Below are 56235 nucleotides of genomic sequence, written 5' to 3'. Positions count from 1 at the left end.
TAACCAGTGGCGCCAACCTCGGATAAGCTTCAAGCGCGCCGCTCATATCCAAGGTAAACCGTTGACCATTGGTAAACGTCAGCTTGAGGCCGGCCCCCGGCAGAGGCTGAACCGACCGCAGGCGGGGACGTTTCATCAATGCCATTTCATCCACTCCTTCAACAGATCGCCCTGATTGGCCGCGACCCACGCCAGGGCCTCTTGCAGAATGCTCTGGGCGGTCGAGCGCCGGATTGAGCTGGGTTGCCCGTCGAGGCTGAGTGAAGTACTCATTCGAACATCCCCTCGATCTCATCCAGCGTTGGCAGCACAGCAGGCACAACCTCAAACTCGCTATCCAGGGCGGCCAACACCCTTGCATAGGCGCCCATGCCTACTGAAAGGCTGCCCTTCTCCACAGCAATGACCTTTTGCCGGGTGAGCGTCGCGAGCTCCGCCAACTGCAGTTGGGTGAGCCCGCGATTAATTCGACGCGTCCGGATCTGTTGCCCCAGGCGCGAGCTGATCAGTTCGTGGTCCATGTCCTATATTCGTGACAAATAGAGTGTCTTGTAACGTATAGGTGACCAAGACAGAAGACAAGCAGTACTGCCTATTCGGGGCGCCGCTCAGCGGAAACCTGAACGCTTACGCCACGAATGGGCAAATCGTCTTTCAGAACGACGTGCTCACCGTCACCGCCATGTTCCGCGGATCCCCATAGATCGCCCCCGCATAGAACCCATAGTTGCTGTAGTAATGCTGGTCGAACAGGTTGTTGGCATTCAGGCTCACGGTGGTGTCATCGGTCAGCTGGTACTTGGCCATGGCATTCCAGATCGCATACCCCGACCAGTTGACGTCGGTCGCCCCCGAGCTGACGCCATTGACCGGCTGCCCGGCGGGGCTCGAGATCGCGCGGATGTTGGTCTGCGCAGAAACCCCCGCGCCCAGGGTCAGGCGATCCAGTGGGCCGGACAGGCGATAGGTGGTCGAGGCCTTGAACAGGTGCGACGGATCGCTGCGACCATCGCTGTCGACGCGACGGAAATGCAGGTAGGTGTAGCCGGCATAGACGTTCCAGTTGGCGGTCAGCGCACCGGCGATTTCAAGGTCGATACCGTCGGTTTCCTGGCCGGTACCGGTGGTGTAGGCATCGCCGCCGGTGGGGGTCAGCTGGCCGTCATCCAGCACCGCCTTGTTCTGCTGCTTGGTCCGGAAGTACGCGGCAGAGGCATTCAGGCGGCCATCCAGCCAGGCACCCTTGATGCCGGTCTCGTAGCTCTGGCCGCGGATCGGCTCGACCTTGGTGCCGTTGACGGTCTCGGCGGTCTGCGGGTTGAAGATGTCGGTGTAGCTGGCGTACAGCGAGTAGGTGTCGTTGAGGTCGTAGACCACACCCAGGTACGGCGTGACGATGCCGTGGTTCTGCTGGTTGCTGCGCACGCCAGCGACACTGCGGGTGGTGGCCGAGTAGTCGGTGCTGCGTGCCCCGACGATCACCGACAGCGGCTCGGTGATGCTCAGGCGGGTGGCGGCATACAGGCCTTGCAGGCGAGTGGTGGTCTTGCTGTGGCGGCCGGTACGGGAGGCGAGCATGTCGTAGTCGCTGTCCACGCCGTTGCCCCAGTTGCTCAGCGGCAAGCCGTTGTTGGCGCGGAACTGGCAGCCCAGGGCGGGGGCGCTGGCGCGGCCGTCGCCGACCATGGTGCAGGTGTATTCCGGCGACCAGGCGACGGTACGGCTGTCGTTGTAGCCGACCATCGCCTGGTGGGTGCGGCCGAACAGCTGGAACGGCCCCGACAGGTCGATCTGCGCCGACTGCTGGGTGGTGTCGCTGGAGCTGTGCAGGCCGTTGAGCACGGCGCCGCTGCCATCCTGCTGCCAGTAACCGCCATAGCGGCCACCGCCGGCCGAGTTGACCTTGGCCAGGCCGCGATGGTTGAGCGCTTCGCCTTCGCTCTGGGCAACCTTCAGGTCCAGTGCCCAGTCGTTGTCGAAGCTGTGTGCCAGAGAGCCAAAGGTGGTGCGGGTGATGTACTCGCCGAAGCTCCAGCTCGGCACCACGTTGGTGCTGCGCGGCAGGTCGGTGGTGCTGCCGTCGCGGTACCAGATGGGGATGTTGGCGCCCCAACCGCCGCCGACCACTTTGCTGTACTCATACTGGTAGCCGGCGCCGAGGGTGGTGGCGTCGTCGAGGTCGAATTCGAAGTTGGCCAGCGCCGCGCGGGAGCGCTCGGACTGGTTGTCGCGGAACGAGTCGGCGTCCTCCTGGGTGACCACGAAGCGCGAGCGCAGGCGGCCATCGGCGGACAACGGCAGGTTCAGGTCGGCGCCCAGGCGGCGCTTGTCCCAGCTGCCATAGGTGGCGTAGGCGCTGCCGCCAAAGGTCGTGGTCGGTGCCTTGCGAATCAGGTCGACGCTCGCCGAAGGGTCACCGGTGCCGCCGAGCAGGCCGTTGGCCCCGCGGACGATGTCGATACGCTCGTACAGGTCCATGTTCAGAGCATTGCCGCCGCCACTGAAATCGGAGCCGCCCTGGAACTTGAGCCCGTCGACCTTCCAGTTGGAAATCGAATAGCCCCGCGCGCGGAAGTCGGTGCGGCCGCCCACTTCCATCTTGCTCACGCTGACCCCCGGGGTGGTCTCCAGCGCTTGTTCGATGGTGTGGATATCACGGTCGTCCATTTGCTGCCGGGTGATGGTAGTGACCGACTGCGGGGTCTGCCGCGGGGTCAGCTTGAGGCCGGTGGAGCTGCGCGTGCTCTCCACGGTGTAGCCAAGCTGGCCGGTCTGGTCAGCAGGCACCAGGGCGCTGTCTTCGATCTGCGTGGCGTCCAGCTCCAGCGGCTGGCTGTCGGCGGCGAAGGCGGGAGCATTGCACGCGGCAGCGATGCACAAGGCCAGCGGAGTAAGGCGGCTAGCGCCTCGCGGGGAGCGGGAGATGGGGTTCATGATGCCCTTAGTCATTGGGAAAGCGTCGTATTCGCAGATGATTTTTTGGTAGGATTCTAGGCCTGCGCCCGCTGGGCTCCATGCCCGGCATGTACGGGCATGTAATCGAACGTAATGAGCATTGCTGGGCGCTCTTGAAGAGGTATTTTTGCCAATGAGCAGCACCCTGCTGGTCGTCGACGATGACGACGAAATCCGCGAACTTCTCTGCGATTACCTGAGCGATGCCGGCTACACAGTGCTGCCCGCCGCAGACGGCGAACAGATGCGTGCACAGCTGGCCCGGCACAAGGTCGACCTGGTGGTGCTCGACCTGATGCTGCCGGGCGAGGACGGTTTGAGCCTGTGCCGGCAATTGCAGGCACACGCAGGGCTGGCGGTGATCATGCTGTCGGCCAAGGGCAGCACGTTCGATCGGATCATCGGCCTGGAGGTCGGTGCCGACGACTACCTGTCGAAGCCGTTCGAGCCCCGTGAGCTGATCGCCCGGATCAAGGCCGTGCTGCGCCGCCCGCAGCGCCTCGAGCCGCCCCTCGAAGAGGCCGCTGTCGATGAGCAGAGCTTTGCCGGTTACCGCCTGGACCACATCAAGCGCCTGCTGACCGGCCCCGACGGCCAGGCGCTGTCGCTGCCGCGCTCCGACTACCGGGTGCTGCGCGAGTTGCTCGACGCCAACAACCGCGTGGTCTCCCGCGACCTGCTGACGCGCAGCGCGTTCGGCCGCGACCACTTGCCCGACGACCGTTCGGTCGACATGTGCATCAGCCGCCTGCGCCAGCAGTTACGTCGCAGCCCGGAGGGCGCGGTGCAGATTCTGACCATCCGTAACGAAGGCTACCTGCTCACCGGTGCGCGCCTCTGAACGTGCGTGTGCCGAGGGTGCTGCGCCGTCTTTGGCCGAAAACCCTGTTCGGCCAACTGTTGCTGATCATGGTCAGCGGCACGCTGTTGATCCAGCTGATGTCCAGCAGCATCTGGTTCGACGTGCGCTTCGCCCAGGTGCTGGAAGCGCCGGTGCGCTTGATCGCCGCCCGCAGCGCGCCATTGATCGCCCAGGCCGACTGCCACGCCGGCACCCTGCATTTGCCAAACCACTACCGGGTGCGCTGCGCCGAAGCGTTGCCCGAGGTCGAAGTGGATGAGCGCCGCGGGCGCCGACGGGTCGAACTGCTGCTGCAACAAGCGCTGGCCTATGAGTTGGGGCGTGATGCCCAGGTACGGCTGCTGAAGGTGCAGCTCACCGATGAGCTGGGCCAGCCGATTGTCTGGCGCAGCCTGTTTGGCCTGCGTACGGCCCAGGCGCACCTGCAGTTTGCCGTGCCGCTGGCCGACGGCCACTGGCTGACCATCGACGGCGAGGAGTTGCAGGGCTGGAGCGGTGAGTCGGCCTGGGTACTGATCAGCGATTACCTGTTGCGGGTGTATGCCCTGCGCATCGTCGCAGTATTGCTGGTGTGCCTGCTGGCCGTGCGCCTGTGCCTGCGCCCCCTACGGCGCCTGGCCGATGCCGCGCGTGGCCTGGGCAGTAATCTTGAGCAGGCGCCGCTGCCGCTGGACGGCCCGGAGGAAGTGCGCCAGGCGGCGCAGGCGTTCAACGCCATGCAGCAACGGCTGATCGCCATGGTCAACGACAAGGCCTATTTTCTGGCGGCCGTCTCGCATGACCTGCGCACCCCGCTGACACGCATGCGTTTGCGCCTGGAGCGCCTTGAGCCGGGTGAACACAAGGAGCGCCTGCGGCAGAACATCGTGCAGATGGACGAAATGATCGGCCAGGTGCTGGACTACCTGCGTGCCGGCGAGCAGCAGAACCTGCAACAGGTTGATCTGGACCGCCTGGTGGCACGCCAGTGTGCGGAGCTGGCCAGTACCGAAGAGCCGCTGCCGGTGCAGGGCCAGGTGGGCAATATCGAGGTCGATGCACTGCTGATGCAGCGTTGCCTGCAGAATTTGCTGGTGAACGCGCTGCGTTATGCCAAGCAGGTGTCGGTCACCTTGGAAACGGCCACCACCGGGGTGTTCATCCATATCGATGACCGCGGCCCGGGGATCGTTGCGGCGCAACTGGGCACCATTACCGACCCGTTCGTGCGGGGTGAAGGCTCGCGCAACCAGGCCTCGGGCGGGTATGGATTGGGCTTGAGCATCGCCCAGCGGATCGCCACCAGCCATGGCGGCGAATTGCTGCTGAAGAACCGCGAAGGTGGGGGGTTACGGGTCAGCGTGCTGCTGCCCAGGGGGCAGGCTGCGCCCTAGCGGACGCATGCCGGTGCCCTCAGTTGCCCTGAAGGATCTTCAGCGCGGCCTCGGCGAGGAAGCCCGAGCGACTCTTGTGCTCCGGATGGTTCTTCACATAGACATCGATCCGGTTCAGAAGGTAGGCCGGCAGCGTGATATTGAGTTTTTCGGCCTTGCCCAGGTAGCGGGTAATGTCGATGTCGATCAGGGCCCACGTGCAGCCGGCATAGTCGGAATTGGCCGCGTGGACGGTCACTTTGCTGGCTTTGGGGATCTCCTGCTGGTCCTGGGCAAGCAGCTCCAGATGGCCTTCGATGGCCTCGCGGGCCATGGCAATGGCGTCGTCAAGGTCATCGCCTGCCGAGTAGCAGCCGGGTATATCAGGGACCTCCACACCCCATGCATGGGTGTCGTCGCCGGGGAGGATTGCAATAGGGAAAAGCATGGGCTTTCTCTCCGTGTTCAGCTGGCATAACCAATCCTCGCTTGCCGCAGGATACTGGCCGCCGTCTTGGGCAGCAGATCCTTCTTGGGGTGAGGAATCGTCACCAGTCCGGTCTTCTCGGGGTGTTTGAAGTGATGGTGGCTGCCGCGTGTACGCACCTGATACCAACCATCGGCCTCAATCACTGAAATCAGTTCGCGGCTGTTCATGACCCATCCTTGGTCGACCGCCATGGTGGGTAGTATAACCACCATGGCGAAACTATCAACACCATACCCACCGATCCACGACCAGCGGCCCTGAGCGAGTATGGCGAGGACGGAGAAAACAGCGCGACGCAAAGTGATGCGGGATCTTGCCGCGATCAGCGGCGAAGTCGAGTTCAGCACCCCACAAACAAAACAGCCCCGGCATAAGCCGGGGCTGCTGGAGACGCCAGGTCAGTATCAGAAGATGCTGATCGGGTACTCGACGAAGACGCGGACTTCGTTGCCGTCGTCGTTGTAGCCGTTTTGCTGCACGGCGTTGTTGGTCCGCAGGAACGAGCTACGCAGCTTGACCGACAGGTCCTTGGCCGGGCCGTCCTGGACGACGTAGCGCAGCTGGTTGAAGATCTCGCGCTCCTTGCCTTCGCCGAAGCCGTGGGTGTTGATGTTGTCACCCACCACGTAGGCCAGCTTGTAGCTCAGGCCCGGCACGCCGTAGGCGCTGAAGTCCAGGCCGTAGCCGATCTGCCAGGACCGCTCGTCTTCAGCGTTGAAGTCCGACCAGTAGGAGTTGGCCAGGTAGATGGTCGAACCACCGTCGCTGGTGCCCCAAGGCTGGGTCTGGTAGCTGCCGTAGTTGTAGCCGGTGCTGCCGGTGCTGCGCTGGTGAGCGACGGTGATCGAGTGCGCACCGAAGGCGTAGGTGGCCGCCAGGCTCCAGATGGTGTTTTCGTCACCGGTCAGGCCAGCCTTGTCGACGAACTTCTTGTCGATGTCGGTCTTGTAGCCGTTGAAGTCCAGGGTCAGGGACTGATCGCTGGACACTGGGAAGACGTAGTTCAAGCCCAGGTAGTGCTTCTTCATCACGTCTTCGTTGTCGGCGGTGTACAGCGACGCGGTGAAGTTGTCGGTGAACTTGTAGCTACCGCCGAAGACGTTGATCGACTTCAGGTCACCACTGTCACGACCCTCGGCGCTCTTGCGCGCCAGCTGGGTGAAGCGACCGGCGTTCAGCTCCAGGCCTTCGATCTCCTTGGAGGTGATCAGGGTACCGGTGAAGCTTTCTGGCAACAGACGGCCATCGTCGTACTGCAGCACCGGCAGGGCCGGCATCTGGTCACCGTACTTCAGCACGGTGTTGGAGATGCGGAACTTGACCGCTGCGCCGCCACGGGCAAGGTTGTGCGGCGAGTTGGCCGGCTCGGTATCGCTTGGCTTGAAGAAGTCGACACCGGCGCCGCCGTTGTGACCTTTACCACCGTCCAGGCGAATCGCGTACAGGCCGAAGGCATCGACGCCCACGCCGACGGTGCCTTGGGTGAAACCGGAGTTGAAGGTACCGATGAAGGCCTGGCCCCACTCGATCTGGTCGTCGGTGCCGTGCTTCTTGTCACGGTTGATGTATGCGTTGCGCAGCAGGACGTTGGCGTGGCTGTCCTCGATGAAGCCCTTGCTGTTGGCCTGCTCGTTGGCCTGAGCCTGGGTCGCGGCGATCAATGCCAATGCGACCAGGCTGATCCTGGTTTTCAACATGTTGTTTTCCTTTTTCTTAATCAAAAACGCTCTGCATTTTGACGCCAGGAACCAACGCCCCTTCGTAGGTTCGACGCTATGCGGATCCAACTGACAGGCACCGCCGATGCTCGAGCGGCGGGCCTTGCGCAGCAGCATGGCCAAGTCATGGCCGGCAGGCGTTGGCCGAATCCTATCCGGCTGTGCGCGGGAATGTCAAAAAATCGTGAAATGCAGGTCGATATAACTAAATTTCCAGGGTGATCTGGGGCATTTCAATGCATATCTGCCGTTGCGTGGGGCAATTTGTCTGATAGGCAACCGCGAATTTTCTGACTTCATCACGAGCAATCCCCCGCTTTCAGAATGCACATCGTCTGTGTACAGCCCTGCCCGCAACCCCGAGATCATCACAAAGGACTAGTTACAAATAGATACATATGTAAAGACAAGCCTTTACAAATACCCGAGCAAGAGCAAATAGCAAGCATTACCATCCGCATCCTCTTTCCATTTACAACTTTCCACGGATGCTCTCATGCGTGCTCCCTGCCGCCTTTCCCCCCTGTCTTTGAGCCTGTCGCTGCTGTGCAGCGCAGGCCTGGCCAACGCCGCCACCACCACCCTGCCGGAGCTGTCGGTCACTGCCGACGCCGAGCGCGAGCGCGATAACCCGCGGGTCAAGGACGTGAGCACCGCCACCCGTACCTCGACCCCGGTTCGCTACGTCCCGCAGGCCATCGACTCGGTGAAGACCAGCAACCTGCTGGACTACGGCAGCAATACCCTGGGCAAGGCGCTGGAAGGCATCCCCAACGTCAGCAGCGGCGCCGACACGCGCTTCGACAGCGTGCGCATCCGCGGCTTCGAGAGCAGCAACGACTTCTACCTGGACGGCATTCGCGACGACAGCCAGTACGTGCGTGACCTGCACAACATTGAACGGGTTGAAGTACTCAAGGGCCCGGCCGGGGTGCTTTATGGCCGTGGCAGCCAAGGTGGCATCGTCAACCGCGTGAGCAAGGCGCCGGAGCATGGCCGCCGCTCGACTATCGAGGCCCAGGGCGGCAGCGAAGACCTGCGCAGCCTGTACGCCGACCTCAGCACCGACGTCAGCGACGACATCAGCCTGCGTCTGAACCTGGGCAACCAGGACAACAACAGCTTCCGTGACGGCATCGATGGCAGCCGCCAGCTGTTCGCGCCGTCCATGAGCTGGCAGCTGACACCTGACCTGAACTGGCTGGTGCAGTACGAATACAGCCGCTACAACCGCACACCCGACCGGGGCATCCCGGGCGTCAATGGCCGCCCGGCCGATGTCGACCGCGAGACCACCTATGGCGATACCCAGCGCGACTTCATCGACGACAAGGCGCAGTCGCTGCGCTCGCGGCTGAACTACCAGCTCAGCGACAGCTGGCAACTGCGCCATACACTTGGCCTGTTCCAGCTCGACAGCGACTTCGACAACACCTATCAGGTCGGCTACAACGCCAGCACCAATACCGTTACCCGCCAGCGCTGGCAGCAGGACCTGAAGACCCGCAACCTGTCCAACACCGTCGAAGCCGAAGGCGACTTCGCCACCTGGGGCCTGGAGCACAAGCTGCTGGTCGGCCTGGAGTTGGCGCACCAACGCCGCGACCCGTTGCTGCGCACCGCCACGGGGGTGCCCGCGCTGAACCTGAACAACCCTGACCGCGGCCTGCAACACAACGGCCAGATGGTGGTGTCGAGCAACAACCACACCGTGGTCGACAGCCGTGGCATCTACCTGCAGAACCAGATCCGCCTCAACGAGCAATGGCAGATCCTGGCCGGCGTGCGTTTCGATCGCTTCGAGGTCGAAACCACCAACCAGCTGCGTAACATCAGCGAGCCGCAGGACAGCACCAGCACCAGCCCGCGCCTGGGTGTGGTGTATTCGCCATGGCGCGAGCATTCCTTCTATGCGTCCTGGAGCAAGACCTTTTCGCCGGTTGGCGGTGGCCTGATCGGCATCACCCCAGGCGCCGCCGGCAACGCCAACGATGCGGGCCCCGAGCTCACTCGGCAGAAAGAAATCGGGGTCAAGAGTGACTGGTTCGACGATCGCCTGAGCACCACCCTCGCCGTCTATGAGCTGGAGTTGTACAACCGCCGCACGCGTGACCCGCTCAACCCGGAGCTGATCCAGCTCAGCGGCCTGCAACGTTCACGCGGCATAGAGCTGACCGCCACCGGCAACGTCGTGGGCAACTGGTATGTGCGCGGTGGCATCGGCTTGCAGGATGCGACCATCGTCAAGGACAACAACGGCCTGGAAGGCAACCGAATCAACGACGTGGCCAAGCGTAACGCCAGCCTGTTCGTCACCTGGAAGCCGGAGCTGGGCTGGTATGCCGAGACCGGCCTGACCCTGGTCGGCGAACGCTATGCCGACAACCAGAACACCACAGTGCTGCCGGGGTATGGCCGCTGGGACGCGCTGGCCGGGTACCGCACGCATGACTGGGATGTACGCGCGGCGTTGAGCAACCTGACCGACAAGACCTACTACGCCTCGGCGACCAGCGCGGCGCAGATCATGGTCGGTGACCCGCGCAGCCTGGTGGTCACAGGGACTTACAGCTTCTGATTTGCTCGGTCCGCAGTGACATCGCACACACAAAAACGCCAGCGCATTCGCGCTGGCGTTTTTTTACAGTGTCCAGATGCACAACCCGCTCAATGCCACACAGCCATCAGAGCCTCGAGCTCCGCATCGCTGATCAGGCCTTGGGGGTATCGCCCGTCCAAGAGACGTCGTGGATCGGTCGTCCTGACCCGCTTGCTTCCATTGCGCTTCAACCACTGCGTCAAAATTTTGAGCGATTCGTGATTCACTGCCGATGGGCGCAACGCCGACTCACTTACTGCATTCATCTCTACACGTACTCCCTGGGCCCGTGAGCGGCTAACTTACGTGGGTTTTGTTACAGATCGGCAAAACCTATCCACTTGAAACACAACGAAAAACAATACAAAACGTATGCCATTTGGTATGCCAGCCGTCGCCGCAAAAAAAAAGCCCGTCAAATGACGGGCTCTTTTTATCTGCCAGGGTCTCAGCGCTTGATCGGCGCCGGTTGTTGCTGGGTAAGGCAATGGATGTTGCCGCCGCCCAGCAGCAGCTCACGGCCCGGGATCATGACCACTTCATGGTCAGGGAAAATCTTCGCCAGAATCTCTCTAGCCTGGGCATCTGCCGGGTCATCGAAGCTCGGCGCGATGATCCCGCCGTTGACGATCAGGAAGTTCACGTACGAGCCGGCCAGACGCACCGACGGATCGCGCTCCTGGCTGCCGCTGACCTGGTCGACACCGGCACACTCTTCCTCAGTAGCAAACAGCGGCCCAGGGATGGGCATCTTGTGCACTACAAAGGTGCGCCCCTTGGCGTCGCGGGTGCTGTTCAGCACCTCTAGCGCGGCGTGGCAACGTGCATAGTTGGGGTCGTTGGAATCATCGGTCCAGGCCAGTAACACTTCGCCTGGAGCGACGTAACAGCAGAAGTTGTCGACGTGGCCATCGGTCTCGTCGTTGTACAGGCCGTCCGGCAGCCAGACGATGGTCTCCACCGCCAGCTGATCACGCAGGATCTGTTCGATCTGCTCGCGGTTCAGGTGCGGGTTGCGGTTGCGGTTGAGCAGGCATTCCTCGGTGGTGATCAGGGTGCCTTCGCCGTCGACATGGATCGAGCCGCCCTCGAGCACGAAGCCTTCGGTCTGGTAGCGCTGGCAGCGCTCCATTTCCAGGACCTTGGCCGCCAGCTCCTCATCGCGGTTCCACGGCGCGTAGAGGCCGCCGTCGAAGCCGCCCCAGGCGTTGAACGCCCAGTCCACGCCACGCACTTCACCCTGGTCGTTGATGACGAAGGTCGGGCCGGTGTCGCGCACCCAGGCGTCGTCGTTGCTGATTTCCACCACGCGGATGTTCGGCAGGTCGAGCTGCCGGCGGGCGTTCTCGTACTGGCCAGCGGAGACACCGACGGTGACCGGCTCGAAGCGTGCAATGGCCTTGGCCAGGGTCACGTGGGCCGCCTGCGCCGGCTTGCCGCCCAGGCGCCAGTTGTCGGGGCGCTCTGGCCAGACCATCCAGACCTGGGTCTGCGGCGCCCACTCGGCGGGCATATGGAAGCCTTCGGCACGGGGAGTCGAAGTGAGGGTTTTCATCAGTGACCTCTGCGCAAGCTGTCGAATGGCCTGGGGCCGCTGTGGCCCCAATGGCAAGGTGAACATTTATATCCGATAAATATCCGCAATAAAAGCTGAAGCTAGTGCCGCTCAGCCATAAAAATCTATTTCAAATCGATAACAATCGGCTTATGACGGCAAGAATCACCTGTTAGAGCCCTTCTCCAAGGATCCGATCCACACAATCGACAAAGTAGTCGACGCTGGCCCGGGTGGTGCACATCGGCGGCTTGATCTTGAGGATGTTCAGGTAATCCCCGGTCGGCTGCATGAAGATGCCCAGGTCGCGCAGGCGGTTGCACAGGATCATGGTCTCGGCGGTTGCCGGTTCCAGAGTCTGCCGGTCACGCACCAGTTCCAGCCCCAGGTAGAACCCCGAGCCATGCGCCGCGCCCGCCAGCGGATGTTTATCGACCAAGCCCTGCAGGCGCGCCTTGAAGTAACCGCCGACCTCGCGGGTGTTCTGCCACAGGCCTTCTTCGTCCATCACATCGAGCACCGCGAGGCCGATCCGGCAGCTGACCGGGCTGCCGCCGGCCGACGAGAAGAAATAACCCTCGGCCTCGAGCGCCTCGGCGATCTCGCGCCGAGTGATCACCGCACCCAGTGGCTGGCCGTTGCCCATGCCCTTGGCCATGGTGATGATGTCCGGCACCACGCCCTGCTCTTCGAAGCCCCAGAAGTAGTCGCCCAGGCGGCCATAACCGACCTGCACCTCGTCGGCGATACACACGCCACCCCGAGCACGCACCTGGGCGTAGGCGTCGCGCAAGTAGCCGGGCGGCAGCGAGATGCCCCCGGCGTTGCCATACACCGGTTCGCAGATCATGCCCGCCAGCTGGCGGCCGCGCGCATCGAGGTCGGCAAGCTTGGCATCGACATCTCGCAGGTAATCCGCTGCGCTCTCGGCACCTCGGTAGCGGCCGCGGAAGGTATTGGGCGCCTCTACCGGGTGCACCCAGTCAGGGCGCGTCTGCAGCGCCAGGGGATTGTCGGCAATCGAAGTGGAGATGGCATCGGTGGCCACCGACCAGCCGTGATACGCCTCCAGCACGCTGATCAGGTCACGCCCGCCGCTGTAGGCCCAGGCCAGGCGAATGGCCAGGTCATTGGCCTCGGTCCCACTGTTGACCAGGAACACCCGGTCGAAGCCGTCCGGCGCCAGCGCCAGCAAGCGCTCGGAGAATTCGGCGATGGCCGCGTAGTGGAAGCGCGAGTTGGTGTTGAGCAACGACCACTGGCGCGCCGACTCGGCGGCCATGCGCGGGTGGCCATGGCCGAGCACCGCCACGTTGTTGAGCATGTCCAGGTACGAGCGGCCCTGCAGGTCGATCAGGTAGTTGCGCCACCCGCGTTCGATCTGCGGCGGCTCGGCGTAATAGTGCTTTTGCGAACGGGCGAAGCTGGCATCGCGCCGCGCCAGCAAGGCCTGCGCGTCAGGCAACGGCTCGGCGTCGCAGTCAAAGCCGAGCAACGCCTGCGGTGACGGGCACAGCGCCAGCCAGGCGGCAGCGGCGCTGGGTTGGGCGAAGAATGGCGGCTGCAGCGCGGTGTCGCGGCACAGCTGCACACAGAGGAAGCCACACGCGGTGCCCAGCGTCTGCCCTTTGCTCACGCCCTGGCCGTCGTCGGGGGTCGCGTCCAGGCCTTTGAGCCACAGGCTCCAGTGCGCCGTACGGAGCACCCCGCGTCCATCGCCAAGACGCTGCCAGACCCCGTCCTGCGGGGCCTGCACGACGCTGCCCGATGGCACCTTGAGTTCCACGCCCAGGGCGCAGGTTGCCGGCTCGTCGGGGCGATCGATGTGCGTCTGTGACAGGCGGTATTGGCCATGCAGGCTACATGCGGCGCCCGTTTGCGCCGCCAGCACGGCCTGATCGAAGCCGCTCTGCTCCCAGTTACCCGCCTCGCAATGCGCGCTCAGCACGCCCAGGTCGACCCGGCTCACCGGCTGCCCGGCCAGCTCGGGCAGCAGCGGCGCGCAGCCCGACAGCTCCAGCGCCGGCAGTTGACGGCCTGCCGCCTGGAGAATGGCGGCCTCCATCAGCATCGCTGGCACCTGGCAGGCGGTATCGAAGATCTGCCATTCATGGGCGATGTTGTCGCGGGTGTACTGGTTGTGCGGGTCGACCGCCAGCTGCTGCTCACTGCTCAGCACCAGTACCGTGGCGCGCATCAGTACCAGCGGCCAGAGGGCACGCAGCTCGGCGTCGTCCAGTGGGTTGATGGCCTGGTAGGCCGTCACGGCCGGCAGGATGCGCAGCGGATCGCCCTCGGCATGGTGCAGCAACGCCGCGCAGGTCACCGACAGGTCGGCAATCCGCCAGGTACGCAGCAGGTCTCCGAAGTCGATGACGCCCTGCAGCTGCCATTCGCGCGCCTCGTCGCGGCGCCAGACCACGTTGTCGTCGGTGATGTCCAGGTGCACAGCCTGGCTCGGCAGCTGCGCCACCAGCGGTTGCAGGGTCTCCCCGGCCTGGCGCACGACCTGCGCCAGTTGCTCGCGTCGCCCGGCATCGCTCAACAGCGGCAGCAGGTGCTCGATCAGCGCCTGGGCCTGTTGCGGGTCCCATTGCAGCGTGCGCGTCAGGCCAGGATGGTCAAAGCTCGCCAGCGCCTGGTCGACCCGCGCGCACAGTGCACCGAGTTCAGCCACCAGCCGGGTCGGCAGGTGTTTGAGACGGGTCAGCGGCTGGCCGTCGATGTAGTCGAGCAGGCGCACGCGCAGCGGCTGGCCGTCGACCTCCACGGCCAGCAGCGCGTCGCCACTGAGCGCAGGGCGCACGCCAGGCACCGGCACACCTCGATCGGCCAGGTAGGCCAGGGCAGCGTGTTGCGCCTGCAGCTCGTGCTCGGCATAGCTGGCGTGGCACACCTTGAGCACAAAGCGCCCCTGATCGCTGTCCAGGCGCAGGTTGAGGTCCTGCTGGCTGCCCAACGATTGCACGCTGCCCGCCAGGTCGTAATGCGCCCTCAGCAGGGCATGTGCCTGGGCTTCGCTGAGCGCAGGACTGGGCTGGCTGGAACGCTGGATCAGGGTGCTGAGGGGCATGAATGTGGACCTCGATTTTTTGTCGCTTATATCGCCACTACTGCTGCCGATATACAAGGTATCCGTAAATTAAAAATGACGGGGTCCCCTGTCACGGCAGGAATCGCGAGCCACCGCTTGTCAGCCCCGGCGGCAAAAGACAAGCTAGGCTCCATCCGACGTCAACCCGTTTTTCCAGAGGCAACCTGATGCGCATACTCGTCACGGGCGGCGCCGGCTTTATCGGCTCGGCACTGATCCGCCACTTGATCGAACACACCGACCACGAGGTGCTCAATCTCGACAAGCTGACCTACGCTGGCAACCTCGAGTCGCTGCAGCCGATCGCCAACGACACGCGCTACGAGTTCGTCCAGGCCGATATCGCCGACCAGGCCACCGTCAGCGCCGTGCTGCAGCGTTTTGCGCCACAGGCCATCATGCACCTGGCGGCCGAGTCGCACGTCGACCGTTCGATCGACGGCCCCGCGGCGTTCATCCAGACCAACATCGTCGGCACCTATGCCCTGCTCGAGGCCACCCGCGCCTGGTGGAGCCAACTGCCGGCCGATGAGCGCGGCGCGTTTCGTTTCCACCACATCTCCACCGATGAGGTGTACGGCGACCTGCACGGTGTCGACGACCTGTTTACCGAGCACACGCCGTATGCCCCCAGCTCGCCCTACTCGGCGAGCAAGGCCGCCTCCGACCACCTGGTCCGCGCCTGGCAACGCACTTACGGCCTGCCGGTACTGCTGACCAACTGCTCGAACAACTATGGCCCGTATCACTTCCCGGAAAAGCTCATTCCGCTGGTCATCCTCAACGCGCTGGCCGGCAAGCCACTGCCGGTGTACGGCAATGGCCAACAGGTGCGCGACTGGCTGTTCGTCGAAGACCACGCCCGCGCCCTGCTCACCGTGGTGAGCAACGGCCAGGTCGGTGAGACGTACAACATCGGCGGCCACAACGAGCAGAAGAACATCGACGTGGTCCGCGCCATCTGCGCCCTGCTCGACGAACTCGGACCGCAGCGCCCGGCCGGCGTGACGCACTACGCCGACCTCATCAGTTTTGTCGCCGACCGCCCCGGGCATGACCTGCGCTATGCCATCGATGCCGGCAAGATCGAACGCGAACTGGGCTGGGTGCCCGAAGAAACCTTCGAGTCGGGGCTGCGCAAGACCGTCCAGTGGTACCTCGAGAACCTGGAGTGGTGCGGCCGCGTCCAGGATGGCAGCTACCAGGGAGAGCGCCTGGGCAATACCCAATTCAAGGACCTGATCACATGACCAAAGGCATCGTCCTGGCGGGCGGCTCCGGCACCCGCCTGCACCCCATCACCCTGGGGGTTTCCAAACAGCTGCTGCCGATCTATGACAAACCGATGATCTACTACCCGATCTCGGTGCTGATGCTCGCCGGCATCCGCGACATCCTGCTGATCTCGACCCCGCTGGACCTGCCCCAGTATCGCCGGCTGTTCGGCGACGGCAGCCAGTTCGGCATCAACATCAGTTACGCCGAGCAGCCTTCCCCCGATGGCCTGGCCCAGGCGTTCCTGATTGGCGAGGAATTCATCGGCGACGACTCGGTATGCCTGATCCTGGGCGACAACATCTTCCACGGCCAGGGCTTCAGCGAGCAGCTGCTGCGCGCCGTCAATCATGAAAGCGGAGCAACGGTGTTCGGCTACCTGGTCAAGGATCCGGAGCGTTTCGGCGTGGTCGAGTTCGACGACCAGGGCAAGGCGCTGTCGATCGAAGAAAAACCCGCAGTGGCCAAGTCCAACTATGCCGTGACCGGGCTTTACTTCTACGACAACGACGTCATCGAAATCGCCAAGGCCGTGCGCCCTTCAGCGCGTGGTGAACTGGAAATCACCGACATCACCAATGCCTACCTGCAACGCGGTGACCTGCGTGTCGAGCGCTTCGGCCGCGGTTTCGCCTGGCTCGACACCGGCACCCACGAGAGCCTGCTCGACGCCTCGCAGTACGTGCAGACCATCGAGAACCGCCAGGGGCTGAAGGTCGCCTGCCTGGAAGAAATCGCCTTCCAGAAGGGCTGGATCAGCCGCGAGCAATTGCTCGCCAAGGCTGGCGAATTGAAGAAGACCGGTTACGGTCAGTACCTGAGCAAACTGGCAGAAGAGTACCCATGAACGTCATCCGCACCGAGATCCCCGATGTACTGATCATCGAACCCAAGGTGTTCGGCGACAGCCGCGGGTTCTTCTTCGAGAGCTTCAACGCGCGCACGTTCGAGGAGCAGACCGGGGTCGCCTTCAACTTTGTTCAGGACAACCACTCGCGCTCGCAGAAAGGCGTGCTGCGCGGCCTGCATTACCAGGTAGAAAACCCCCAGGGCAAACTGGTGCGGGTGGTCCAGGGCGAAGTGCTCGACGTCGCGGTTGACGTGCGCCGCGACTCACCAACGTTCGGTCGCTGGGTGGCGACGCGCCTGAGCGCCAGCGACCATCGCCAGTTCTGGATTCCACCAGGGCTCGCCCATGGTTTCCTGGTGCTCAGCGAGTCGGCGGACTTCCTCTACAAGACCACCGATTACTTCAACCCCGCCGCCGAGCGCTGCATCCGCTGGGATGACCCGGACCTTGCCATCGACTGGGGCCTGGAGCAGCCACCGTTGCTGTCGCCCAAGGACCAGGCAGGTGTGTGGTTCAGGGAGCTGTTCCCATGAAACCTTTGCGCATCCTTGTGTGCGGGCGCAATGGCCAGGTCGCCCAGGCGCTGCAGCGGCAACTGGCCGGCCTGGGCGAGCTGCACCTGCTCGGCCGCGACCAGCTCGACCTGTCGCGGCCCGAGGATGTGCGCCAGCCCGTGCGCGACCTCGCCCCGGACCTGATCATCAACGCCGCCGCCTACACGGCCGTGGACCAGGCCGAAAGCGAGCCGCAACTGGCCTTCGCGATCAACGCCGAAAGCCCCCGCGTACTCGCCGAAGAAGCCGCGCGGCTCGGTGCGCCGCTGCTGCACTACTCCACCGACTACGTGTTCGACGGCAGCAAGGCCAGCCCCTACACCGAACAGGACACGCCCAACCCACTGGGTGTGTATGGCAGCAGCAAGCTGGCCGGTGAACAGGCGATCAGCGCGGTGGCGGGCCAACACCTGATCCTGCGCACCAGCTGGGTGTATTCGCTGCAGGGGCGCAATTTTCTCCTGACCATGCAACGCCTGCTGCAAGAGAAAGCGCAACTGCGCGTGGTCGACGACCAGATCGGCGCGCCGACCTGGGCCGGTACCCTTGCCGCCAGCACCCGCGCGCTGATCGAGCACTGGCAAGCCGGCGAGGCCGGCGCCTGGGGCACCTACCACCTGACCGCGCAAGGTGAAACCTCGTGGTTCGGCTTCGCCCAGGCCATTGCCGAGCAACTCGAGGCGCGGGGCCTGCCGTGCGCCGAGCTGCTGCCGATCGCGTCCAGCGAGTACCCGACCCCAGCCCGCCGGCCGTGCAACTCGCGCCTGGACTGCTCACGCCTGGCCCGAGAATGGCAGGTCAGCCAGCCGCACTGGCGCCAAGCGCTCATCGAGTGCATGAACTAGCGCATAATCGCATCAGACTTTTCTGGTGCGATTTGCGATGAATCAACTGTCTACCCCCCCTCGGCGCCCCCGCTGGCGCAGCCTGGCGCTGCTGGCCCTGTGCCTGGCGCCGTTGCTCTGGCCGCTGCACCACCTCGCCGAGCGCTATTACCAGGACGAGCTGGCCTCGCAGAACCGACAGACCCTCGACCTCTACGTCGCCAACCTGCTCGGCACCCTGCACCGCTACGAGACCTTGCCGCAGATCCTGGGCGACCTGCCGGCGTTGCGCCAGGTGCTGGCCGACCCGTTCAAGCTGGAAGCGGTGACCAACGCCAACCGCCTGCTCAAGGACATCGTCCAGCAGACCGGCGCCGAAGTGATGTACCTGATGGACGTCAACGGCAACACCCTGGCCGGCTCCAACTGGGACAAGCACGACAGCTTCGTCGGCCGCAACTTCGCCTTCCGGCCGTACTTCATCGAAGCCATGGAAGGCCGCCTGGGGCGCTTCTTCGGCCAGGGCACGACCTCGGCCAAACGCGGCTACTTCTTCGCCGCGGCCGTGCGCGATCGCGACCGGGTAATCGGCGTGCTGGTGGTCAAGGTCGACCTCGATCACACCGAAACGCTGTGGGGGCGTACCCCCGAGCAACTGCTGCTGACCGACCAGAACGGCGTCGTGGTGCTGACCTCGCGCCCCGACTGGCGTTTTCGCGCGACCCGCGCGCTGACCGCGGCCGAGCGCGAAGCGATGCTCGCCATCCAGCCGTACCCGACCCAGGCACCGCAGCCGCTCAACCTCAACCCGGACGCCTGGCTGACGCAGACCCGCGACATCAAGGAAACCGGCTGGCAAGTGAGCATTCTGGCGCCGCACATCCTCATCGATCGCTCGGTGCAGACGGTCATGGCGATCGGTGCCGGCGCCCTGCTGGTACTGATGCTGCTCGCCGGGCTGGTGATGCAACGGCGGCGCCACTATATCGACCGCATCGGCCTCGAGGCGCATGGCCGCCAGGAGCTGGAAAAGCGCGTGGTCGAACGGACCGCCGACCTCGAAGGCCTCAATACCCGGCTCAAGAGCGCTGTGCTGGAGCGTGAAAACGCCCAGCAGGAGCTGGTCCGCGCCCAGGACGAGCTGGTCCAGGCCGGCAAGCTGTCGGTGCTCGGCACCATGTCGGCGAGCATCAGCCACGAGCTCAACCAGCCGCTGGCGGCGATCCGCAGCTACGCCGAAAACGCCGAGATCCTGCTCGATCACGAACGCACCGAAGACGCCCGCGGCAACCTCAAGCTGATCGGCGAACTGACCGGGCGCATGGCCTCGATCATCGCCCACCTGCGTGCCTTCGCCCGCCGCGACCGCCACGCCCCGGAAAGCGTCGCCCTGCAACCCGCGCTGGACGATGCCCTGGCCCTGCTCGCCAAGCGCCGCCGGGCCATGGCCGTGGAGCTGATCCGCGACCTGCCCGACGCCCCGCTGTGGGTCCAGGCCGGCGAAACCCGCCTGCGCCAGGTGCTCGGCAACCTGCTGGCGAACGCCCTTGATGCGCTCACTGAAAAAGCCAACCCGCGCAAGCTCTGGCTGAGTGCCGAAAAACGCGACGACTACGTCTACCTGTACATCCGCGACAACGGCCCAGGCTTCACCCGCCAAGCCCTGGAGCGGGCCAAGGAGCCGTTCTTCACCACCAAGACCCGCACCCAGGGCCTGGGCCTCGGCCTGGCCATCTGCGAAAGCCTGATGCGCACCCTTGGCGGCGAACTGCTGCTCGGCAACCACCCGGAAGGTGGCGCCCTGCTCACCCTGCAGATGCGCGTGGCCAAGCCCGGCGCCACCCTGCCCACTTCGGAGGACCCCTCGGCATGACGCCCGAGACTTTGATCGACAGCCGTACCCAGGTGATCCTGGTCGACGACGACCCGCACCTGCGCCAGGCCCTCGGCCAGACCCTGGACCTGGCCGGGCTAAAGGTGGTGACCCTGGCCGATGCCCAGGGCCTGGCCGAGCGCATCGAGCCAGACTGGCCGGGCGTGGTCGTCAGCGATATCCGCATGCCCGGCATCGACGGCCTGCAGTTGCTCGAGCACCTGCGCGGGCGCGACCACGAGCTGCCGGTGCTGCTGATCACCGGCCACGGCGACGTGCCGCTGGCGGTGCAGGCGATGCGTGCCGGCGCCTATGACTTCCTCGAAAAACCCTTCGCCAGTGACGCCCTGCTCGACAGCGTGCGGCGCGCCCTGGCCCTGCGTCGGCTGGTGCTGGACAACCGCAGCCTGCGCCTGGCGCTGAGCGACCGTCAGCAGTTGTCGACGCGCCTGGTCGGCCAGTCGCCCGCCATGCAGCGCCTGCGCGAGCAGATCGGCGCCCTCGCCGGGACCCGCGCCGACGTGCTGATCCTCGGTGAAACCGGGGCCGGCAAAGAGGTGGTGGCGCGCGCCCTGCACGACCTGTCGAGCCGTCGCGACGGCCCGTTCGTGGCGATCAACGCCGGCGCCCTGGCCGAGTCGGTGGTCGAGAGCGAGCTGTTCGGCCATGAGCCCGGGGCGTTTACCGGCGCGCAAAAGCGCCGTATCGGCAAGTTCGAGTTCGCCAATGGCGGCACGCTGTTCCTCGACGAGATCGAGAGCATGAGCCTGGATGTGCAGGTCAAGCTGCTGCGCATGCTGCAGGAGCGGGTGGTCGAGCGCCTGGGGGGCAACCAGTTGATCCCGCTGGACATCCGCATCATCGCCGCGACCAAGGAAGACCTGCGCCAGTCCGCCGATCAGGGGCGCTTCCGCGCCGACCTGTATTACCGCCTGAACGTCGCCCCGCTGCGCATTCCGGCGCTGCGCGAACGCGGCGACGACATCCTGCTGCTGTTCCAGCATTTCGCCGACGCCGCCAGCCAGCGCCATGGCCTGGCCCCGCACAGCCTGCAGCCGGCGCAACGGGCCATGCTCCTGCGCCATGACTGGCCAGGCAACGTGCGCGAGCTGCAGAACGCCGCCGAACGCTTCGCCCTGGGCCTCGAGCTGGCCCTCGACGGCCAACTGCCGGCGGCGACGCCGACTGCCGAGGCGCTGTCGCTCGGCAACCTGAGCGAGCAGGTCGAGCAGTTCGAACGCTCGCTGATCGCCGCCGAGCTGACCCAGCCACACAGCTCCATGCGCAGCCTCGCCGAAGCGCTGGGCATCCCGCGCAAGACCCTGCACGACAAGCTGCGCAAGCACGGCCTGAGCTTCGGCGGGGCTGACGAACACGAGGACCACCGTCCATGAACCCGGACACCCAGTACCTGCAAGGGGTGTTGCACAGCGACATTCCGCTGACCCGCGAGATGGGCCTGCAAGTGATCGCCTGGCAAGACCGCTGCCTGCAGCTGCAGTTGCCGCTGGAGGCCAACGTCAACCACAAGAGCACCATGTTCGGCGGCAGCCTGTACTGCGCGGCGGTGCTGGTCGGTTGGGGCTGGTTGCACCTGCGCCTGCGCGAGGCGGGGATCGACGATGGGCACATCGTCATCCAGGAGGGCCAGATCAGTTATCCACTGCCGGTCACCGGCGCGGCAATCGCCCGCTGCGAGGCGCCGGACGACCAGACCTGGGAACGTTTCGTGGCGCTCTATCAGCGCCGTGGGCGGGCGCGCCTGACGCTGCACACGGTGGTCTCGAACCTCGGCAGCGATGCGCCCGCCGTGCGGTTCAGCGGGCAGTACGTGCTACATCGCTGAAGCGAGCTGGATCAGCGCCTGGCGCCACGTCGCGGCGCTGGGCAGTGCCAGGAAGAACGGGTTGAGCAAGGACTCGCGTGGCGGGTAGCGGAACGGCTGCCCGTCCAGGTTGATCACCTCGCCACCCGCGCCCTCCAGCACGCCCTGGGCAGCGGCGGTGTCCCACTGCGAGGTCGGTGCCAAGCGCGGATAGCAATCGGCGGCGCCTTCGGCCAGCAGGCAGAATTTCAGCGAACTGCCGATGTTCGCCAGCTCCAGCTCACCCACGGCCCCGCTCAGGCCCGCCAGCAAGGCTTCCTGTTGCGGGCTGGAGTGGCGGCGGCTGGCGACCACCGTGAAGCGGCCATCGGCGGGCGGCGTATCGCGCACCTGGATCCGCTCGGCCTGGCCGCCCCGCTCGGTACGCCAGGCGCCCAGCGCACGGCCGCCGAAATAGCAGCGGCCGTTGGTCGGCATCGCAACCACGCCGAACACCACTTCGCCGTCTTCGATCAAGGCGATGTTGACGGTGAATTCTTCACTGCCGGCGATGAATTCCTTGGTGCCATCCAGCGGATCGACCAGCCACCAGCGCTGCCAGCCGGCCCGCTCGGCGAGGGCGATCTCGCAGTCTTCCTCGGACAGCACCGGGATCTGCGGCGCCAAGGCCCGCAGGCCGTCGGCAATGACATGGTGAGCGGCCAGGTCGGCGGCGGTCACCGGCGAGTCGTCGGCCTTGGCCGTGACCGCCACATCGGCACGCCAGAACGGCAGGATCGCCTCGCCGGCGAGGTCGGCGAGCTTGACCACATGCTGCATCAGGTCCTGGTCGTTCATACGCTGAGCAGCCCGCGCTGGGTGAGCATGTCGCGCACCAGGTACAACGCCGCCAGCGCCCGGCCTTCGGTGAATTGCGGGTGCATGGCCAGCGCCGAGAGCTCGCGCAGGTTGACCTTGTCGACGCCCATCGGCTCGGGTTCGTCGCCTTCGAGGCGCTCTTCATACAGGTCAGTGGCCAGCACCACCTGGATCTTCTGGCTCATGTAGCCGGGCGACAGCGACAGTTCGGTCAGGTGCTCCAGCTGGCGGGCACCGAAACCGGCTTCTTCCTTGAGCTCGCGGTTGGCTGCGGACAGCACGTCTTCACCCGGCTCGATCAGGCCCTTGGGCAGGGACAGTTCGTATTCGTCGGTGCCGCCGCAGTATTCCTCGACCAGCACCGCATGCTCGGCATCGAGCATCGCCACGATCATCACCGCGCCGTAGCCATTGCCCCGGCCGACCAACCGCTCGTAGGTCCGTTCGGTGCCATTGGAGAAGCGCAATTGCACGGCTTCGACACGGAACAGACGGCTGCTGGCGACAATTTCGCGGCTGAGGACGGTGGGTTTCTGGCGCATGGGGCGGCTCCTTGGCGTGAACGGGTTACTATACCGTGGCCAGCCACCTGATCGAGAGTTTCCCATGCCGCTTCTTTCCTGGTCTGCCATCGATACTGTCCTGCTGGACATGGATGGCACCCTGCTGGATCTGCACTACGACAACCAGTTCTGGCTGGAACACCTGCCCCAGCGCTATGCCGAACTGCATGGGGTGAGCCGGGCGATGGCGGAAATGGAGCTGCAGCCGCTGTTCGAACGCAACGCCGGTACGCTCAACTGGTACTGCCTGGACTTCTGGACCCGCGAGCTCAACCTGCCGATCCGCCAGCTGAAGCTGGAGACCGCCGACCTGATCGCCCTGCGCCCGGATGCCGACACCTTCCTGGCGGCCATTCGCAAGGCGGGCAAGCGCGTGGTGATGATCACCAATGCGCACCGCGATTCGTTGTCGCTGAAGCTCGAGCGGGTGGAGCTGGCGCCGTATTTCGAGCGGCTGATCAGCTCGCATGATTACGGCTATCCGAAGGAGAGTGAGCAGTTCTGGGATGCGTTGCAGGCGGACATCGGCTTTGACCCGGCGCGTAGCCTGTTCATCGATGACACCCTGGCGATCCTGCGCAGCGCGCAGCGCTTCGGGGTGGGCCATCTGTTGGCGGTGAGGCAGCCGGACAGCAAGTCGGCGCCGCGGGATACCCAGGAGTTTGCTGCGGTGGAAGATTATCGGGAGTTGCTTGAGGGGTTGTGAGACGCGTCAATCAAGTCACCATCCTTCGGCCTCGGTTTTCCAGTGTTCAGGAAAGCCAAAGCGTTGGAAATGAGACGCGCCATAGCGGTCCTCCAGGGATGCGAGCCTGTTCTTGAAACTACCGTTAAAGCCGATTGAGCGCAAAAGCACATGGACGACGGTGAGTGAGGCATAGACCGTCTTATTGTCTGTGAACTTGATGTTCTTACGTTTCAAATTGGTGGGTGAAACGCCAATTTTGACATCGATGAAGCGGTCATGATGGGCCGCCATGTTTCGGAGTACTGTCAGGGTATGCAGCCAACTTTCGAAAACTTCGACCTGAGTGATCCCGAACTTAGACGAGATCATTCTCCGATCAGCAGGGTCTCTGAGCATGGCGAAAATTTTTGACCACGTGCCCAATGTCACGCATTCACTCATGGTCCAACTGGGAGGGAGGTAAGGGTCCTCGTAGCTCTCGTAGTAGGCCTTTACGTAGATGCGCGATGAGGCTCGCTCAACCTCGCCCTCAATCCTCGAGAGCATCTGACCGATGCCATTTCGTCCTTTCGGGGCAAAAATTTCTGACTTCAAATACCAATGCGGCGAGTACTTGAGGCTCAAGGTATTGCAGATCACACTGCGCACCGCCACTTCCAGCCGCTCTGCTGACTCCATCAAGATCGCCCGAATTTCACGATCACATTCGTAGCGCTCGTAGATCTGCTCAAAGGTAGTGTTCGGCAAGAAGTTTTTAGTCACGCCGTCCTGAAACTGATACCAATACCCCTTCAAGCGAAAATGGCCGACATACGCGATGTATCTGAGGGTCAGGCTGTCGTCCCTGACAATCAGGCCTTGCGACTTCAGCTTGGCGAGCAGCGCCTGGGGAGTGAGCGCTTTTTTTGCGAATGGAGACTTTTTCAAGAGAGCCGTCTTGGGCATGCTCAAATTCCAGGCAAAAAAAACTCGCCTTTTGCACGCCTGCTTTGAAGCAGGACCCTACCCGTTGGGCAGGACGTGTGGCGAGTGTGTTGAGTTCAGGCTATCCAAAGCGGGTGCCAACGTCAACCGCCTGATGGGTTAGCCCATGATGGGTGGTGACGTATATTGGCCACCCTGGCCGCGCTCACCTTACGGTGAAGCGCTCGCCTGCTACTCAACAGAATACTGGATGAACAATTGCGAAACTGGAGCTTCTTCAGTCAGTGCTTCCAGTGCTTACACGTAGGACATTTCTCAATCTAAAACCTGACCGCTTGGACTGTTGCGTGGGGCTTGCCCGGCGATAGAGCTGTTAATCTGGAATGCGCAACACCTGCCCCGGATAGATCTTGTCCGGATGCGACAGCAGCGGCTTGTTCGCCTCGAAAATCTTCTGGTACTTGTTCGGGTCGCCATACACCCGCTTGGAAATGGCACTCAGGGTATCGCCCTTCTCTACCGTGACGAACTTCGCCGCCTGGGCCACCGGCCCGGTCACGGTGATCTGGTCATCGACGCTGGCCACCCCATTGATGTTGCCGGCCGCCAGAATGATCTTTTCTTTCTCCTCCTGGCTCGCCACCTCGCCCTTGAGGGTGATCGTGTCACCCTCTACAGTGGCCGTGATGTTCGGGTTACCCAGGCCAACCTTGCTCACATGCTCCTTGAGCTGCTCCTCGGCATTGGCATTGCCAGGGGTCAGCAGGTCGATCAATTTCTCGCCGGCTTCTTTGACGAAACTGAACAGGCTCATGACGTGCTCCTTGTTGATGATTCCTCGGACACAGGAGTCTAGGCCAGCTTTGCCCAACCCGCCCCGCTGCGACCCATCGACGCGCTCTATCAAGGCATAGAGCCTAGCGATTAGACGGCGCCAGCCCACAGGCCTAGGCTTGTGGGGGTAAAAAGCCGTCGGTAATCCGCCCTGATGAACAGCAAACCTCCGGTCTGCTCGGCGTCCACGCCGTTGTCCCTGCCCGCCGCCAGCAACCCCTATGACTACCTCCCGCTCAGCGATGACGCGCGCGCCAGCACGCCGCTCGCCGAGGAGGTCGCCCTGGCCATCGCCTTCAACGGCCTCAACCAGGCCGTCATGCTGGTCAGCCCCACCGACCTGGAAGACTTCGCCGTCGGTTTCAGCGTCGGCAGCGGCATCGTCGAAAGCGCGGCAGAGATCTACGACATGAAGTTCTCAGGCACAGGCTCGGCACTCTACGCCGACCTGGAAATCGCCAGCCGCGCCTTCTGGAACCTCAAGAATCAGCGCCGCCAACTGGCCGGCACCAGCGGCTGCGGCCTGTGTGGCGTCGAAGCCCTCGAGCAGGCCTTGCCTGACCTGACCAGCCTGCCCGGCGCACCGCTGCCGCCCGCGCGGTGGCTGAAGGACCTGCGTCAACGCATCGACGCGTTCCAGCCGCTCGGCCAGCATTGCGGGGCGGTGCATGCCGCGCTGTTCATGGACCACACCGGCGAACTGCTGCTGGGCCGTGAAGACATTGGCCGGCACAACGCCCTGGACAAGCTGATCGGCGCCCTGCTGCGCCAGCAGATCGATACCAGCGACGGCCTGGCGATCGTCACCAGCCGCTGCAGCCTGGAGTTGATCCAGAAGGTGCTGCGCGCCGGCATCCAGACCCTGGTCAGCCTTTCGGCCCCCACCGGCCTCGCCCTGCAATGGGCGCGCACGCACAACCTCAACCTTATCCACCTGCCCAAACACAGTGCACCACGGGTGTTCAGCCCCGTGGCGGAGTAGTCCTCGCCGTGACCTCGCATCAGCAACTGCCGCAAGAACACACCCCTCCCCGCTACAAGCCCTACCACGGCGCCGCCGGCGGCTGGGGTGCGCTGCGCAGCGTGGCCAAGGCCTGGGTCGGCAGCGATAACGCGCTGAAGAACATCCGCGCCCTGCTCAAGACCAACCAGCACGGCGGCTTCGACTGCCCGGGCTGCGCCTGGGGCGACTCCCCCGAGAGCGGCATGGTCAAGTTCTGCGAGAACGGCGCCAAGGCGGTCAACTGGGAAGCCACCAAACGTCGCGTCGACGCCGCGTTCTTCGCCCGCTACAGCGTCAGCGCGCTGCTCGAGCAGAGCGACTACTGGCTCGAATACCAGGGCCGGCTGACCGAGCCGATGGTCTACGACCCGGCCAGCGACCGTTACCAGCCGATCGACTGGGACAGCGCCTTCGCCCTCATCGCCCGCCACCTCAACGGCCTGACCAGCCCCGACCAGGCCGAGTTCTATACCTCGGGCCGGGCCAGCAACGAGGCCGCGTTTCTCTATCAGCTGTTCGTTCGCGCCTACGGCACCAACAACTTCCCGGACTGTTCGAACATGTGCCACGAAGCCAGCGGCGTGGCCCTGGGGCAGAGCGTCGGGGTCGGCAAGGGCACGGTGACCTTCGATGACTTCGAGCACGCCGACGCGATCTTCGTCTGGGGCCAGAACCCCGGCACCAACCACCCGCGGATGCTCGACCCGCTGCGCGACGCGGTCAAGCGGGGCGCCCAGGTGGTCTCCGTCAACCCGCTGAAGGAACGTGGCCTGGAGCGCTTCCAGCACCCGCAGAATGCCTTGGAGATGCTCACCAACAGCGACCGCCCGACCAACACGGCGTATTTCCGTCCGGCCCTGGGCGGCGACATGGCGTTGCTGCGCGGCATGGCCAAGTTTCTCTTGCAGTGGGAGCGCGAAGCCCAGGCCAACGGCGAGCCGGCGGTGTTCGACCACGTGTTCATCGCCGAGCACGGCCAGGGCATCAATGAGTACCTGGCGGTGGTCGACGCCACGCCGTGGGAGCAGCTGCAAGCGCAGTCGGGCCTGACCCTGGCCGAGATCGAACAGGCCGCGCGCATGTACTGCAAAGGCAAGCGGGTGATCATGTGCTGGGCGATGGGCATCACCCAGCACCGCCATTCGGTGCCGACCATCCAGGAAATCGTCAACCTGATGCTGCTGCGCGGCAACATCGGCGCGCCAGGCGCCGGCCTGTGCCCGGTGCGTGGCCACAGCAACGTGCAGGGCGACCGCACCATGGGGATCAATGAGCGCCCGCCTGCGGCCCTGCTCGATGCCCTGCAGAAGCGCTTCGACTTCCCGGTGCCACGTGAAAACGGCCACAACACCGTCGAGGCGATCCACGCCATGCTCGAAGGCCGGGCCAAGGTGTTCATCGGCCTGGGCGGCAACTTCGCCCAGGCCACCCCGGACTCCCAGCGCACCGCCCGCGCCCTGCGCAATTGCCAGCTGACCGTGCACATCAGCACCAAGCTCAACCGCAGCCACCTGGTGCATGGCAAGCAGGCGCTGATCCTGCCGTGCCTGGGGCGCACCGACATCGACCTGCAGGCCGAGGGGCCGCAGGCGGTCACCGTGGAAGACTCGTTCAGCATGGTGCATGCCTCCAACGGCCAGTTGCACCCGCTGTCCAGGCAGATGCGCTCGGAGCCTGCGGTGGTCGCCGGGATTGCCGCCGCCACGCTGGGCAAGCAACCGGTCGACTGGCACTGGCTGGTGGCCGACTATGACCGCATTCGCGAGCTGATCGCCGACACCATCCCGGGCTTTACCGACTTCAACCAGCGCCTGCGCCACCCAGGCGGCTTCTACCTGGGCAACAGCGCCGGCAGCCGGCAGTGGAAAACCGCCAGCGGCCGTGCCAACTTCAAGGCCAACCTGCTGCCCGACAGCCTGCTCGACCCGCGCGTACGCGCCAGCGGCCAACTGCCGGACCTGATCATGCAGTCGATGCGCTCGCATGATCAGTACAACACCACGATCTATGGCCTGGATGACCGCTACCGCGGGGTCAAGGCGCAGCGTGACGTGCTGTTCGTCAACGAGGCGGACATCATCCGGCTCGGCTTCGCGCCGGGGCAGAAGGTGGACATCGTCTCGCTCTGGGACGACGGACTGGTGCGCCGGGTGCAGGGCTTTACCCTGCTCGCCTACGACATCCCGGCGGGACAGGCCGCGGCGTACTACCCGGAGGTCAACCCACTGGTGCCGCTGGAAAGCGTCGGCGACGGCAGCCACACGCCGACGTCGAAGTTCATCGCGATCAAACTCGAGCGCGCTGGCGACACCGGGCGGATTATCTGAAGGCACAAAAAAAGCCCTGTCCGTAAGGCTCAGGGCTTTGTCTCAAGTAACCTATGACACCCGAAAAACGGGAAAGTTTCACCCTGAAAACAGTAACTTAGAGAATTGTGTACAACTCGTGCTACTCGTCGGATTTTGATTGCCAGCCTTCGTCCAGAGCCTCAAATTCGCCCTCGTCATCCCTATGAGGCTTTCTCGATGAAGAAGTACTCCTCGATTCTGTTGTTGTCTCTTGGCCTGCTCAGCGGCGTTGCCATGGCGGGCGGCACCACCGAAGCCGGTATTGGCGGCGCATTGGGTGGGGTACTCGGCTCAGTGGTCGGCCAGCAGATCGGCGGCAGCACCGGCGGCGCGATTGGCGCAGGCCTGGGCGGCGCGGCCGGCAGTGCGGTCGGCGCCGACAAACGCCAACGTGGCGAAGCGGCGATCGGCGGTGCCTTGGGCGCGGCCGGCGGTAACGTACTGGGCCGCAGTGTCGGCGGTACCAATGGCAGCTACATCGGTGCAGCCGCAGGCGGCGGTGCCGGTGGCGCGCTGGGTAACTACATGGGCAACAAGGCGGACGAAGACGAGCGTGACGAGCGCCGCTCCCGTCGTGGCTACGATGATGATCGCCGGCACTATGACCGCGGCCATCACTACGGCCACCGCAAGCACAAGAACAAGCGCCACTGGCGTCATTGATGCCTGAAGGCCCAGGCCTGAGCGCATCCAAGAGCCCCGCCCTTACCGGCGGGGCTTTTTTATGTTCAGTGGTTGAGCTGCAGGCCGGCCAGGATCACCTGCAACGCCTCGGGCAGCGCCGCCGGCGTGCCAGAGGTGCGCTCGACGAACACCTGCACCAGCGTGCCCGCCGCACAGGCTTCAGCCTCGCCCGGGCGGAACAGCGCCAGCCGGTACTCCACCGTGCTGCCCCCCAGGCGCGTTACGCCCAGGCCGACTTCGAGCACGTCGGGGAAGGCCGGCAAGGCATAGAACTCCGCCGTCGAACTGATCACCAGGCCCACCAGCGCGCCCGCGCGCAGGTCCAGCTCGGCCTGCTCGATCAGAAACGCCTGGATCGCGGTTTCGAAGAAACCGTGCACCGTGGCACCGGCGATGTGGCCGTTGAGGTCGTTGTCCTGCGGGCGGGTGAGGATCGGGTGGAAGTGATTGAAGTCGGGGCGCTTGGGGGATTCGGTCATGGTGGTAGTCGCTGTGGCCGAGGGGTTGGTAGCAGTGAAACAGATTTGCGCAGGCGGGTGAAGTTATCGCTCAGGAATGTGCCCAGGCCCCGCGATCACCCGACACCTTTCAATCACCCACAAAAAAGCCGCCCCGAGGGGCGGCTTCTTGGTCCTGCAGGCTACAGCTTACAGCTGTGGGCCAGCCGCCTTGATGGCGTCGGAAACGTCGAACTTCTTGAAGTTCTCGGTGAACAGCTTGGCCAGGCCCTTGGCTGCTTCGTCGTAGGCAGCCTGGTCTTCCCAGTTGGTACGCGGGTTGAGCAGGTTGGTGTCAACGCCGGCAACTGCCTTCGGCACGTCCAGGTTGATGATGTCCAGGTGCTCGGTCTCGGTACCGACCAGTGCGCCGCTCTGGATCGCCGCGATCACCGCACGGGTGGTCGGGATGCTGAAGCGCTTGCCGACGCCGTAGCCACCACCGGTCCAGCCGGTGTTGACCAGGTACACCTTGGAGTCGAAACCTTTGATGCGCTTGATCAGCAGCTCAGCGTACTCGCCAGCCGGACGCGGGAAGAACGGCGCGCCGAAGCAGGTGGAGAAGGTCGACTTGATGCCGCCGCCCGAACCCATTTCGGTCGAACCGACCAGCGCGGTGTAACCCGACAGGAAGTGGTAGGCCGCCTGCTCGTTGTTCAGGATCGACACCGGCGGCAGTACGCCAGTCAGGTCGCAGGTCAGGAAGATCACTGCGTTCGGCTCGCCGCCCAGGTTCGCTTCGGAACGCTTGGCAACGTGCTCCAGCGGGTAGGCCGCGCGGCTGTTCTGGGTCAGGCTGACATCGGCATAGTCGGCGTGCTTGGCACCGTCGAGGACGACGTTTTCCAGCACTGCGCCGTGCTTGATGGCTTTCCAGATGACCGGCTCGTTCTTCTCGGACAAGTCGATGCACTTGGCGTAGCAGCCGCCTTCGATGTTGAAGACAACGCCTTCGCCCCAGCCGTGCTCGTCGTCACCGATCAGGTAACGGCTTTCGTCGGCCGACAGGGTGGTCTTGCCGGTGCCCGACAGACCGAAGAACAGGGTCACGTCGCCCGCTTCGCCGATGTTGGCGGCGCAGTGCATTGGCAGCACGTCGGCGGCCGGCAGCAGGAAGTTCTGCACCGAGAACATGGCTTTCTTCATCTCGCCGGCGTAACGCATGCCTGCGATCAGGACCTTCTTCTGGGCGAAGTTGATGATCACGCAACCATCGGAGTTGGTGCCGTCACGCTCAGGCACGCACTCGAAGTTGGCAACGTTGAGCACCTGCCACTGGTCACGACCGGACGGGTTGTACTGCGCCGGGTTGATGAACAGGCAACGGCCGAACAGGTTCTGCCAGGCAGTCTGAGTGGTCATCTTGACCGGCAGGTAGTGCTCTTCGGCAGCACCTACATGAACGTAGGAAACGAAGTGTTCCTGGGCGTTGTTGAACGCCTCGACGCGAGCCCACAGGGCATCGAACTTGTCGGCCGGGAACTTGCGGTTGATCGGGCCCCAGGCGATGGCGTCCTGGGTGGAAGGTTCTTCGACGATGAAACGGTCAGCCGGCGAACGGCCAGTACGGTGCCCAGTCTCTACGACCAGTGCGCCGGTATCGGCTAGCACGCCTTCACCGCGTTGCAGCGCTTCTTTTACCAGCTCATCGACGCTCAGGTCGGTGTACACGGTGTTGTTGGCTTGCGTCATGAGATACCCCATCCGGCCCGAGGCCGAGTGCTCCAAACGTTTTGTAGTTGTCTGTTTCAAACTACTACAGCGAAAAAAGTGGCCGGATTATGCCAGAAACGCCCAAAAAAAGTAGACCCCTCCTGTCAGAACTCCGGTTTAGCGCAATTCGACAGGAGAATCTCCTGTGATGAAACGTTTTAGTGGCGAGTTTCTGACGCTGCGTCAGTCCCGCCACCGGCAAACAGTTGCGTCACATCGGTGGCATCAAACAGATAACGCTGATTGCAGAACTGGCAATCGACCTCGATCTGGCCACCGTGTTCGATCACCAACTGCTGCGCGTCGGCCTGGCCAAGACTGACCAGAGCATTGCCGGAACGTTCCCGCGAGCAGCTGCAGCGGAACTTCAGCGGCTGAATATCGAACAGGCGCACGGCGTCTTCGTGGTACAGACGGTGCAGCACGGTTTCGTTGTCCAGGCCGAGCAGTTCTTCGGCTTTGACCGTGTTGGCCAGCGCCGTGACGTGGTTCCAGCTTTCTTCACGGTCTTCGCTGTCTTTCTGACGGTCGGCCGGCAGTTGCTGCACCAGCAGACCACGGGCACGCGTGCCGTCGGCGGTGAGGGAGATGCAGGTGTTGATCTGCTGAGACATGACGAAGTAGTTGGTGAAACACTCCGACAGGTCCTGGCCATGCAGGTCGACCATGCCCTGGTAGCGCTGGCCGTTGACCGGGTCGACGGTCAGTGCCAGGACGCCTTCGGGCATCAGGTCCGCGAGCGTCGCGTCATCCGCAATCTGGCCCGCCTCATAGCGCGCCAGGCCGCGGATCTCGTGCTCGCTCGAGCATTCGATCATCAGCAGGGGCACCGGCCCTTCGGAACGGGCCTGGAGAATCAGCAGGCCATCGAACTTCAGTGTGCCGACCAGCAGCGCGGCGGCGGCCATCAGTTCGCCGAGCAGCTGCGCCACCGGCTGTGGGTAGGGGTGCTTGGCCAACACTTCGGCGTAGCTGCGCTCCAACCCGACCATTTCGCCGCGCACGTCGCGGTCATCGAAAATGAAGCGTTGGGTGAAATCGGTATCTGGCAAATCGCTCATAGGTTCTGGCTGTCTGAAATAGGGTATCGATGGGTTACGCGCCTTGCGCGAAGGCCCGCTGAGGAGCGCGTCGGTGGCGCTCCATGGCCCGTTGGCAATGGCAGTATCTTAGGGGCATTCGGCCACTCTTCCAAGCAAGCCGAGGCTGTGCACGCCTGCCAGCGTGCACCCTGTGGGCGGCTGCTCTACTGTGTTTGCGGCCATGGCCTTTTGGCCAGTTCCGCTGTCTGTCTTCAGACGAGTGGCTGCTCCATGGCCGGGCCCTGCCTACCTAAATGGTGGTTCGCACGCTGTTTTCCAAGGGTTTGCCCGGCAAAAGCGCTACCACTCACTCAAAACTGCCATGCAACTGATGGATCTGGCGCCGCTGCTTCTTGTTTGGCCGGCCATCGGTGGTCATCCCCAGCGCGCCGTCCTTGCGCTGCTGCGCCAGCTGTTCACGGCGGCGGATGCTCTCTTCGGTCTCCTCATACAACAGCTGCGCCTCAGGCGCGCCGCGGCGCACCACCGAGAGCGCGATGACCCGCACGGTGCGCTCGTCGAAGCCGGTGCGCAGGACCAGCTCGTCGCCCACCCGCGGCTCCTTGCTCGGCTTGCAGCGCTCACCACGGCAATGCACCTTGCCACTTTCGATGGCCGCCTTGGCCAATGCCCGGGTCTTGTAGAAGCGCGCCGCCCACAGCCATTTGTCCAGGCGCACCTTGTCGTCGTCTTCAGACTTTTGTGCCATCTCGTGTCCTCGAATTCTGTCTTTCATGGAACTGTACTACCGTGACTGACGGATGCAAAAAAACGCCGCGATCTTTAAAGTTCACCACCTTATTCGCAGGGTGTGATTAGTGAAGACATTTGACCATCTGAGTGTGATCGGCCTGCGCGAGTGGGTGGCCTTGCCCGACCTCGGTGTGGCCGGGCTGCGCGCCAAGATCGACACCGGTGCCAGCACCTCCAGCCTGCACGCGACAGACGTCGAAACGTTTGAACGTGACGGCCAGCCGTGGGTCCGCTTTACTGCGCACCTGGGCACAGTGGTGCAACTGCGCCATCGCCGCTGTGAGGCACCGCTGGTCACCAGGAAGACCATCAAGAGCTCGAATGGCCATGCCCAGGTCCGCTACGTGATCCGTACGGCCCTGGCGCTGGGTGATCGAGTCTGGGAGGTGGAGTTCACCCTGGCCTGTCGCAAGGCCATGCGCTATCGCTTGCTGCTCGGTTCCAAGGCGTTGATCCACGGCCAACTGGTGGTCAACCCTGGGTTGAAATACGTTCAGGACAAACCGGCCTTTCCGGCCACCCTTTCCCCTGTCACAGGTGCTGCATGAAGATCGCTGTGCTGTCGCGTAACCCGCGTCTGTATTCCACCCGCCGCCTGGTTGAAGCCGGTACCCAGCGCGGCCATGAGATGGTTGTGATCGATACCCTGCGCGCCTACATGAACATCGCCAGCCACAAGCCGCAGATCCACTACCGCGGCAAACCGCTGGAAGGGTTCGACGCGGTGATCCCGCGGATCGGTGCGTCGGTCACGTTCTATGGCTGCGCAGTCCTGCGCCAGTTCGAGATGATGGGCGTCTACCCGCTCAACGAGTCGGTCGCCATCGCCCGCTCGCGCGACAAGCTGCGCTCGCTGCAGCTGCTCTCGCGGCGTGGCATCGGCCTGCCGATCACTGGCTTCGCGCATTCACCGGACGACATCCCTGACCTGATCCAGATGGTCAACGGCGCGCCACTGGTGATCAAGGTGCTGGAAGGCACGCAAGGCATCGGCGTGGTGCTGTGCGAGACCACCCAGGCGGCCGAATCGGTGATCGAGGCGTTCATGGGCCTGAAGCAGAACATCATGGTCCAGGAGTACATCAAGGAAGCCGGTGGCGCCGATATCCGCTGCTTCGTGGTCGGCGACAAGGTGATCGCCTCGATGAAGCGTCAGGCCAAGCCTGGCGAATTCCGCTCCAACCTGCACCGCGGTGGGGTTGCCAGCCTGATCAAGATCACCCCGGAGGAGCGCATCACCGCCATCCGCGCGGCCAAGGTGATGGGGCTGAGCGTGGCGGGGGTGGATATCCTGCGCTCCAATCACGGGCCGTTGGTGATGGAGGTCAATTCATCGCCAGGGCTGGAGGGTATCGAGGTGACCACCAGCAAGGACGTGGCGGGGATGATCATCGAGCACCTGGAGAAGAATGGCGGGCCGAACCAGACCCGCACCAAAGGCAAAGGTTGATACTGGCTGTGCCGGCCCCTTCGCGGGGCAAGCCCGCTCCCACAGGTTCTCTACTGGCCGCCAGAGCGGCGCCGTACCTGTGGGAGCGGGCTTGCCCCGCGAAGGGGCCAGCACAGACCCTGGAGATCAAACGGCATTACGCGGCAGCAACAGCCCCAACGGCAAGCGGACCCGCGCCTCGATCCCGCCTCCGGAGCGATTGCGCAACTCGACATTGCCACCATGCTGGGCAGCGATCCGCTTGACGATCGCCAGCCCCAGCCCGGTGCCCTTGCCGCCGCGCGCACGGTCACCACGAATGAACGGGTTGAAGATTGTCTCCAGCTCCGACTCATCGATCCCCGCCCCCCGGTCGAGCACGCTGAGCACCACGTACGGCGCGCTGTCATCCCCCGACACATAGGCCGCCACCTCGACCCCCTTCCCCGCGTGATGCAGGGCATTGCCGATCAGGTTGCCGAGCATGCGCTTCAACGAAACGCGCCGCAGCGGGAACGGCGGGATCGGCTCCAGGCACAAGCGCACGCGCTCTTCAGGCTGGTTGTACGGCGCCACCACCTCGCGCACCAACGCACCGAAGTCGATTTCTTCCAGCGGCTCGTCACGGCCATCGCGGATGAACGCCAGGAACTGGTCGAGAATCGCGTCCATGTCTTCGATGTCACGGACCATGTCATCGGTCAGGTCATGGTCGTTGGGCATCAGTGACAACGACAGGCGCAGGCGGGTCAGCGGCGTGCGCAGGTCATGCGACACCCCGGCCAACATCAGCTCGCGCTCGCGCGCGGCCTGTTCGACGTCCTCGGCCATCTGGTTGAACGAGCGGTACACCTCGGCCATCTCGCTCGGCGTGTCGCTGACCGGCAGCCGCACACTGCGCCCCTGGCCCAGCTGACGGGCAGCGAACACCAGGCGTTTGAGCGGCTGGTTGAGCTGACGCACGAAGATCCACGCCGACGCCGTCGACAACAGGCCGATGGCCAGGAACCAACCCAGCACGTTCCAGATCTTCTGCCCCCGCAGCGGGTGCGGGTACAGCGGCACCTTCAGCCAGCCCGGGCCCAGGCTCGGCGCGTTGACCCACAGCGCCGGTGGCGCATGCACGCGCAGGCGCACTTCGGTGTCGTCACCCAGCTCGGCCTGCATCTGCCGTTGGTAGATCTCGCTGTAGGGCCAGTGCTGCTCGCCTTCCGGCACACCAGAGCCGGTGACCCGGATCAGGCCTGCGGCTTCGGCGATCTTGTCACGGTTCTCTTCGTCGGCCGCCCAGTAGGCGCGCAGGGTCAGGGCCACACCGTGGCTGTACTGGCGGTCGACCAGTACGTCTTCGTTCATCAACAGATAGACCAGGGTCAGGGCCTTGGAGAACAGGACGACGATCAGCACCAGCCACAGCGTGCGGGCGAAGAAGCTTTGCGGGAACCACAGTGGGGTTTTCATCGAGGACAACTACTGCAAGACGGCGCGAGCGGGGCTCGCCAGGGTTGCCGGCCAGGCGCAGACGCAAACAGGGCGACCCGTTCGGGTCGCCCTGCCGCGTCTTGGCTGGCCTGCAGGCTCATTTGCCAGCGTTTCCGTCCGGCACGAAGACGTAGCCCACGCCCCAGACGGTCTGGATATAGCGCGGCTTGGACGGATCCGGTTCGATCATGCGCCGCAGGCGCGAGATCTGCACGTCGATGGAGCGCTCCAGCGCATCCCACTCGCGGCCACGGGCCAGGTTCATCAGCTTGTCGCGGGTCAGCGGCTCACGGGCGTGCATGACCAGCGCCTTGAGCACGGCGAACTCGCCGGTGGTGAGCATGTGCACTTCGTCGCCGCGCTTGAGCTCGCGGGTGGCCAGCGACAGCTCGTAGTCGCCAAAGGTGACGGTCTCGTCTTCGCTGCCCGGGGCACCCGGCACGCTCGGCGCCTGCCGACGCAGCACGGCCTTGACCCGCGCCACCAGCTCGTCAGGGTTGAACGGCTTGGCCAGGTAATCGTCGGCGCCCAGCTCCAGGCCCTTGATACGGCTCAGTTCATCGCCCTTGGCGGTGAGCATGATGATCGGGATCTGGTTGTTCGCCGCGCGCAGCCGGCGGCAGGCGGACAAGCCGTCCTCGCCGGGCAGCATCAGGTCGAGCACCACCAGGTTGAACACTTCACGGGCCAGCAGCCGGTCCATCTGCTCGACATTGGGCACCGCACGGGCGCGGAAGCCCTTGCTGGTGAAGAAACGTTCCAGCAGGCTGCTGAGCCCCGGATCGTCGTCGACGATGAGAATCTTGTCACCTTCAGCGGTATTTGCGGTGCTGGTCATCAATAACTCCTCTGATATCGCCGCGTATTATGGCGTAGCCACTGCAGCGCGTACCGTGTGCATTGTTAGCAGATTTTTCCCGGGGCGCCACTTCGGCACCTGCCGGGCTGGCTCAGGGCTATCACCGCAAGCCGGGCGTGATGCGTATAATGCGCGCCTTTCACCCAGCGCCGCCGGGCTCGAATGCCCACCTGCGGCCTCCAGTATTCACATATTGTCAGGTGGTTCTCATGGACAGCATCAACAGCCGTATCGCCGAGGAACTGGGCGTTCGCCCGCAACAGGTCGAGGCGGCCGTGGCCCTGTTGGACGAAGGCTCGACAGTGCCCTTCATCGCCCGCTACCGCAAGGAAGTGACCGGCAGCCTGGATGACACCCAACTGCGCCACCTGGACGAGCGCCTGCGCTACCTGCGCGAGCTCGACGATCGCCGCGCGAGCATCCTCTCGAGCATCGAGGAGCAAGGCAAGCTGACCCCGGAGCTGGCCCGTGAGATCAAGCTGGCCGACACCAAGACCCGCCTCGAAGACCTCTACCTGCCGTACAAGCAGAAGCGCCGCACCAAGGGCCAGATCGCCCTCGAGGCCGGGCTCGGCGAGCTGGCCGACGGCCTGTTCAACGACCCGCAGCTGACCCCGGAAACCGAAGCCGCGCGCTTCGTCGATGCCGACAAGGGCGTGGCGGACGTCAAGGCAGCGCTGGAAGGCGCCAAGTACATCCTCATGGAGCGCTTCGCCGAGGATGCCGGGCTGCTGGAAAAACTGCGCGGCTTCCTCAAGCAGGAGGCCGTGCTCAGTGCCCGCCTGGTCGCTGGCAAGGAAGAAGAAGGCGCCAAGTTCCGCGACTACTTCGCCCACGACGAGCTGCTGCGCAGCGCACCCTCGCACCGCGCCCTGGCGATCTTCCGCGGCCGTAACGAGGGCATCCTCAGCGCCTCGTTGAAGATCGGCGAAGAACTGCCCGGCACCCTGCACCCGTGCGAACTGATGATCGGCAGCCACTTCGGCGTCGAAAACCGCGCCCGCCCGGCCGACAAGTGGCTCGGCGAAGTGGTGCGCTGGACCTGGAAGGTCAAGCTCTACACCCACCTCGAGACCGACCTGTTCGGCGAGTTGCGCGAGGGCGCCGAGGGCGAGGCGATCAACGTCTTCGCCCACAACCTGCACGACCTGCTGCTGGCCGCGCCGGCCGGCCCGCGCGCCACCCTGGGCCTCGACCCGGGCCTGCGCACCGGCTGCAAGGTGGCGGTGGTCGATGCCACCGGCAAGCTGCTCGACACCGCCACCGTCTACCCGCACGTGCCGCGCAACGACTGGGACCGCACCATTGCCGTGCTCGCCGCGCTGTGCGCCAAGCACTCGGTCGAGCTGATCGCCATCGGCAACGGCACCGCCAGCCGCGAAACCGACAAGCTGGCCGCTGAACTGATCAAGAAATACCCCGCCCTGAAGATGACCAAGATCATGGTCTCCGAAGCCGGTGCCTCGGTGTACTCGGCCTCGGAGCTGGCCGCGCGCGAATTCCCCGACCTCGACGTGTCGATCCGGGGCGCCGTGTCGATCGCCCGCCGCCTGCAGGACCCGCTGGCCGAGCTGGTGAAGATCGATCCGAAGTCGATCGGCGTCGGTCAGTACCAGCACGACGTGTCGCAGTTGAAACTGGCACGCGGCCTGGACGCCGTGGTCGAGGACTGCGTGAACGCCGTCGGCGTAGACGTCAACACCGCTTCGGTGGCCCTGCTGACGCGAATTTCCGGGCTCAACGCGACCCTGGCCCAGAACATCGTCGCCCACCGCGACGCCAACGGCCCGTTCGCCACCCGCGCGGCGCTGAAAAAGGTCAGCCGCCTCGGCGAGAAGACCTTCGAGCAGGCCGCCGGCTTCCTGCGCGTGATGAACGGCGACAACCCGCTGGACGCCTCGGCGGTGCACCCGGAAGCCTACCCGCTGGTGCAGCGCATCGCCGCCGACACCGACCGTGACATCCGTTCGCTGATCGGCGACAGCGGCTTTCTCAAGCGCCTCGACCCGAAGAAGTTCACCGACGAAACCTTCGGCCTGCCGACCGTCACCGACATTCTCCAGGAGCTGGACAAGCCCGGCCGCGACCCGCGCCCGGAGTTCAAGACTGCTTCCTTCCAGGACGGCGTCGAAGAGCTCAAGGACCTGGAGCCGGGGATGATCCTCGAAGGCGTGGTGACCAACGTCACCAACTTTGGTGCCTTCGTCGACATCGGCGTGCACCAGGACGGCCTGGTGCACATCTCCTCGCTGTCGGAGAAGTTCATCAAGGACCCGCGTGAAGCGGTCAAGGCCGGCGACGTGGTCAAGGTCAAGGTCAAGGTCATGGAAGTGGACATCCCGCGTAAACGCATCGCGCTGTCCATGCGCATGGGCGACACCCCGGGCGAAAAGGTCGAAGGCAACCGTGGTGGCGGCCGTGGCAACGGCGGCAATCGCCCGCAGCAGGCGCCGCGCCCGCGTGAGGCGACGCCGGCCGCACCGAGCAACAACGCCATGGCCTCGCTGTTCGCCAACGCCAAGCAGTTGAAGAAGAAATGATCGACGCCCCCAGCGAATACGTCGAAAGCGCCTTCAGCCAGCTGCTCGGCTGCCGCCTGCAACACCTTGAAGAAGGGGTTGCAGAGGTTGCCCTGGCGCTCGCGCCGCAGCTGCGCAACCGCGGCCAGAAGCTGCACGGCGGGGCGATCTTCAGCCTGGTCGACATCGCCATGGGCCTGGCCTGCTCGGCCAGCCATGGCTTCGACCAGCAAAGCGTGACCATCGAGTGCAAGATCAACTACATGCGCGCCGTCAGCGACGGTGAAGTGCTGTGCCGCGCCCGCGTGCTGCACGCGGGCCGGCGCACCCTGGTGGTCGACGCCGACGTAGTCCAAGGCGACAAGCTGGTCGCCAAAGCGCAGGGAACCTTCGCAGTTCTCTAGCTCCCAAAGAGGTATCTGCGGTATTTTCGGCAGTGCGATGGCACTGCCGGAACCGCGTAACCAGGCGACAACGCCAGTTCCTTTGTCCCTACCCTTGTAGACCGTCATTTCTACCCCCATATTGGGGCGACTGACGCGTGAAGGAATACATCTTGAGCGACCTCCTCAATAGCCGCCTGAGCCTGCTCAGTGCCAATCTCCCCTTGCTCAAGCAGTGCCTGCACGGCATTGAGCGCGAATGCCTGCGCGTGACCGACCAAGGTCGCCTGGCCCAGACCCCTCACCCTGAGGCCTTGGGTTCGGCGCTGACCAACGAGCAGATCACCACCGACTATTCCGAGTCGCTGCTGGAGTTCATCACTCCGGCCCTGGCAGACCCGGCCGCGGTGCTCGAGAACCTCGAGGAGGTGCATCGCTTCGTCCAGTCCAAGCTCGGCGACGAATACCTGTGGAGCCCGTCGATGCCTTGCGCGCTGCCGGCGGAGGAAGACATCCCGATCGCCTACTACGGCAGCTCCAACATCGGGCAGCTGAAGTACGTGTACCGCAAGGGCCTGGCCCTGCGTTACGGCCGCACCATGCAGTGCATCGCCGGTATCCACTACAACTTCTCCCTGCCCGAGGCGCTGTGGCCGCTGCTACGCGAGGCCGAGGCCCCAGGCAGTGAGTGCGACCGCGACTTCCAGTCGTCGGCGTACATCGCCCTGATCCGCAACTTCCGCCGCTACAGCTGGTTGCTGATGTACCTGTTCGGCGCCTCGCCGGCGCTCGACGCGGGCTTCCTGCGCGGCCGCCCGCACCAGCTCGAGCACCTCGACGCCGACACCCTGTACCTGCCGTACGCCACCAGCCTGCGCATGAGCGACCTGGGTTACCAGAGCAACGCCCAGGCCGGCCTGACGCCGTGCTACAACGACCTCGCCAGCTACACCGACAGTTTGCGCAAAGCGGTGGGCACGCCCTACCCGCCTTACGTCGAGGTCGGCACGCACAAGGATGGCGAGTGGGTGCAGCTGAACACCAACATCCTGCAGATCGAGAACGAGTACTACTCGAACATTCGCCCCAAGCGCGTGACCTACACCGGCGAACGCCCGATCCAGGCCCTGATCGCCCGTGGCGTGCAGTACGTCGAAGTGCGCTGCCTGGACATCAACCCGTTCCTGCCGGTGGGCATCGACCTGCCGCAGGCGCGCTTCCTCGACGCCTTCCTGCTGCTCTGTGCGCTGGACGACAGCCCGCAGCTGGGCAATGGCGAATGCGGCCAGTGCACCAGCAACTTCCTCAGCGTGGTCAAGGAAGGCCGCCGGCCGGGCCTGGAGCTGCAGCGTAACGGCCAGCCCATCGAGCTCAAGGTCTGGGCCAGCGAACTGCTTGGCCGCATCGCGCCCCTCGCGGCGTTGCTCGACCAGGCCCACGGCGGCGATGAGCACGCCAAGGCGCTGACCGCCCAGCAAGCCAAGGTCGACGATGCCTCGCTGACGCCGTCGGCGCAGGTGCTGGCGCGCATGACCGAGCATGACGAAAGCTTCGTCAAGTTCTCCCTGCGCCAGAGCGAGCTGCACGCCGAGACCTTCCGCGAGCAGCCGCTCAGCCCCGAGCGCCAACAGGCCTTCGAGACCCTCGCGCGCGAGTCGCTGGCCAAGCAGGCCGAACTCGAGCAGACCGAAGTCGGTGATTTCGACCTGTTCGTCGGCGCCTACCAGGCGAGCATCCTGGCGATCAGCAACTGATGACCCGCACGGCCACATCGCGCAAGCCACGCGCCAGCAGCCAGGCCAGGATCGAAGCGATCCTGGCGGCGGCGCGCGAGTTGCTGGCTGAACACGGGGTGGCGGGGTTGTCGATCTACAGCGTGGCCGAGCGGGCGCAGATCCCGCCGTCTTCGGTGTATCACTTCTTCGCCAGCGTGCCGGCCTTGCTCGAAGCGCTGACGGCGGATGTGCACCGGGCCTTTCGCGAGGCTTTGCGCAAACCGATCGATGGCACGGCGCTGGGCACCTGGCATGACCTGTCGCGGGTCATAGAACAGCGCATGCTGCTGATCTACAACCAGGACGCAGCGGCTCGGCAGTTGATCCTGGCCCAGCATGGTTTGAGCGAAGTGACCCAGGCCGATCGTCAGCATGACATGGAGCTGGGGGAGTTGATGCACAAGCTGTTCGACCAGCACTTCCAGTTGCCGATGGTGCCGACGGATGTGGATGTGTTTGCCCTGGCCATGGAGCTGAGCGACCGGGTGTATGCCCGCTCGGTGCAGTTGCACGAGCAGATCACCCCGCGCATGGCCGAGGAAGGCCAGCGGGTGTTCGAGGCTTATCTGGGCTTGTATTTGCCGCCCTTCCTGCCTAAACGCTGAACATTCCGGGGGCGCTTCGCGCCCCTTCGCGGGCAAGCCCGCTCCCACAAGGGTCAGCGTTGATCCCTGTGGGAGCGGGCTTGCCCGCGAAGGGCCGCAAAGCGGCCCCAGTACGGCTCAGGCCATCACAGCTTGGCGATAGACACTTCGGTCGACTTGACGAAGGCAATCACTTCGCTGCCGACCTGCAGCTCCAGCTCTTTCACGGAGCGGGTGGTGATCACCGAGGTGACGACGCCGGAGGCGGTCTGTACGTCGATTTCCGACAGGACCGGGCCTTCGAGGATTTCTTTCACAGTGCCTTTGAACTGGTTGCGGACGTTGATCGCTTTGATAGTCATGGCTTGCTTCCTTGTGTCTGGCTTCTGGGGTTCAGTGAGCCCAACGCAGTTGCGTGGGCAAAGGGGCTACAGGGTCCGGCTCGGGCGACGCGCCCGGGACGGAAAGAACACGGTTGAGTACTTCGCTTTCCAACGCCGCCAGGCGGTGTGACCCCCGCGCCCTGGGCCGTGCCAGGTCGACGGTGAGGTCCAGGCCGACGGCGCCGTCCTCGATCAGGATCACCCGGTCGGCCACGGCGACAGCTTCGCTGACGTCATGGGTGACCAGCAGCACGGTGAACCCATGCTGGCGCCACAAGCGCTCGATCAGTTGCTGCATCTCGATGCGGGTCAGGGCGTCCAGCGCACCGAGCGGCTCGTCCAGCAGCAGCAGGCGCGGCTGATGGATCAGCGCTCGGGCCAGGGCCACTCGCTGCTTCTGGCCACCGGACAAGGACGCCGGCCATTCATTGGCGCGGTCAGCCAGGCCGACCGCTTCCAGGGCGTCCAGGGCACGTGGCCGCCAGTCGCCGGAAAGGCCCAGGCCAACGTTGTCGATGACCTTCTTCCAGGGCAGCAGGCGTGCATCCTGGAACATCAAACGGGTTTCTTCGCGGGCGTCGGCCAGTGGCGCGGCGCCGGCCAGCAGCTGACCGCCGCTGGGTTGGTCGAGGCCGGCCAGCAGGCGCAGCAAGGTGCTCTTGCCGCAGCCACTGCGGCCGACGATGGCGACGAACTGGCCGGCCGGGATGTGCAGGTCGATGCCGCGCAGCACTTCACGCTGGCCAAAGGTCTTGCGCACACCCTGGGTGGCCAGGGGGATGCCACGCAGCAAGCGCGGCGGTTGTTCTTTGAGCACGGTCATGCGCCCTCCTTCTTGGCCACTTGATAGGCCGGGTGCCAGCGCAACCAGACACGCTCCAGGCCGCGGGCGGCGAGGTCTGCCAGCTTGCCGAGGACGGCGTACAGGACGATTGCCAGGACCACCACGTCGGTCTGCAGGAACTCCCGGGCGTTCATCGCCAGGTAGCCGATGCCGGCGTTGGCCGAAATGGTTTCGGCGACGATCAGGGTCAACCACATGAAGCCCAGGGCAAAGCGCACGCCGACCAGGATCGACGGCAGTGCACCCGGCAGGATCACCTGGCGGAACAGGCCGAAGCCGGACAGGCCGTAGCTGCGGGCCATCTCCACCAGGGCCGGGTCGACGTTGCGAATGCCGTGGTAGGTGTTCAGGTAGATCGGGAACAGCGTGCCCAGCGCGACCAGAAAGATCTTTGCCGACTCATCGATGCCGAACCAGAGGATCACCAGCGGGATCAGCGCCAGGTGCGGCACGTTGCGGATCATCTGCACCGAGCTGTCGAGCAGGCGTTCGCCCCAGTTCGACAGGCCGGTGATGAAGCCCAACACCAGGCCAATACTGCCGCCGATGACGAAGCCAAGGCCGGCACGCCAGCCGCTGATCGCCAGGTGGCTCCAGATGTCGCCGCTGCGCACCAGCTCGACGCCGGCGCTGATCACCGCGCTCGGTGCCGGCAGGATGCGGGTCGACAGCCAGCCTGCGCTGACCGCCAGTTGCCACACCGCGAGCAGCAGCACGGGCAAGGCCCAGGGCGCCAGACGGTGTGCCAGATTAGTGGAAGTTGTACGGCTCATGGTCCGGTCCTCAGCTCTGCGACACGGACTTGGGCAGGATGTCGTTGGCCACCATCTCGCCGAACGGGCTCACGTAGCCGCCGGATTTCGGCTGCTCCGGGCGCTGTACGTCGATGTGGGGGAACAGCAACTCTGCCACCCGGTAGGATTCTTCCAGGTGTGGATAACCGGAGAAGATGAAGGTATCGATGCCCAATGCCGCGTATTCCTTGACCCGTGCCGCAACGGTCGGGCCATCGCCGACCAGCGCAGTGCCAGCGCCGCCACGCACCAGGCCGACCCCGGCCCAGAGGTTGGGGCTGACTTCGAGCTTGTCGCGGTTGCCGCCGTGCAGGGCAGCCATGCGCTGCTGGCCCACCGAGTCGAAGCGCGCCAGCGAGGCCTGGGCACGGGCGATGGTGTCATCGTCCAGGTGCGAGATCAGGCGATCGGCGGCGGCCCAGGCTTCTTCGTTGGTTTCGCGGACGATCACGTGCAGGCGGATGCCGAAGCGCACTTCGCGGCCTTGGGCAGCGGCTTTCTCACGCACCTGGGCGATCTTTTCAGCGACGGCTGCAGGCGGCTCGCCCCAGGTCAGGTACAGCTCGACCTGTTCGGCGGCGAGGTCCTGGGCGGCTTCCGAGGAGCCGCCGAAGTACAGTGGCGGACGCGGTTGCTGGATCGGCGGGTAGAGCAGCTTGGCGCCCTTGACCTGAATATGCTTGCCGTCGTAATCGACGTTTTCGCCTTCGAGCACCTTGCGCCAGATACGGGTGAATTCGACCGAAGCCTCGTAGCGCTCCTGGTGGTTGAGGTGCAGGCCGTCACCGGCCAGCTCGTCCGGGTCACCGCCGGTGACCAGGTTGAACAGCGCACGGCCATTGGACAGGCGGTCGAGGGTCGCGGCCTGACGGGCGGCCACGGTCGGCGAAATGATGCCAGGGCGCAGTGCCACCAGGAACTTCAGGTTCTGGGTCACCGGGATCAGCGACGCCGCCACCAGCCAGGAGTCTTCGCAAGAGCGGCCGGTCGGGATCAGCACCCCACCGAAACCGAGGCGGTCGGCGGCCTGGGCGATCTGCTGCAGGTAGCCGTGGTCGACCGCGCGGGCGCCATCGGAGGTGCCCAGGTACTTGCCGTCACCGTGGGTGGGTAGGAACCAGAAGATATTAAGGCTCATTGGAGTTGTCTCCTCAAGGGTGGCTCAAGCCGGGGCGGCGCCCCGGCACAGGCAAATCATTCAAGGCGCGCTTGCGACCTTGGCCGGGGGTGTCCAGATCACGTCCTTGATGCTCAGGGCCTTGGGAATCAGCTTCAGAGCCTGGAAGGTGTCGGCGATCTTCTGTTGTGCAGCCACCACGTCCGGGGTCAGCGGCGCGGCGCCGTAGCCTTGGCGCTTGACCGAGGTCAGGGTGATGTCAGCCGGCAGGCCCAGCAGCGGCGCCACCTGGTCGGTCACTTCTTGCGGGTTGGCCTGGGACCATTCACCCACCGCGCGGACTTCGTCGATCAAGGCACTGATCACGGCCGGGTGCTGGGTGGCATAGTCGCGGGTGGCCAGGTAGAACTGGTGGTTGTCGACCAGGCCCTTGCCATCACGCAGGGTGCGCGCTTGCAGCTGCTGCTCGGCGGCGGCCTGGTACGGGTCCCAGATCACCCAGGCATCGACGCTGCCACGCTCGAAGGCGGCGCGGGCATCGGCCGGGGGCAGGTAGACCGGCTGGATATCGGTGTACTTCAGGCCAGCGTCTTCAAGGGCGCGGACCAGCAGGTAATGAACGTTGGAGCCTTTGTTGAGGACGACTTTCTTGCCTTTGAGGTCTTTCACCGACTGGATCGTCGAGCCCTTGGGCACGAGGATCGCCTCGCTGTGCGGCGCCGGTGGCTCATAGGCCACGTAGAGCAGGTCGGCACCCGCGGCCTGGGCGAACACCGGCGGGGTTTCGCCGGTCACGCCGAAGTCGATCGAGCCGACGTTGAGGCCTTCGAGCAGCTGCGGGCCACCCGGGAACTCGGTCCACTGCACCTGGATGCCCTGGTCGGCCAGGCGCTTCTCCAGCGAACCCTTGGCCTTGAGCAGCACCAGGGTGCCGTATTTCTGGTAACCGATGCGCAGGCTTTCGGCCTGGGCCTGGGTGATGGCGCCGAAGGACACAGCCGCCGCAAACAGGGCGACCAGACCGCGACGCAAGAAGACTGTGCGCATGGCGCTCTCCATTACGAATGAGGTTCGGGTTGCACCTGCTTGCCTCGTTGACGGGCGAGTAAGGTGGAATAGCGGTAGGTAAAGCGGTTGTGCCGGTTCAGATGCTCCAGCGAGCACTGATCAAGCGTTCGTTGAGCTCCCCGGGCGCGACCGGTCGGGGTCGACGGGCCAGGGCGCTGTGAAAGGTTTCCAGCGAGTCCAGCAGCCGCGCTTCGAGGCTGGCGGCGAGTTGCGCCGGGGTGTTGCCTTCGCCGTATGCGACCTGGCTGTCGTCAGCGAAGATCCCTTGCAGGGTCTCTTGCGCCTTGAGTGCCGAGAGCACCGGCTTGAGGGCGTAATCCACCGCCAGCATGTGGGCGATACTGCCGCCGGTAGCGATCGGCAGGACCACCTTGTGTTCCAGGGCGCGCTCGGGCAGCAGGTCGAGCAGGGTCTTCAGGGCGCCGGCAAACGAGGCCTTGTACACCGGGGTCGAAACGATCAGGCCATCGGCCTTTTCCACCAGCGCTTGAAAGTGACGCACCTGCGGGCTGTCGAAGCGGGCATGGAGCAAGTCTTCTGCGGCGAACTCACGTACCTGGAAGGTCACGACCTCGACGCCGCGCTCCTGCAGCCAGCGGCCTGAACGCTCGAGCAACACGCCGGAGCGTGAACGGGTACTTGGGCTACCACCGACAGAAACAACCAACATGAGAAACGCTTCCTTCGATTCGTTGGCGGGGGGTTCTGGTTGTGGCCCCGCTTGATGTAAGTGACCTTAACAGCTCACCACATATATCTATAAATCATATTTTTTCATTTGTTTATTCCATTAAGTTTGCATCGCCCGGAACGTCCAATCGCGGGCAAGCCCGCTCCTACAAAGTGGCGCGCTAAAGGCCCACGCATAAAAAAGGGCCGTCGAAACGGCCCGAAGATCCCTGCTTGGCTAAGAGCAATACAACGATGAATGCTTAACGATTAGGTTGCGGGGTCAGACGCAGATACGGCTTCACGGCGCGGTAGCCCCTGGGGAAGCGCTGCTTGATCTCGTCTTCGTCCTTCAGCGACGGCACGATCACCACCTCGTCGCCGTCCTGCCAGTTACCGGGCGTGGCGACCTTGTGGTTGTCGGTCAGCTGCAATGAGTCGATCACCCGCAGGATCTCGTTGAAGTTGCGCCCGGTGCTGGCTGGATAAGTGATGGTCAGCCGCACCTTCTTGTTCGGGTCGATCACGAACAAAGAGCGCACGGTCAGGGTGTCGTTGGCGTTGGGGTGGATCAGGTCGTACAGGTCGGAGACCTTGCGGTCGGCATCGGCGATGATCGGGAAGTTGACCACGGTGTTCTGGGTCTCGTTGATGTCCTCGATCCACTTGTGGTGCGAGTCGACCGGGTCGACCGACAGGGCGATGGCCTTGACCCCGCGCTGGGCGAAGTCGTCCTTGAGCTTGGCGGTCAGGCCCAGCTCGGTGGTGCACACCGGGGTGAAGTCGGCAGGGTGCGAGAACAGCACGCCCCAGCTATTGCCCAGCCACTCGTGGAAGCGAATCTTGCCTTCGCTGGAATCCTGTTCGAAATCGGGGGCGATGTCGCCGAGTTTGAGGCTCATGGTGCGGCTCCTGTGTCTGCGTTATGGGTTCAATGTGCCTGCATTTGACTGAGATTAAAAAGAATAAATATCGATTTGTTTATAACTGGAAAGCATACAAAAAAACGGCCACAAAAAAGCCTCGCACTAGGCGAGGCTCTTTTTTGTGCAGCTACGACTTACTTGAAAGCGTAAGTGTAGTTGACGATGAAGCGGGTCTGATCCTTGTCGACCGGAGACTCACCCTCGCCACGGAAGATACCGTGACGCAGGCTGGCGCCCAGACCTTTCAATGTGCCTTCCTGGATCACGTAGTCGACACGAGCGTCACGCTCCCACTCATGGTAGGTGCCGTTGCCGGAGACATTACGGATGTCAGTACCACGCAGGTAGGAAACCGAAGCCTTCAGGCCCGGTACGCCAGCGCGGGCGAAGTCATAGCTGTACTGACCGAAGGTGGTGTTGGTACCGGCACGGGCAAACTGGTTGATCATGCTGTCAGTGAACAGGTAGAAGCTGGCACCACCCGCACCTTCAGCACGGCCGTTGCCGTCGGTGACACTACCTTGGTTCAGCCAGACGAAACCACCGTCATCACCAACTTGCTGGTGACCCAGCAACAGCGCATGGCCACCCAGGGTATAGGTGAACATGGCGGACCAGGTCTTGTTGTCGACCTCGCCAGTGTTCTTGGCGTAACCGCTGTTGTTGTTGAAGTTGTAGCCACCGCCGCTGCCGTTCTTGCCATCGCTGCTGCTGTCGAAGTAGCGCAGGTCAGTTTTGAACGACTGGTCGTCAGCGATCTTGAAGACGTGGGTCGCGCCCAGGAAGTGCTGTTTGTAGAAGTCTTCCAGGTTCGAGTAGTAGTACTGCAGGGTCAGGTCTGGAGTGAGTTTGTAGTCCAGGCCACCGTAGCGGAACTTGTTGCTGTCAGCGCTGGCGCCGTTGACCGACAGGCCCGTACGGTTGCTCGAAGCACGGCCCATGGCGTGCGTCAGCTGACCGGCGTTGATGGTCAGGTTGTCGATTTCCTTCGAGGTGATGGTGCCACCCTCGAAAGTCTGCGGCAGCAGGCGGCCATCGTTGGAGACCAGGATAGGCAGTGCAGGTGCCAGGGCGCTACCGAAGTGCGCTTCGGTCTTCGAGAAGCGAGCTTTGGCGTTACCACCGATGCGCGCCCACTGATCTACCGACGAACCGTTGGTTTCGCTTGGCATGAAGGTGCTGGTGTTAGGGTGCTTACCGCGGCCGCCATCAAGGTGGATACCCCAAAGTGCCTGGACATCAACACCGAAACCTACGGTACCGTCAGTGAAACCGGACAGGTAATCGAGCTTGAAGCCCTGACCCGATTCTACGTTGTCAGCACCGCCTTCGCGGTTGTCATCATTGAAGTACATGGTGCGCGAGCTAAGGGACAGTTTGCTGTCCTCAACGAAACCGGCAGCGCCTGCTTGTTGGGCGAGAACCCCCAGTGCCACGGCGAGAGCCAGGCTGGACTTGTACATGTTTTGCTCCTCTACGTTCTAATTTTTGTGTATCTCTGGCGACGGGATCTGATGCCCCGCTCTGCCTTGGACTGGCGATTAAGTCCCAAAGCGTGACCGTGAAGTCAATCGTTTCCAATCGTTTCACGACTTTGGTCTAAGGCCACCTGCGCTACAGGATAATGACAATCCTATAAATCCAAAATGACCGTTTTGTGAATTTGTAAGATTATTCGGGAATATCGTAGGAACGTTTACTGCGAAAAGTTGTATCGACCGCAACCTTTCATAGCTTTAGGTTATTTGCAAACGTTTGCTCATAACCTTATTCCAAGCGGTTATGTCGGGTCGGAAAAGCCTAGCAGGCGCTTCTGAATCCGCCAGCCGATGCTCTGCCACGGGGCCCCCGCCGCTTAAATCAATTGGCTCCTAAGCTAATGCAAAAAAGTTATTTATTTACAATTTCTTAGATCATTTAGTCTTCTCGGCATGCACAACACCCCTATTGCCTGACGAGGAGTTCAACCATGATCCCGCACGCTCCGCTGCGCCTGTTTGCCGCCCTGACCCTCGCCAGCACCAGCTGGTTTGCCCAGGCTGCCGACCTCACCGTGGCCTACCAGACCACCGTCGACCCGGCCAAGGTCGCCCAGGTCGATGGCAGCTATGAAAAAGCCAGCAAGGCCAGCATCGACTGGCGCAAATTCGATAACGGCGCCGACGTGATCACCGCCGTCGCCTCGGGCGATGTGCAGATCGGCTACCTCGGCTCCAGCCCACTGGCCGCCGCCGCCACCCGCAAGCTGCCGGTTGAAACCTTCCTGATCGCCACCCAGATCGGCGCCGGTGAAGCGCTGGTCGCCCGCGACAGCATCAAGACCCCGCAAGACCTGATCGGCAAGAAAGTCGCCGTGCCGTTCGTGTCCACCGGCCACTACAGCCTGCTGGCCGCGCTCAAGGCGTGGAACATCGACCCGTCCAAGGTGCAGATCCTCAACCTTGCGCCGCCGGCGATCATTGCCGCCTGGAAGCGCGGCGACATCGACGCCACCTACGTCTGGGACCCTGCCCTGGGCGTCGCCAAGGAGAACGGCAAGGTGCTGATCACCTCCGGCGAACTGGCCAAGAAAGGCGCGCCGACCTTCGACGCCTGGATCGTGCGCAAGGACTTCGCCGACAAGCACCCCGAGGTGGTCAAGGCCTTCGCCAAGGTCACCCTCGACGCCTACGCCGACTACCGCAAAGACCCGAAAACCTGGCTGGCCAACCCAGACAACGTCGCCAAGCTGGTCAAGTTGTCGGGCGCCAAGCCTGCGGACATCCCGGTGCTGCTGGAAGGCAACGTCTACCCGCTGGCCGCCGACCAGGCCAACGCCCTCGGCGCGCCGACCACCCAGGCACTGACCGACACCGCGACCTTCCTCAAGCAGCAAGGCAAGGTCGACGCGGTCCTGCCGGACTACTCGCCGTACGTCAGCGCCAAATACCTCCCCAACTGATCCGGAGCCTGTCATGGCCTTGCTCGAACTGGAGCGCATCAGCGCACAGTACCCCGGCGCCGACACCCCGGTGCTGGCCGACATCAACCTGAGCCTGGGCCCGCGCCAGCTGCTGGTGGCCCTCGGGCCATCGGGCAGCGGCAAGACCTCGCTGCTCAACCTGATCGCCGGCTTCGTCGCCCCCAGCGGCGGGCGCATCACCCTCGACGGCGTGCCGGTGCAAGGCCCCGGCGCCGAGCGCGGGGTGGTGTTCCAGGACGACGCCCTGCTGCCTTGGCAGGACGTACTGGGCAACGTCGCCTTCGGCCTCGAACTGGCCGGCGTGGCGCGTGCCGAGCGTGAGGCCAAGGCCCGCGAGATGCTCGCCCTGGTCGACCTCGAAGGGTTTGCCGGGCGGCGTATCTGGCAGCTGTCCGGTGGCCAGAAGCAACGCGTCGGCCTGGCCCGCGCGCTCGCCGCCAACCCACGCGTGTTGCTGATGGACGAACCGTTCGGCGCGCTCGATGCGTTTACCCGCGAGCAGATGCAGGAGCTGCTGCTGCAGGTCTGGCAGCGCACCGCCAAACCGGTGTTCCTGATTACCCACGACATCGAAGAAGCGGTGTTCCTCGCCAGTGAGCTGGTGCTGCTGGCGCCTAACCCCGGGCGCGTGGTCGAGCGCCTGCAGCTGGACTTCGGCCAGCGTTATGCCGCCGGCGAATCGGCGCGGGCGATCAAGTCCGACCCGCAGTTCATTGCCACCCGCGAGCACGTCCTGGCGCGGGTGTTCTCCCAACGCGAAACCGCCCGAAGGGAGCAAACCGTATGAGCAGCCTCGAATTGCCCGTCGCCGCCAAACCCGCAAGCCAGGGCACGCCGGTGCGCAAACCACGCCGCTCGATCCCGACCCGCTGGATCAGCGCCCTGACCCTGGCCGCGCTGCTGCTGGTGTGGTGGCTGGTGACCGCCGCAGGGCTGGTCGAGCCGCTGTTTCTGCCGTCGCCGGCCGATATCCTCGCCAAGGCCTGGGTACTGCTGACCCAGGGCTACATGGACGCCAGCCTCTGGCAGCACCTGGGCGCGAGCCTGGGGCGGATCGGCGTGGCCCTGCTCGCGGCGACCCTGACCGCGATTCCGGTCGGCATCGCCATCGGCTACAACCGCATCGCCCGCGGCATCTTCGACCCGTTGATCGAGTTCTACCGGCCGATCCCGCCGCTGGCGTATCTGCCGCTGATCGTCATCTGGTGCGGCATTGGCGAGTTGTCCAAGGTGCTGCTGATCTACCTGGCGATCTTCGCCCCGATCGCGATCGCCACCGCCACCGGCGTGCGCACCGTCGACCCGGCCAAGCTGCGCGCGGCGCAGTCGCTGGGCGCGAGCAAGGCGCAACTGATCCGCCATGTGGTGTTGCCGAGCGCCCTGCCCGACATCCTCACGGGTGTGCGGATCGGCCTTGGGGTCGGCTGGTCGACCCTGGTGGCCGCCGAGCTGATCGCCGCCACCAGCGGCCTGGGCTTCATGGTCCAGTCGGCCGCGCAGTTCCTGGTCACCGATGTGGTGGTGCTGGGGATCCTGCTGATCGCGCTGATCGCCTTTGCCCTGGAGATGGGCCTGCGCGCCCTGCAACGCAAGCTGGTGCCCTGGCACGGGCAGAGCCACTGAACAGAACGAGATCGCCATGAGCCTGACCATCACCCCACTCAGCCCGGCGCTCGGCGCACAGATCAGCGGCGTCGACATCAGCCGCGACATCACCCAGGAGCAGCGCGATGCCATCGAGCAGGCGCTGCTCAAGCACCACGTGCTGTTCTTCCGTGAGCAGCCGCTGACCCCAGTGCAGCAAGCCGGTTTCGCGGCGCGTTTTGGCGACCTGCACATTCACCCGATCTACCCGAACGTGCCTGAAACCCCGCAGGTGCTGATCCTCGACACGGCGGTCACCGACGTCCGTGACAACGCCGTGTGGCACACCGACGTGACCTTCCTGCCGACCCCGGCGCTGGGCGCGGTGCTCAGTGCCAAGCAGTTGCCGGCGTATGGCGGCGATACCCTGTGGGCCAGTGGTGTCGCGGCGTTCGAGGCGCTGTCGGCGCCGCTGCGTACGCTGCTCGACGGGCTGACCGCGACCCATGACTTCACCAAGTCGTTCCCGCTGGAGCGCTTTGGCACCACCGCCGAAGACCTCGCCCGCTGGGAAGCGACCCGGCGCAACAACCCGCCGCTGTCGCACCCGGTGGTGCGCACGCATCCGGTCAGTGGGCGCAAGGCGTTGTTCGTCAATGAAGGGTTCACCACGCGGATCAACGAGCTCAGCGAGCACGAGAGCGAGGCGCTGCTCACGTTGCTGTTCGCCCATGCGACGCGGCCGGAGTTCACCATTCGCTGGCGCTGGCAGGAGAACGACGTGGCGTTCTGGGATAACCGCGTGACGCAGCATTACGCGGTGGACGATTACCGGCCGCAGCGGCGGGTGATGCACCGGGCGACCATCCTGGGGGATGCGCCGTATTAAGCGTTTCGCCTGAAGCCCTGCGTTGAATGCGCCACCGTATTCGCGGGTAAACCCGCTCCCACAAGGTCCGAATCGATCACACTATCTGTGCCCTCCCGGATCCTGTGGGAGCGGGTTTACCCGCGAAGGGCCGCAAAGCGGCCCCGGCGATCTACCTGACCATGTGCAGGAACTGCATGTGCCGCTCGTACTGGTCAAGGATGTCGTTGATGATCTGCTCCTTGCTGTAGCCGACCAGATCGTAATCCTGGCTACCCTCTGACAGATGCACCTCCGCCCGGTAATAGCGGCGGTTCTTCAGGTCCTGCGTACCCAGCCCACCCAAGGCGAACGACGGCGTGAAGTACCCGCGCATCTGCACCTGGTAGATGAACGGCTGCTCCTCGCCATGGCCGATCTTCAGGCTGACGTTGTCATGGCTCGGGTCATCCTGGGTAATCAGCACCAGGCCTTTCTGCTCGAACACCTCGCGCACTTCGTTGATCGCCGGGCGCACCACGTCGTCCATGAACCGGTACACCTCGTCACGCGACGGGAAGTGCACCGCCTGGCTCAGGCGCTGGCGCCAGCCACCTCGACCGCGGCGGCTCTGGGCGAACGGTGCCAGCGAGTGCATCTGCGCGATGCGCCGCTGCGATTCGAGGTAGAACGCCTTGTGCAGCCCCCACATCATGCACAGCAGGATCAACGAGAACGGCAGCGAGGTCAGCACCACCGCCGACTTCAGCGAGTCGATACTGCCGGCGAACAGCAAGGCGCTGGTGATCAGCGCGGTCATCGCGCCCCAGAAGATCCGCAGCCAGTTCGGCCCGTCTTCATCCGCCCCACCGCCCGTGGCCGAGAGGGTCGAAAGCACCACGGTGCCGGAGTCGGCAGAGGTGACGAAGAACACGAAGCTAATGAACACCGTGACGGCGATCACCGTCTTGCTCCACGGGTAGGTCTCGAGCAGCAGGTACAGGCTCATCGACGGGTTATCAAGCGCCGACTGGCCGAGCGCGGTCATGCCGTGGTTGATCACCTGGTCCAGTGCGCTGTTGCCGAAGATCGACATCCACGCCAGGGTGAAGCCCAGCGGAATCAGCAGCACGCCAAAGACGAACTCACGGATCGTCCGGCCGCGCGAAATACGCGCGATGAACAGCCCCACGAACGGCGCCCAGGCAATCCACCAGGCCCAGTAGAACACCGTCCAGCCGCCCAGCCAGTCGCGGTTCTCGCCATAGGCATAGACGTCGAAGCTCTTGCGCGGCAAGGCGCCCAGATAGTCACCAAGGTTCTGGATGAGGGTGTTGAACAGGTGCTGGGTAGGCCCGGCGAACAGCACGAACAGCAGCAGCGCGCAGGCCAGGAACAGGTTGATGTCGGACATCACCCGCACGCCCTTCTCTACCCCGGCGACTGCCACGGCCACGGCCGCGCCCATCATCAGGGTGATCAGGATGACCTGTACCCACTGGCTGTGCTGGATGCCGAACAGGTAGTCGAGGCCGGCGTTCAGGTGCAACACGCCAAAGCCCATGTCGGCGCCCAGGCCGAACACCGTGGCGATGATGCCGAAGCCGTCCACCGCATAGCCGATCGGGCCATTGATGCGCTTGCCGATCAGCGGGTACAGCGCCGAGCGCAGCGCCAGCGGCAGGTTGTGGCGATAAGCAAAGTAGGCCAGCGCCATGCCGACGAAGGCGAACACGCCCCAGCCATGCAGGCCCCAGTGCAGGAACAGGATCTGCATCGCCTGGCGCCCGGCCTCGGCCGTGCCGCCTTCGCCTTGCGGCGGCTGGAGCATGTGGGTCAGCGGTTCGGAGACGCAGAAGAAGAACAGCGTGATGCTGATGCCGGCGGCGAACAGCATGCCGGCCCATGACAGGTAGCTGAACTCGGGTTCGTCGTGGTCGGCACCGAGCTTGATCTTGCCGTAGCCGGACAAGGCGGTGACCACCACGAAGACCAGGTACAGGGTCATCGCCAGCATGTAGTACCAGCCGACCGTGTTGGCCGCCCAGTTTTGCGCGGCGAGCAACCAGTCGCCTGCCGCTTGCGGGTTGGCGATGACCACGAGGCCGAAAATGAGGATGAAGCTTGCCGCGAAATAGAACACCGGAGGGTTCATGCGGATCTGGCTGGTGGGGTTGGGCGGTGCACTCATTGGGTGGGCACCTCGGGAGACGACGATGGGTTCGTAGAGAACGGGT

General features: G+C 64.2%; 51 protein-coding genes and 1 pseudogene (1 of these 52 running past the window's edge). 24 read left to right on the top strand and 28 right to left on the bottom strand.

Annotated elements, in window-relative coordinates; all coding sequences use genetic code 11:
* The 4 genes and pseudogenes from CCOS865_RS02160 to CCOS865_RS02150 form a co-directional block, all read right to left on the bottom strand.
* Positions 1–145: pseudogene (locus CCOS865_RS02160) on the bottom strand (DUF2442 domain-containing protein); its annotated part reaches 122 nt to the left of the window's first position; the annotation flags it as partial.
* Positions 136–273 (bottom strand): hypothetical protein, encoded by a 138-nt coding sequence (locus CCOS865_RS28140; RefSeq protein ID WP_167468998.1) that lies wholly within the window; start codon positions 271–273, stop codon positions 136–138. The pseudogene CCOS865_RS02160 and the gene CCOS865_RS28140, both read right to left, overlap by 10 nt.
* Complete coding sequence (locus CCOS865_RS02155; RefSeq protein ID WP_119137469.1) at positions 270–521, bottom strand: helix-turn-helix domain-containing protein; 252 nt, start codon at positions 519–521, stop codon at positions 270–272. The genes CCOS865_RS28140 and CCOS865_RS02155 overlap by 4 nt, the downstream gene beginning before the upstream one ends.
* Before the next feature lie 133 nt (positions 522–654).
* Positions 655–2934 carry a TonB-dependent siderophore receptor gene (locus CCOS865_RS02150; RefSeq protein WP_119137467.1) on the bottom strand — a complete coding sequence of 760 codons (2280 nt, stop codon included), beginning with the start codon at positions 2932–2934 and terminating at the stop codon, positions 655–657.
* 154 nt (positions 2935–3088) lie between these two features.
* Between CCOS865_RS02150 and CCOS865_RS02145 the strand changes: the two genes are divergently transcribed.
* Together CCOS865_RS02145 and CCOS865_RS02140 are read left to right on the top strand one after the other, a co-directional pair.
* Positions 3089–3796 carry a response regulator gene (locus CCOS865_RS02145; protein WP_119137465.1) on the top strand — a complete coding sequence of 236 codons (708 nt, stop codon included), beginning with the start codon at positions 3089–3091 and terminating at the stop codon, positions 3794–3796.
* Between the two features lie 68 nt (positions 3797–3864).
* The gene (locus CCOS865_RS02140) at positions 3865–5190 is read left to right on the top strand and encodes an ATP-binding protein (protein WP_119137820.1); all 1326 of its coding nucleotides are present in this window, start codon (positions 3865–3867) and stop codon (positions 5188–5190) included.
* A gap of 19 nt (positions 5191–5209) precedes the next feature.
* On the opposite strand, the gene CCOS865_RS02135 is transcribed toward CCOS865_RS02140, so the two are convergent.
* The 3 genes from CCOS865_RS02135 to CCOS865_RS02125 all read right to left on the bottom strand — a co-directional run bounded on the left by CCOS865_RS02135 (position 5210) and on the right by CCOS865_RS02125 (position 7356).
* Positions 5210–5617: a type II toxin-antitoxin system HicB family antitoxin gene (locus tag CCOS865_RS02135; RefSeq protein WP_119137463.1), complete on the bottom strand. Its 408-nt coding sequence runs from the start codon at positions 5615–5617 to the stop codon at positions 5210–5212.
* A gap of 17 nt (positions 5618–5634) precedes the next feature.
* Entirely contained in the window at positions 5635–5826 is a 192-nt protein-coding gene (locus CCOS865_RS02130; RefSeq protein WP_119137461.1) for a type II toxin-antitoxin system HicA family toxin, read from the bottom strand.
* A 237-nt stretch (positions 5827–6063) separates the two neighbouring features.
* On the bottom strand, positions 6064–7356 hold the full coding sequence (locus tag CCOS865_RS02125) for an OprD family porin (RefSeq protein WP_119137459.1): 1293 nt from the start codon (positions 7354–7356) through the stop codon (positions 6064–6066).
* 517 nt (positions 7357–7873) lie between these two features.
* On the opposite strand from CCOS865_RS02125, the gene CCOS865_RS02120 reads away from it, so the two are divergent.
* Positions 7874–9955 carry a TonB-dependent receptor gene (locus tag CCOS865_RS02120; protein ID WP_119137457.1) on the top strand — a complete coding sequence of 694 codons (2082 nt, stop codon included), beginning with the start codon at positions 7874–7876 and terminating at the stop codon, positions 9953–9955.
* A 469-nt stretch (positions 9956–10424) separates the two neighbouring features.
* Here CCOS865_RS02120 and aguA read toward each other — a convergent pair whose 3' ends face one another.
* Entirely contained in the window at positions 10425–11531 is a 1107-nt protein-coding gene (gene aguA / locus CCOS865_RS02110; protein ID WP_119137453.1) for an agmatine deiminase, read from the bottom strand.
* A gap of 172 nt (positions 11532–11703) precedes the next feature.
* A complete protein-coding gene (locus CCOS865_RS02105) occupies positions 11704–14604 on the bottom strand; it encodes an aminotransferase (RefSeq protein WP_119137451.1) in 2901 nt (966 codons plus the stop codon).
* A 188-nt stretch (positions 14605–14792) separates the two neighbouring features.
* Between CCOS865_RS02105 and rfbB the strand changes: the two genes are divergently transcribed.
* Genes rfbB through CCOS865_RS02070 form a run of 7 tightly spaced genes read left to right on the top strand, consistent with a single transcriptional unit; the run spans position 14793 to position 21847 of the window.
* Complete coding sequence (rfbB, locus tag CCOS865_RS02100; protein ID WP_119137449.1) at positions 14793–15875, top strand: dTDP-glucose 4,6-dehydratase; 1083 nt, start codon at positions 14793–14795, stop codon at positions 15873–15875.
* Positions 15872–16747 (top strand): glucose-1-phosphate thymidylyltransferase RfbA, encoded by an 876-nt coding sequence (rfbA, locus tag CCOS865_RS02095; RefSeq protein ID WP_119137447.1) that lies wholly within the window; start codon positions 15872–15874, stop codon positions 16745–16747. Before rfbB ends, rfbA begins: the two co-directional genes overlap by 4 nt.
* A complete protein-coding gene (rfbC, locus tag CCOS865_RS02090) occupies positions 16744–17283 on the top strand; it encodes a dTDP-4-dehydrorhamnose 3,5-epimerase (RefSeq protein WP_119137445.1) in 540 nt (179 codons plus the stop codon). The genes rfbA and rfbC overlap by 4 nt, the downstream gene beginning before the upstream one ends.
* 5 nt (positions 17284–17288) lie before the next feature.
* Positions 17289–18149, top strand: a complete 861-nt coding sequence (gene rfbD, locus CCOS865_RS02085; RefSeq protein ID WP_119137818.1) for a dTDP-4-dehydrorhamnose reductase — start codon at positions 17289–17291, stop codon at positions 18147–18149.
* A 37-nt stretch (positions 18150–18186) separates the two neighbouring features.
* Positions 18187–20001, top strand: a complete 1815-nt coding sequence (locus CCOS865_RS02080) for a sensor histidine kinase (RefSeq protein WP_119137443.1) — start codon at positions 18187–18189, stop codon at positions 19999–20001.
* Entirely contained in the window at positions 19998–21395 is a 1398-nt protein-coding gene (locus CCOS865_RS02075; protein ID WP_119137441.1) for a sigma-54-dependent transcriptional regulator, read from the top strand. Before CCOS865_RS02080 ends, CCOS865_RS02075 begins: the two co-directional genes overlap by 4 nt.
* Complete coding sequence (locus CCOS865_RS02070; RefSeq protein ID WP_119137439.1) at positions 21392–21847, top strand: YiiD C-terminal domain-containing protein; 456 nt, start codon at positions 21392–21394, stop codon at positions 21845–21847. The genes CCOS865_RS02075 and CCOS865_RS02070 overlap by 4 nt, the downstream gene beginning before the upstream one ends.
* Here CCOS865_RS02070 and cysQ read toward each other — a convergent pair.
* Both cysQ and nudE read right to left on the bottom strand, forming a co-directional pair.
* Entirely contained in the window at positions 21836–22663 is an 828-nt protein-coding gene (gene cysQ, locus CCOS865_RS02065; RefSeq protein WP_119137437.1) for a 3'(2'),5'-bisphosphate nucleotidase CysQ, read from the bottom strand. The genes CCOS865_RS02070 and cysQ overlap by 12 nt on opposite strands.
* Positions 22660–23226 (bottom strand): ADP compounds hydrolase NudE, encoded by a 567-nt coding sequence (gene nudE, locus CCOS865_RS02060; protein WP_119137436.1) that lies wholly within the window; start codon positions 23224–23226, stop codon positions 22660–22662. The genes cysQ and nudE overlap by 4 nt, the downstream gene beginning before the upstream one ends.
* Positions 23227–23290: 64 nt before the next feature.
* On the opposite strand from nudE, the gene yrfG reads away from it, so the two are divergent.
* Positions 23291–23953 (top strand): GMP/IMP nucleotidase, encoded by a 663-nt coding sequence (yrfG, locus tag CCOS865_RS02055; protein ID WP_119137434.1) that lies wholly within the window; start codon positions 23291–23293, stop codon positions 23951–23953.
* 15 nt (positions 23954–23968) lie between these two features.
* Here yrfG and CCOS865_RS02050 read toward each other — a convergent pair whose 3' ends face one another.
* Positions 23969–24880: an Abi family protein gene (locus CCOS865_RS02050; protein ID WP_119137432.1), complete on the bottom strand. Its 912-nt coding sequence runs from the start codon at positions 24878–24880 to the stop codon at positions 23969–23971.
* A 352-nt stretch (positions 24881–25232) separates the two neighbouring features.
* The gene (gene lysM, locus CCOS865_RS02045) at positions 25233–25673 is read right to left on the bottom strand and encodes a peptidoglycan-binding protein LysM (RefSeq protein WP_119137430.1); all 441 of its coding nucleotides are present in this window, start codon (positions 25671–25673) and stop codon (positions 25233–25235) included.
* A 174-nt stretch (positions 25674–25847) separates the two neighbouring features.
* On the opposite strand from lysM, the gene fdhD reads away from it, so the two are divergent.
* The 3 genes from fdhD to CCOS865_RS02030 all read left to right on the top strand — a co-directional run bounded on the left by fdhD (position 25848) and on the right by CCOS865_RS02030 (position 29707).
* Entirely contained in the window at positions 25848–26675 is an 828-nt protein-coding gene (fdhD, locus tag CCOS865_RS02040) for a formate dehydrogenase accessory sulfurtransferase FdhD (protein ID WP_119137428.1), read from the top strand.
* A gap of 26 nt (positions 26676–26701) precedes the next feature.
* Positions 26702–29023 carry an FdhF/YdeP family oxidoreductase gene (locus tag CCOS865_RS02035; protein WP_415842578.1) on the top strand — a complete coding sequence of 774 codons (2322 nt, stop codon included), beginning with the start codon at positions 26702–26704 and terminating at the stop codon, positions 29021–29023.
* 198 nt (positions 29024–29221) lie between these two features.
* On the top strand, positions 29222–29707 hold the full coding sequence (locus CCOS865_RS02030; RefSeq protein ID WP_119137424.1) for a glycine zipper domain-containing protein: 486 nt from the start codon (positions 29222–29224) through the stop codon (positions 29705–29707).
* A 65-nt stretch (positions 29708–29772) separates the two neighbouring features.
* Here CCOS865_RS02030 and CCOS865_RS02025 read toward each other — a convergent pair whose 3' ends face one another.
* The 4 genes from CCOS865_RS02025 to CCOS865_RS02005 form a co-directional block, all read right to left on the bottom strand.
* Complete coding sequence (locus tag CCOS865_RS02025) at positions 29773–30207, bottom strand: acyl-CoA thioesterase (protein ID WP_119137422.1); 435 nt, start codon at positions 30205–30207, stop codon at positions 29773–29775.
* 168 nt (positions 30208–30375) lie between these two features.
* The gene (locus CCOS865_RS02020; protein WP_119137420.1) at positions 30376–31917 is read right to left on the bottom strand and encodes a phosphoenolpyruvate carboxykinase; all 1542 of its coding nucleotides are present in this window, start codon (positions 31915–31917) and stop codon (positions 30376–30378) included.
* A gap of 179 nt (positions 31918–32096) precedes the next feature.
* Entirely contained in the window at positions 32097–32999 is a 903-nt protein-coding gene (gene hslO / locus CCOS865_RS02010) for an Hsp33 family molecular chaperone HslO (protein ID WP_119137418.1), read from the bottom strand.
* 328 nt (positions 33000–33327) lie between these two features.
* Positions 33328–33729, bottom strand: coding sequence for an RNA-binding S4 domain-containing protein (locus CCOS865_RS02005; protein ID WP_119137416.1), 402 nt, complete (start codon positions 33727–33729; stop codon positions 33328–33330).
* A 109-nt stretch (positions 33730–33838) separates the two neighbouring features.
* Between CCOS865_RS02005 and rimB the strand changes: the two genes are divergently transcribed.
* Together rimB and rimK are read left to right on the top strand one after the other, a co-directional pair.
* Positions 33839–34321 (top strand): retropepsin-like aspartic endopeptidase RimB, encoded by a 483-nt coding sequence (rimB, locus tag CCOS865_RS02000; protein ID WP_119137414.1) that lies wholly within the window; start codon positions 33839–33841, stop codon positions 34319–34321.
* Entirely contained in the window at positions 34318–35223 is a 906-nt protein-coding gene (gene rimK / locus CCOS865_RS01995) for a 30S ribosomal protein S6--L-glutamate ligase (protein ID WP_119137413.1), read from the top strand. The genes rimB and rimK overlap by 4 nt, the downstream gene beginning before the upstream one ends.
* Before the next feature lie 126 nt (positions 35224–35349).
* Here rimK and CCOS865_RS01990 read toward each other — a convergent pair whose 3' ends face one another.
* Entirely contained in the window at positions 35350–36663 is a 1314-nt protein-coding gene (locus tag CCOS865_RS01990) for an ATP-binding protein (RefSeq protein WP_119137411.1), read from the bottom strand.
* 118 nt (positions 36664–36781) lie between these two features.
* A complete protein-coding gene (gene ompR, locus CCOS865_RS01985; protein WP_119137409.1) occupies positions 36782–37522 on the bottom strand; it encodes an osmolarity response regulator transcription factor OmpR in 741 nt (246 codons plus the stop codon).
* A gap of 230 nt (positions 37523–37752) precedes the next feature.
* Between ompR and CCOS865_RS01980 the strand changes: the two genes are divergently transcribed.
* The 4 genes from CCOS865_RS01980 (at position 37753) to CCOS865_RS01965 (ending at position 42825) form a co-directional block, all read left to right on the top strand.
* Positions 37753–40083: a Tex family protein gene (locus CCOS865_RS01980; protein WP_119137407.1), complete on the top strand. Its 2331-nt coding sequence runs from the start codon at positions 37753–37755 to the stop codon at positions 40081–40083.
* Entirely contained in the window at positions 40080–40466 is a 387-nt protein-coding gene (locus tag CCOS865_RS01975) for a PaaI family thioesterase (protein WP_415842574.1), read from the top strand. The genes CCOS865_RS01980 and CCOS865_RS01975 overlap by 4 nt, the downstream gene beginning before the upstream one ends.
* A 152-nt stretch (positions 40467–40618) precedes the next feature.
* On the top strand, positions 40619–42199 hold the full coding sequence (gene gshA, locus CCOS865_RS01970) for a glutamate--cysteine ligase (protein ID WP_167468997.1): 1581 nt from the start codon (positions 40619–40621) through the stop codon (positions 42197–42199).
* Complete coding sequence (locus tag CCOS865_RS01965) at positions 42199–42825, top strand: TetR/AcrR family transcriptional regulator (protein WP_119137403.1); 627 nt, start codon at positions 42199–42201, stop codon at positions 42823–42825. Before gshA ends, CCOS865_RS01965 begins: the two co-directional genes overlap by 1 nt.
* 125 nt (positions 42826–42950) lie before the next feature.
* On the opposite strand, the gene CCOS865_RS01960 is transcribed toward CCOS865_RS01965, so the two are convergent.
* The 8 genes from CCOS865_RS01960 to CCOS865_RS01925 form a co-directional block, all read right to left on the bottom strand.
* Entirely contained in the window at positions 42951–43166 is a 216-nt protein-coding gene (locus CCOS865_RS01960; RefSeq protein WP_101322556.1) for a TOBE domain-containing protein, read from the bottom strand.
* Positions 43167–43197: 31 nt separating this feature from the next.
* Positions 43198–44010: an aliphatic sulfonates ABC transporter ATP-binding protein gene (gene ssuB / locus CCOS865_RS01955; RefSeq protein ID WP_119137401.1), complete on the bottom strand. Its 813-nt coding sequence runs from the start codon at positions 44008–44010 to the stop codon at positions 43198–43200.
* Positions 44007–44804 (bottom strand): aliphatic sulfonate ABC transporter permease SsuC, encoded by a 798-nt coding sequence (ssuC, locus tag CCOS865_RS01950; RefSeq protein WP_119137400.1) that lies wholly within the window; start codon positions 44802–44804, stop codon positions 44007–44009. Before ssuC ends, ssuB begins: the two co-directional genes overlap by 4 nt.
* Positions 44805–44814: 10 nt before the next feature.
* Complete coding sequence (gene ssuD, locus CCOS865_RS01945; RefSeq protein WP_119137398.1) at positions 44815–45963, bottom strand: FMNH2-dependent alkanesulfonate monooxygenase; 1149 nt, start codon at positions 45961–45963, stop codon at positions 44815–44817.
* A 60-nt stretch (positions 45964–46023) separates the two neighbouring features.
* A complete protein-coding gene (locus CCOS865_RS01940) occupies positions 46024–46989 on the bottom strand; it encodes a sulfonate ABC transporter substrate-binding protein (protein WP_119137396.1) in 966 nt (321 codons plus the stop codon).
* 97 nt (positions 46990–47086) lie between these two features.
* Positions 47087–47680, bottom strand: coding sequence for an NADPH-dependent FMN reductase (gene ssuE / locus CCOS865_RS01935; RefSeq protein ID WP_119137394.1), 594 nt, complete (start codon positions 47678–47680; stop codon positions 47087–47089).
* Positions 47681–47942: 262 nt separating this feature from the next.
* On the bottom strand, positions 47943–48581 hold the full coding sequence (locus CCOS865_RS01930) for a peroxiredoxin (protein ID WP_119137392.1): 639 nt from the start codon (positions 48579–48581) through the stop codon (positions 47943–47945).
* A gap of 158 nt (positions 48582–48739) precedes the next feature.
* On the bottom strand, positions 48740–50068 hold the full coding sequence (locus tag CCOS865_RS01925) for an OprD family outer membrane porin (RefSeq protein ID WP_119137390.1): 1329 nt from the start codon (positions 50066–50068) through the stop codon (positions 48740–48742).
* A 506-nt stretch (positions 50069–50574) separates the two neighbouring features.
* Here CCOS865_RS01925 and tauA point away from each other — a divergent pair.
* From tauA to tauD, 4 genes are read left to right on the top strand one after another with little or no spacing between them, the layout of a single operon-like run.
* Entirely contained in the window at positions 50575–51546 is a 972-nt protein-coding gene (tauA, locus tag CCOS865_RS01920; RefSeq protein WP_119137388.1) for a taurine ABC transporter substrate-binding protein, read from the top strand.
* Between the two features lie 13 nt (positions 51547–51559).
* A complete protein-coding gene (gene tauB, locus CCOS865_RS01915; protein ID WP_119137386.1) occupies positions 51560–52354 on the top strand; it encodes a taurine ABC transporter ATP-binding subunit in 795 nt (264 codons plus the stop codon).
* The gene (gene tauC, locus CCOS865_RS01910) at positions 52351–53190 is read left to right on the top strand and encodes a taurine ABC transporter permease TauC (RefSeq protein WP_119137384.1); all 840 of its coding nucleotides are present in this window, start codon (positions 52351–52353) and stop codon (positions 53188–53190) included. The genes tauB and tauC overlap by 4 nt, the downstream gene beginning before the upstream one ends.
* A 16-nt stretch (positions 53191–53206) precedes the next feature.
* Positions 53207–54040: a taurine dioxygenase gene (gene tauD, locus CCOS865_RS01905; protein ID WP_119137382.1), complete on the top strand. Its 834-nt coding sequence runs from the start codon at positions 53207–53209 to the stop codon at positions 54038–54040.
* Positions 54041–54191: 151 nt separating this feature from the next.
* Here tauD and betT read toward each other — a convergent pair whose 3' ends face one another.
* Positions 54192–56153, bottom strand: coding sequence for a choline transporter BetT (betT, locus tag CCOS865_RS01900; protein WP_167469001.1), 1962 nt, complete (start codon positions 56151–56153; stop codon positions 54192–54194).
* Positions 56154–56235: the final 82 nt, after the last annotated feature.

Source organism: Pseudomonas reidholzensis (genome assembly GCF_900536025.1).
Classification (GTDB): Bacteria; Pseudomonadota; Gammaproteobacteria; order Pseudomonadales; family Pseudomonadaceae; genus Aquipseudomonas; species Aquipseudomonas reidholzensis.
The sequence above is the reverse complement of the archived record's forward strand: the minus strand, read 5'-3'. Positions and strand labels throughout refer to the sequence as shown.

Excerpts from the sequence above, each read along its gene's own strand:
- CCOS865_RS01930 (WP_119137392.1), bottom strand. The coding sequence starts at position 48,581 with ATGAGCCTCAAACTCGGCGACATCGCCCCCGATTTCGAACAGGATTCC.
- ompR (WP_119137409.1), bottom strand. The coding sequence starts at position 37,522 with ATGACCAGCACCGCAAATACCGCTGAAGGTGACAAGATTCTCATCGTC.
- CCOS865_RS02135 (WP_119137463.1), bottom strand. The coding sequence starts at position 5,617 with ATGCTTTTCCCTATTGCAATCCTCCCCGGCGACGACACCCATGCATGG.
- CCOS865_RS02155 (WP_119137469.1), bottom strand. The coding sequence starts at position 521 with ATGGACCACGAACTGATCAGCTCGCGCCTGGGGCAACAGATCCGGACG.
- CCOS865_RS02070 (WP_119137439.1), top strand. The coding sequence starts at position 21,392 with ATGAACCCGGACACCCAGTACCTGCAAGGGGTGTTGCACAGCGACATT.
- CCOS865_RS02050 (WP_119137432.1), bottom strand. The coding sequence starts at position 24,880 with ATGCCCAAGACGGCTCTCTTGAAAAAGTCTCCATTCGCAAAAAAAGCG.
- CCOS865_RS01960 (WP_101322556.1), bottom strand. The coding sequence starts at position 43,166 with ATGACTATCAAAGCGATCAACGTCCGCAACCAGTTCAAAGGCACTGTG.
- aguA (WP_119137453.1), bottom strand. The coding sequence starts at position 11,531 with ATGAAAACCCTCACTTCGACTCCCCGTGCCGAAGGCTTCCATATGCCC.
- CCOS865_RS02130 (WP_119137461.1), bottom strand. The coding sequence starts at position 5,826 with ATGAACAGCCGCGAACTGATTTCAGTGATTGAGGCCGATGGTTGGTAT.
- CCOS865_RS02075 (WP_119137441.1), top strand. The coding sequence starts at position 19,998 with ATGACGCCCGAGACTTTGATCGACAGCCGTACCCAGGTGATCCTGGTC.
- yrfG (WP_119137434.1), top strand. The coding sequence starts at position 23,291 with ATGCCGCTTCTTTCCTGGTCTGCCATCGATACTGTCCTGCTGGACATG.
- CCOS865_RS02080 (WP_119137443.1), top strand. The coding sequence starts at position 18,187 with ATGAATCAACTGTCTACCCCCCCTCGGCGCCCCCGCTGGCGCAGCCTG.
- CCOS865_RS02120 (WP_119137457.1), top strand. The coding sequence starts at position 7,874 with ATGCGTGCTCCCTGCCGCCTTTCCCCCCTGTCTTTGAGCCTGTCGCTG.
- tauA (WP_119137388.1), top strand. The coding sequence starts at position 50,575 with ATGATCCCGCACGCTCCGCTGCGCCTGTTTGCCGCCCTGACCCTCGCC.
- ssuC (WP_119137400.1), bottom strand. The coding sequence starts at position 44,804 with ATGAGCCGTACAACTTCCACTAATCTGGCACACCGTCTGGCGCCCTGG.
- tauB (WP_119137386.1), top strand. The coding sequence starts at position 51,560 with ATGGCCTTGCTCGAACTGGAGCGCATCAGCGCACAGTACCCCGGCGCC.
- ssuD (WP_119137398.1), bottom strand. The coding sequence starts at position 45,963 with ATGAGCCTTAATATCTTCTGGTTCCTACCCACCCACGGTGACGGCAAG.
- CCOS865_RS01990 (WP_119137411.1), bottom strand. The coding sequence starts at position 36,663 with ATGAAAACCCCACTGTGGTTCCCGCAAAGCTTCTTCGCCCGCACGCTG.
- CCOS865_RS02105 (WP_119137451.1), bottom strand. The coding sequence starts at position 14,604 with ATGCCCCTCAGCACCCTGATCCAGCGTTCCAGCCAGCCCAGTCCTGCG.
- CCOS865_RS01975 (WP_415842574.1), top strand. The coding sequence starts at position 40,080 with ATGATCGACGCCCCCAGCGAATACGTCGAAAGCGCCTTCAGCCAGCTG.
- CCOS865_RS02145 (WP_119137465.1), top strand. The coding sequence starts at position 3,089 with ATGAGCAGCACCCTGCTGGTCGTCGACGATGACGACGAAATCCGCGAA.
- rfbC (WP_119137445.1), top strand. The coding sequence starts at position 16,744 with ATGAACGTCATCCGCACCGAGATCCCCGATGTACTGATCATCGAACCC.
- CCOS865_RS01980 (WP_119137407.1), top strand. The coding sequence starts at position 37,753 with ATGGACAGCATCAACAGCCGTATCGCCGAGGAACTGGGCGTTCGCCCG.
- nudE (WP_119137436.1), bottom strand. The coding sequence starts at position 23,226 with ATGCGCCAGAAACCCACCGTCCTCAGCCGCGAAATTGTCGCCAGCAGC.
- CCOS865_RS02025 (WP_119137422.1), bottom strand. The coding sequence starts at position 30,207 with ATGACCGAATCCCCCAAGCGCCCCGACTTCAATCACTTCCACCCGATC.
- CCOS865_RS01965 (WP_119137403.1), top strand. The coding sequence starts at position 42,199 with ATGACCCGCACGGCCACATCGCGCAAGCCACGCGCCAGCAGCCAGGCC.
- tauD (WP_119137382.1), top strand. The coding sequence starts at position 53,207 with ATGAGCCTGACCATCACCCCACTCAGCCCGGCGCTCGGCGCACAGATC.
- lysM (WP_119137430.1), bottom strand. The coding sequence starts at position 25,673 with ATGAGCCTGTTCAGTTTCGTCAAAGAAGCCGGCGAGAAATTGATCGAC.
- tauC (WP_119137384.1), top strand. The coding sequence starts at position 52,351 with ATGAGCAGCCTCGAATTGCCCGTCGCCGCCAAACCCGCAAGCCAGGGC.
- rfbA (WP_119137447.1), top strand. The coding sequence starts at position 15,872 with ATGACCAAAGGCATCGTCCTGGCGGGCGGCTCCGGCACCCGCCTGCAC.
- CCOS865_RS02020 (WP_119137420.1), bottom strand. The coding sequence starts at position 31,917 with ATGACGCAAGCCAACAACACCGTGTACACCGACCTGAGCGTCGATGAG.
- cysQ (WP_119137437.1), bottom strand. The coding sequence starts at position 22,663 with ATGAACGACCAGGACCTGATGCAGCATGTGGTCAAGCTCGCCGACCTC.
- CCOS865_RS28140 (WP_167468998.1), bottom strand. The coding sequence starts at position 273 with ATGAGTACTTCACTCAGCCTCGACGGGCAACCCAGCTCAATCCGGCGC.
- rfbB (WP_119137449.1), top strand. The coding sequence starts at position 14,793 with ATGCGCATACTCGTCACGGGCGGCGCCGGCTTTATCGGCTCGGCACTG.
- fdhD (WP_119137428.1), top strand. The coding sequence starts at position 25,848 with ATGAACAGCAAACCTCCGGTCTGCTCGGCGTCCACGCCGTTGTCCCTG.
- ssuB (WP_119137401.1), bottom strand. The coding sequence starts at position 44,010 with ATGACCGTGCTCAAAGAACAACCGCCGCGCTTGCTGCGTGGCATCCCC.
- CCOS865_RS01925 (WP_119137390.1), bottom strand. The coding sequence starts at position 50,068 with ATGTACAAGTCCAGCCTGGCTCTCGCCGTGGCACTGGGGGTTCTCGCC.
- hslO (WP_119137418.1), bottom strand. The coding sequence starts at position 32,999 with ATGAGCGATTTGCCAGATACCGATTTCACCCAACGCTTCATTTTCGAT.
- CCOS865_RS01940 (WP_119137396.1), bottom strand. The coding sequence starts at position 46,989 with ATGCGCACAGTCTTCTTGCGTCGCGGTCTGGTCGCCCTGTTTGCGGCG.
- CCOS865_RS02140 (WP_119137820.1), top strand. The coding sequence starts at position 3,865 with ATGGTCAGCGGCACGCTGTTGATCCAGCTGATGTCCAGCAGCATCTGG.
- CCOS865_RS02005 (WP_119137416.1), bottom strand. The coding sequence starts at position 33,729 with ATGGCACAAAAGTCTGAAGACGACGACAAGGTGCGCCTGGACAAATGG.
- rimK (WP_119137413.1), top strand. The coding sequence starts at position 34,318 with ATGAAGATCGCTGTGCTGTCGCGTAACCCGCGTCTGTATTCCACCCGC.
- CCOS865_RS02150 (WP_119137467.1), bottom strand. The coding sequence starts at position 2,934 with ATGAACCCCATCTCCCGCTCCCCGCGAGGCGCTAGCCGCCTTACTCCG.
- betT (WP_167469001.1), bottom strand. The coding sequence starts at position 56,153 with ATGAACCCTCCGGTGTTCTATTTCGCGGCAAGCTTCATCCTCATTTTC.
- CCOS865_RS02125 (WP_119137459.1), bottom strand. The coding sequence starts at position 7,356 with ATGTTGAAAACCAGGATCAGCCTGGTCGCATTGGCATTGATCGCCGCG.
- CCOS865_RS02030 (WP_119137424.1), top strand. The coding sequence starts at position 29,222 with ATGAAGAAGTACTCCTCGATTCTGTTGTTGTCTCTTGGCCTGCTCAGC.
- ssuE (WP_119137394.1), bottom strand. The coding sequence starts at position 47,680 with ATGTTGGTTGTTTCTGTCGGTGGTAGCCCAAGTACCCGTTCACGCTCC.